Here is a 57,671-nt window from a genome sequence, read left to right as displayed (position 1 = left end):
GCGCACCATCAGCGTTTCACTCACGCCCTTCAGCGGCACGGAGTGGTCCACCCTGTTGGTGACGACGTCGACGAAGTAGAGGGTATTGAGGTTGAACGGAAGCGCAACATACAGGCCATCTGGCGCTATATCCGCAACGACGGTGCTCATCGAATCGCCGTTGGGTTCCTTCGGCCAGCCGGTGGGTGCTGTCGCGAACGGAAGGTCGGAAACCGCACCCTGGCCGACACGAACCAGCCTTCTGTTCTTGGTCCCACCACCGTTCAGCGTCACCGCCCACATGTAGACGTAACCGTCCTGTTTGCGGAAACCGATAGCGTTGAACTCCTGGGCGCTGGTGAGTCGGCCAATGGGGTTCGTCGCACCCGTCAACAGATTCATGCTGTGCAGTTCGCCATCCCGATAGAGCAGCGGTTCTGCCGGGCATGCCCCAAGCGGAAGCGGTGCAGCGAACACGCTGAGCGAAACTATCGAGAGCAGCGCTCCGAGCATCCATAGGGCCCAGCGTCCACGCTTGCTGGCTTGCATCTTCGCGCATTGGCCCGATCCGCCTGGCATATCGTCGCGCAAGCGATCCGCGCGCCAGCCATCGCCATCGTCGTGGCAACCTGCTGCCTTCTTCATCTTGTGCATGAAACTAATCCCAAAGCTTGTAGATAGTGATGTCATCGATATCGCGGTCGGCATTGCCAGCATCCTTTCAGGCTAAGGCGTAGCCTTGATTCCGACGATCTGTACTGCGACGCGGCGATCCGGTTGCAGGCACTGCATCAGCGCAGGCGTCGCGCGCTCACCCACGCAGTGCGCGGTCATTCCACTAGGCTGGCTTTCACCCATGCCGCTGGCCTGAATCGGCCCCGTAACGCCCTGGTCCAGCAAGTAGGCCTTCACCGTCCAGGCGCGACGTTCGGAAAGCTCCTGATTGTGGGCGGCATTGCCCAGACGATCGGCATGGCCGACCAGGGTGATGTGATCCAAGTTGGTGTAGATATCGCGCAGGCGCGCGGCCAGTTCATCCAGTCTGGACTTGCCTTCGGGCTTCATGCCGGCGATGTCGCTTCTATCAAACGCAAACAGCGCGTCTGCAGCGATATCGAAGGCTTCAGTGGTGGCAGCGGGTTTGGGCTGGCCGCACTCGGCAGCCATCTGTTCCGCCTGGCTGATCAAATCCTCGGCGATCTGGATGTATGGTTTGGCATGACGCCAACCGCCGTCGTGTATCTCATTGCCCGCATGAACCAGCTCGACTTCGCCACATGCAGTGGCCTGCGCGGCACAGTGGAATCCCGCACTCTGGCGCAGCGCTTCGTAGCGCGCCCACAGATCGGGGCGCAACTTCTCGGCCTGGTTGACCAAGGGTGTCTCCCAGCCCGGGTCCTTGCCCGCTTCCAGAGCGCCGACGATCTTCAGCGACTCGGCCAGGGCCGCTCGCGGGTAGCCGCCACGGTCATTGCGTGTGTACTCGTGAAAACTGGTGTCCAGCCAGCATTGCGCCTTGGACAGATGGTAGCTGTCCACTTCAATGCCTTGATCATTCAGTGTCTTGATGCGCCCTTGCGCTTTGACAAAGGCATTGTGGTCGGCATGGATCGCCTCGTGACTGATGCGCTGCTGCTGCGGCCGCAGCGCGTCGCCAGTGTTCTGCGCCAGTACCTGTCCGGCCAACAGCGTGATCAGGACGACGCTGGAAAGCCGCGTGATTTTGTTTGGAGTCATGTCGCGTTTCTCAGAATGAATGAATTCAACGCGGCAGAGCGCGATTGACCTCGGGGTTCTTGCCCGAGAACAAGGTTTCGTCGAACTTGAACCGCAGGCGCAGGTAGACGCCCTGATTGGTGTATTCGCCGCCGGTCAGGTCGCTGTCTGTGAAGCCGCGCCAGTTGTAGCCAGCTGACAACCACAGGTTGTCCTTGATGAGGTAACCCACCTCCGCACCGAAGGCGTTCTGCCGAGCACCACCGGGCGACCACTTGGTTGAAGCCATGCCGCTTACGTCCCAGCGCTCTGATACGTCATAGGTCAGCCTTACGCTGGCCAGGTACGCGGTGTAGGCATCCTTGCGGCCGTCGAAGTAATCGGTCTGGCGCTTGCCGGCAAAGTGCCCTGTCAGCCACCACGGGCGCGCAGGATGGTAGTCGGCGTGTACCGAAGCGATGTACTTGTCGTAGCCATCACTGAACTGATCGCTGCCATTGCCGGCGAGCTGAGACCACACGTCCGAAGCGTAGGCATCGCGCCGGGTCCAGTAGTCAACGCGGGCCAGCACGTTGAGACGGTTCGTATCGGTATCGCGGTAGGCCACGCCTACCTGTGCACGGTCTTCATAGGCCTTCGCATCCTGGCCGTCGTAGTCGTTCATCAGGTAGTAGTTGCGTGCCAGTACGGTCCAGTTGCGATTGAGCTTCCGCGCCACGGCCAGAGTTGAAAGCCAGCTGTCCATTCCTGGCTGCAGCGTGGGTTCTGCCAGTGGCTGACCCTCACTTTGGGGCGCAGCAGACGAGACGTTCCTGCCCTCAGTACCGCGCCACTCGATACGACCCGCAATTGACCACAGTTCGCTAGGTCGCCATTCCGCCCCGATATTGGCTGCGGTCGCTTCCTCGCCACTACCGTCAAGCAGCGACAGTTTCTCGCCGCCGGCCTGAAGGGACAGCGCATCACCCACACGCCAGGAGCGGCTCAGACCATTGGCCCACTGCAACTGCCGGCCCGAGAAGGAGTCGTACATGCGGTACTCACTGAACAAGCGAGCGCCATTGCCATAGTCCGACGTCAAACCCCATACAAAGGCGTTGGACTCATAGGGGCTGACTCCGTTCTGGCTGGTCACACCATCGCTCGTTGCGACACTGCTCAGGCCCGTGTTCCACTCATACCGGCCGTACGCCCGGGTGTTCTCCGCAATGCGGTAGCCAGCGCCCAGCGAAGCCCGTCGATGCTCGTTGAAGTGCAGGTCCTGCTCCAGCTCGGTTGCAATATTGAAAGCTTCCGTTGGCCTCCAATCCGCCGCCAGTCGAACTGCCGTGTACTCCACCGGTACGCCCGCCAGTCCATTACCAACCCAGCTGCCGTAGTTGCCGGCCCAGCCGTAGCCGGTGTTGTAGAGCGTCTGTCGGGTCGCAGGATTCAACGCCGTGTTACCGCCACCGTAGAATCCACCCCCGATACCGGGCGACACCACACCAACGCCAAACGGAGCGCTGATCGGCGCCGGCACCGACAGACCATTTCCGTAGAAGTCGCCTGCGCGCTCGGCTACATGGTTCACGCCGCCATCAAAACTGAAGGTGCCCGTGGTGAAGCGCAGCCCCGCATTGGCGCTTTCGCGCTTGGCGCCGCTGATGGTGTCTTCGGTATGGGTGCCCTGCGCCAGCAGCGACACGCGCTCGGTAAGCGCGAACTCCGCGCTTGCTCCACCCTCCTTGCGTCCACCGTTGAACGAGGAGGCCGGATTGTTGAATGCCGCATCGCTTTGACCGTAATAGGCCCTTAAACCCAAGCGCTCGCCTTGATGCGTGAACGCCAGTCGCCATGCGGCGCCAGTGGCGTCATCACCGGTTTCGACTGGTGTATGCAGCGGATTGAACGGGCTGCCCAGCGTGCCGCCTGGCTGCAGGCTGTACATCGAACCAGGCAGCGAGCTGACCTGGCTTTGGCTGCGGGCGTATTCACCGACAAGGCGGGTGCCAGCGCCCATGCGTACTGTCGCGTTGGCACTGCCAAGCTCGTATGGCGCCAGGGAATTTTCATCCTTGACGTAGCTGCCACCGATGGAAAGCACTTTGCCAAGTGCGTACTGGCCATCAGCGCCGTATACCCAACTCTTGTCGCCCCCTTGATCCACTTCATAGGTAATGCGCACAGACATCGGATTGAGCGCTGGATCTACCGTCGGGACAGCTTTGACGAAAAGGATGCGACCGCTGAACGGCTCGAACGTATAGTCCTCGAATCGCCGCATCTGCTGGACGCTCAGGATATGCGACGGCGCATTGCGGTCACGCACCACCAATTCCACACGCTCGCTGCCCAGGATTGCGCCGCCTGAGTTGCTCACCGTGAACGGTCCGGACAGACCACGTCCTGGAAATTCTTCAACAACCTGTTTCTGGTCTTGGTAGGCGGCGAACACGTTCATGCCACCGCGATCGTTCTCGCTGTGCGCTCGGAGTCCAGTCATCGTGCGGTTGTACTGGCCCAGATCGCGGACCTGCGCCGCTGCGACAAACCCCTGCCCAAATGCTTGGCTGAAGCCGGTGCCCGTCGCGATGTCGCCCCACAGCAGATAGTCGCGCCCCTTGTCCAATCTCAGATACAGGCGACTGGTGCTCTGGGCGTCGAAGCCCACGATCGAGGCATCGCCGCTGACCGGATACCAGTGCTCGGGATCGAGATCGCGGAACAACGCCTGGCGATCCGGCTTGTCGCTGTCGTAGGCCATGGTCAGCAGGGCGTCGTCTGTCACCGCCCCTTTCAGGAAAAATGACGTGCGTAGTGCTTCCTTGCGCCGCCCATCTCCCGTGCTGTGCGAGAAATTTCGGATCTGTCGCTCGAATCCATCCCCAGCCGTGTTGCCAAACAATCCAGCTCGTTTGTCCAGGCTGATGATGCCTTCGGCCACACCGGCGCCGACCAGCTCGCGCATCTCCGGAATGAAATTGATGGTTCCACTCGCCCGCTGGCCGCCGGCAGATACGACAATATTCACGCTCTGCGCCATGATCGGCGCCAGCAGCCAAATCTCCGCCAGCCCGTCGACAGCCTCGATCTGAAAACCAGGCGTCACCGGATCCAGGTCGTGCGCGTCCATGCCGAACATGTCGCTCGCCGCGCCGGGAAGCTGCAGCCGACCTCCATCGGCCTCCACTGTCACGAGCTGCCTGCCCGAAATACTCGCACCGGTCGCGTCACTGAGGCGCACCACCATTTTCACTGGCGTCTGCCCATCGGCAGGGACGCCATCGCGATCAACCTCGACCGCAATGCGATGGACATTGCCTGCTTCCCGCCTCAGGCCTGCATAGCCAGCAGCCCGATCCACAAGATTGATCGAGCGCGCTTGGTACGCAGTTGAATCAACACTCCCAAGTTCCGTTGACGTGGCGTTGAACGCCGATGAACCGATGGCAATGGTCAATGCAATGGCAAGCCGGCTCCTGCGTATCGACATCCTGTCGCAAGGGGCGCCACGCGACGCCCATTTCTTGTCGACTGTATTCACTGCTGTAGCACCCACCCTTTAGATTGGACAGGGAGGCTACGGCGTTGCTTGAGTCCATTGAATGGGACTTTTCCCAAACTTTAGGACTTTCCTTAGCGGCCTGAGAATTGCCGTCGCTTCCATCGGCGTGGCGTTCATGAGCGCTGTCGGCTGACTCAGTGACTGCTTGGGAAAACCGCATTGATCCATTGCGAATCGCTTGCAGTTTGTTTGGGAAATATCCCATTCCCGCGACGCAATTATCGTGTTAACGAACTCAGTCTGTGTGTCTCCGTCTGCCTTGACAGCGATGCTGGTGCACGCAGAACTCTCCCCGCAACCTGTCGCTTCCCCAGTCTCTTTTGGTTGGCATTTCGCCAAGTCTTTGCGGTGCGGAATGCAGATCGAACTGCGCACAGGACTGACCCGGTTTTTTCTGCCAGGGGCTCATGGCCGGGCTTTGCATCAGCGTTGGGCAGCGCAGACATCTGCGCTGGCGCTTCCTGAATGCGGTCAGCTGGAAGGGAGTCCCCCACTCCGGCCTGATGAGACCCGGGGTTTCAGGCAAAACGGATCACCGACGTTGTTTTCTGAACGATTGCAAGCCCAATCACTGAATTTAGCGACCGAAACCGTGATCTAATCCGCATTAGACGCTAAGTTTCGTGGCGAAGCCCACATGACCCTTCACATCATTCTCGCCGACGACCATCCGATCGTGACAAGTGGCGTACAACAGATTCTCGAACTGGACGCAACTGTGCGGGTAGTGGCTACCGCAGGTTCGACAGACGAACTTGTCAGCGCACTTGAGCAGACGCCTTGCGATCTGGTCATCACCGACTTCGTCATGCCCGGCGAGAACGTCCCTGACGGGTTGGCGCTGATCGGCCTGATACAGCGACGCTGGCCCCGGCTGCCGATCATCGTACTCTCGCGGATTGCGAATCCGGCCATCCTCCGCGCGATTCGCGACGCCGGTGTCAACGGCCTGATCAGCAAATCCGATGCACTTACCGAAATCCAACACGCGGTGCGATCCGTTGCTCACGGACGCAGGTACATGGGAAAGAGTGCAAAGAAGCTGCTCGAGAACGCAAGCGTCGATCTGGAGACATCGTCCCTCGCAGCATTGTCCCCGCGTGAAGCCGAGGTCCTGCGGGTTTTCGTTTCGGGAATGAGCATCAAGGAGATCGCACGCCTGCTCAACCGTAGCGCCAAAACCATCAGCAACCAGAAGCTTGCTGCCATGGATAAGTTGGGCATAAAGACGGATGTGGAGGTCTACGCCTACGCGTCCAAGCATGGCCTTATCACCTAGGCACAGGCATCGGCGTGCCCATATCGCACCTCACACTTCTGTCTTTGACACAGCATTGCCGCCTGCCTGGATCCTGTGCGTCGGCGTGGATGACAGCCGGCTTCAGTTGCAGCCGTTGCGACACTGAAGGCGCTGCTACAAGCCTGGCGACAGATCCGGCTCATACCATGCATCCGCTGGGCTCCTGCTGCCGACCACAAGGGGCGTGATGACAAAGCCCGACCCCGCGCCACCCGCATCTTCACACTTGCGTTGCTGCTTTCCAATGGGATTGGGCGCTGAAGCAATTGCCCGCGCCGCTCTACTCCAAGCCCTGGAGATAGCAATGGGATCTGGCCCATTTTCGATGAACGCGCATCCACAAATTTTCGCAGTTGATTCCCTGCGTTTGTGATACTCGCCATGCGCATCGCCAAGCATCGGCCATAGGCTTGGCGTCACCCCTAGATCCGGACCCGTCGCCATGAAGCGTTCGCACTCCATCGCCAGATTGCGGATTTTCCTGCTCACGCTGCTTCTGGTCGTCTGCGCGACGGCCACTACGCAAGGGCAAAGTCGACTCCAACTCACGTCCGAAGAGATAGCCTGGCGGCAGGCGCATCCGGTCGTCACAGTCGGGGTATTCGTCGGCGACCAGATGCCGCTGGAGGCGTGGGAAGGTGGAAAACCCCAAGGGCTGGGCATCGACTACGCACGCCTGCTTGCCGAACGCGCTGGACTGCAGCTGGAGTTTCATCCCTACACGGACTGGGCCGGGGTCGCCTTTGACATAACCCCACTTCCCTATGACCTGTTGCCCGCTCAGCCGGTCACTCCTGATCGGCGGTCGCGCTACGACCTGCTGCATCCGTTCCTGTCCGGAGCGCCAGCCCTCGTCGCGCCAAAGGGTGACCTCAGAATCCGCAGTGCTGCCGACCTCGCCCATGCACGTATCGCCGTGGAGCGGCGTTTTCGCACCGGCAACGCCAATATTGCGCGCCAATTTCCCGGGGCCACGCTGGTCTACGCCAATACCGGCCGCGAGGCTTTGGACCTGGTAGCACAGCAGCATGCTGACGCGTATATCGGCATGAGCATACCCCGTGCCCAAGTCCTTCTGAGCCGGCGCCCTGCCGATGATCTGGCAATTGTCAGCTCCGCTCCTCTCGAAGCTCTGGATGTCGCGCCAGCAGTAAACCAATCCAAGCCGATCCTCGTGGGGATCCTGCGCAAGGCGGAGGCCACCATTGACGAGCAGGAAATCGAAACGTTGCGCGCGCGTTGGGGGGCTGCTGGGCAAACCGAAGCGCGCGGGCCGGACGGCACGCTGTCTCAACAGGAGCGCGATTGGCTGAGCAAACTGCCTGTGCTGCGCCTTGGATATGAGGTAGATCGCTACCCCTACAGTTTCGTTGACGGCAAAGGCGACTTCTCCGGACTTGCTGCGGACTACGTACGTCTCTTGCAGAAAGAACTGGGCGTGCGCATTCAACTGATACCTGCGACCGACTGGAATACCTTGCAGCGAATGGTGCGCGCTCATGAAGTCGACCTGATCGCGGCCGGCACCACAAACGATTTCCCGAACAGCGAGATGGGTTTCTCCCAGCCTTACGAATACTTCCCCGAAGTGATTGTTGCCCGGCTTGACGGCCCACCCATCGCCGGCCCAAAGGATCTGGATTCGAAAAAGATCGCGTTCCGCATGGAGTCTGGACTGTACTCACGGCTGCGTGCGCGCTACGGCGAGAACATGCTGTACCCCACCACCAGCAACGAAGCCGGCCTGGCTGCGGTTGACACGCGCACTGCGGACGCTTTCATTGGCACCTTGCCGGCGATAGATGCACTGATCCGCAACCGCTACGTCGGCAATCTGCACGTCATTGGTCCGGCGGGCATGGATCAGGAGTTCTCCATTGGCGTTCGCTCGGAGTTCGCGCAGTTGCTTCCGTTGATCGACCATGTCCTGGGAAACATGGACAGTGGCGACAAGCAGGCAATGCGCAGCCGCTGGATCGCCGCAGAGTACCGCTACGGTGCACCGTGGAAGTGGGTGCTGATAGGCGTTGTCATAGCCGCTCTGGTACTGGCCTCCATCGTGGGCGCCTATGCACGGTTGCGGCGTACGTCGAAAGCACTGCAGTCGGCTGAGCGTGCCCATGCGGCACAGCTGCGGTTCCAGCAGGAGCTCATGGAAACCATTCCCTACCCGGTCTTCGTGAAGGACAAGAACGGGCGGTATCTAGCGGTCAACCGCGCGTACGAAGACACTCTGCACTGCTCCAGGCAGGACCTCCTCGGCCACACCATCGAGGAAACGCAACACCTGCATGGCGTCAGCGCGAAGGCGCTGATGCAAGCCGATCAGGACCTGATGGTCAGCGAAAGCGGAAGCACCCGCCGTGAGCTGAAGTATATCGACGCGCACGATGGTGGTGAGCGCAGCATCATCATCTGGCTGCGGCCATTCTCCGACGAACCTACCGGCACGAAGTCCTTGCTCGGTACCGCCGTGGACATCTCCGAAGTCCGCGCCGCCGAAGCGCGCGCTCGCGCGTCAGAGCAACAACTGTCAGACATTACGCAGACCATGCCATCAGTGGTTTTCCGCATCATCGCCTACCCCGATGGCAGGCGCAGGTTTACCTACGCTGGCGGCGCCGTCGAGGAGCTGCTCGACATGCCGGTACAGAGTCTGCTTGACGATGAACCGCTGCTGTTGTCACGGTTGCATCCAGACGATAAGCCGGTTGTCACCGACAATGTGGAAATCTCCCGGCGCACGCTGCAGCCCATGCCTGCCTTCGACTTCCGCCTGCGCGTCAGTGACGGCTGGCGCTGGCTCCGTACGGAAGGCGGTCACCCACGCCCGATTGGCAACGGAAGCGCTGAGTGGACGGGCTACTGGATTGATACCACAACGCTGCACGAGCAGGCCGAGGCGTTGCACCGGGCCAAGGCCGAGGCCGAAGCGGCGACTGCAGCCAAGGGCGCGTTCCTGGCGGCGATGAGCCACGAGATACGAACTCCAATGGCCGACGTGCTCGCCCTGATCGAACTTCTTGGGCGCAGCCACCTCAACTCCGACCAGACCACCATGCTGGCGATGATCCAGGAATCGGCACGGTCCCTCATGCAAGTGCTCGACGACATACTCGATCATTCGCGCCTGGAAGCCGGGCGCATGCAGATCGAGCACACTCGCTTCGATGTCCGCAACCTGCTCGACGGTATCGTCGGCGTGTTCGCCGCACGTGCTGCTGCGAAAGGGATCATGCTGCGCTCGATCATGGATTGGCGGCTTGCGGCCGAATTCTATGGCGACCCGTTCCGCATCAGGCAGATCCTGTCCAACCTCATGAGCAATGCGGTGAAGTTCACCGAACAAGGCGCGATAGTGTTGCATGTTGAAATCGGGCGCCCCACCCCGAGCGGCCAGTTGTTGCGGTTCAACGTCACCGACACTGGTATTGGCATCAAGCCAGATAACCTGGCCCGGTTGTTCCAGCCATTCACGCAGGCCGAAGACTCCACCGCACGCCGCTTCGGCGGCACTGGTCTTGGCCTCAGCATCAGCCGCCGTCTCGCCTCGATGATGGATGGCGAGATACGCCTGCAAAGCACACCGGGAAGCGGCACGCACGCGACATTCGAGGTGGCGCTCGAAGTCGCCGAGCACTGCGTCACCCAGTCGCAGCTTGCGGGCAAGACGGTCGCACTCGCCTGTACCGATGAGGCACGCAGCGACGAACTATCCAATGCGCTATCGGCGCTTGGCTTCCGTGTGATGCAGATCGATGAGGAAGATTTCGCGGAACCAATCACTGGTGTCGATCTTTTTGTTGCCGACACTGCCCTGCCTGCGCGTCTTCATCCTTCTGCGACGCCATGCCTGTTCGTGGACGACAGGGCGCCGCATCGGATGCCTTACAGAAGCTCGGCAGGCGTCGTGGTTCCCACCGGCCCGCTGCTGTATCACAGCCTGGAGCTGGGCTGCCTGGAAGCGCTCGGCATTCCACTACCTGTTGTTGCCCCCACCAAAGCCGCAGAGCGCGTGCAGCACCGCGCTCATGTCCTGGTTGCCGAAGACCATGCCAACAATCGTGTGGTCATGGCGCGCCAGCTTGAGGCTCTGGGTTACCCGTATTCCATAGTCGAGAACGGTCTTGAGGCGCTGGATCTATGGTCCAGGCAGCACTTCGACGTGCTGATCACCGATTGCCACATGCCCGGCCTCGACGGCTACGATCTGGCGCGTCGGATTCGCGAGCATGAAGGCAACCAGCGACGTCTTGTCATCCTGGGCGTCTCCGCCAGTGCGCAACCGGAGCAGCTTGAATACTGCAGGCAAGCAGGCATGGACGACTTCCTGTCAAAGCCGGTAAGGCTGGACGACCTGGCTGTCATGCTTTCGCGCCATCTCGACGTCGAGCACGCGGCACCGTCGTCTGGCGGTCTGGCTATGGACGGAGCCTCCAAGGCGACGCCACTGCCACATCTGCAGCAGATCTTCCGCGACCGGAACAATCTGGCGGTTTACCTCCGGGACTTACTGTCCAACTGCCGAGCGGACCTGTCAGAGCTTGACTTCCTCATCCAGACGGCAGACGTAGCCGCACAACGCCGGTTGCTGCACAGAATCGAGGGTGGGCTCGACACGCTGCGGCCGACCGGTAGCGAAAACCTCCATCGGGACGATCTCAGCGTCAGCGCTCGAAGATCTGACGTAGTCTCCGCAATGGAGCAGCTGGAGCAACTCGTGCGCGGATTTTTCAATGATGTAAGCGGCTAGCGCAAGCAACATACGGCTGGGCTTACGTACGCAACGTAAAAAAGCGGCTATGCCATTGCCTGCGCGGAGCCAAGCAATGACCGCCTGCAACGTCGACAACCGCACGGCTTGCACGGATCGAAACGCGTGACCATGGTCGTCCGTCGCCGGGTGTGATGCACTCCTGCCTCATTGTCCTCTGCAATGAGATCACCGACGGCCCCTGCCGTGATCTCCATGGACACGCTCGGGTTACCACGGTCGGATACTGGCGTCCGGCCGCCTGCTTCAGCGGCCGTCGCTATGTGCTTCCGAGAACCTCTTTATCCATTGGGCCGACAGACTCTTTTACATCTGCTGAATTTCACCAACTTCCCCGTAGGGAGGCTGGCAATTGCCGACGCATCCGCCAGGCGGATTCCAACCTCCGATGCCACCTCCCGGAGCGCCACCACCGCCACCACCACCACTCGGGGGGGCCTGCGCGATGGCGCCGGTTCCGCCGGACTCCTCAGCGCTTTCGCCGCAAGGCTTCTCGACGTACTGGATGTTGGTTCCAGTCATCGTCACCCGCTTATGGACCACGGTTACATAACCGACGAACGCCCTCTCACGCCACGTTGACTTGCCGACAAGTTTCTCGCCTGCAGAATCCAGATTGCGCAAGAATGCTGTAAGTGGACTACCTGCCTTGGCAACGTCATTCAACGTGACAGTGATTTTGAATGGTGGTAGCGAGTGAGTGATACATTCCGCCGCCAGCAGGCCGCCAGCCGAAAGAGTTAAAATTGCCAATAAAGTCCGTTTTTTCATCATCAAATCCCTTTATTCCCTATAGAGAAAGGCCGTGCATCGACCTGATATCTCACTCCGTACTTCTTCTCGTACAACGCATTCAACTTTGAAACGAGCATCATCGCGTTTTCCTCGGCCTTCATTCGCTGATCCGGCGTCAAGGATTGAGCGAACATTGCTTCCCTACCAATGGCCGCCGACGTGTTGCCCCTGATCTCCGATACACGGGCGACCGCATAGGCATCGATCAAGTTTTGCTCCCCTGGCAAACTGGCCAGACGTGCGGAAAGCAAGGACAGAGCGAAGTCATCACCGTTGGCTGCGGATAGGAGAAGCTTGTCGGTCGCATTTCTTGAAGGAAGCCCGCGAGCATCGAGCATTGTTTTCGCTACTGAATCACCAGAGTCCGCAGCAACCTGAAGCAACCCATCGGGGAGCTGGGAGTAGATTTCCCATTGCCGGGCATTGGGATAGCCACGTCTGTCCAGCCACTGTTGCTCCTCAATACTCTGAGGACCAAAGGGATCATCAGCCAGGCTCAAGCCTGCCCGTGATCTCGGAATATTAGGAAATGGATTGGACGAGCCCGGGCCCCTGGAATTTGGCGACGTAGTCGTTCCAGCTGATGACTCGATTCGCGCCACCCCTCCGTTTCCCGTGCCGGTCGACTCAGTAGCCTGCCGCACAACATTGCTATCAATAGCTGTTTCAGAGGCGGAATCCCCTGAGTTTCCAGCCTTTTTTATCATCGTAACGGCTACTGCACCCGCGACCAACAACATCAGTGAATAATTGAGTAGCTTCACTTTCTTGTGTTTCATATCGCACAAACTCATTCTGCTTGCAAAGAGAGAACCGGCAACAGGATCAAGACATAAAGAACGTGAAATTTATATAGCCATGATTACGCCGCATGGCGATGGTCATTTATATATTTCGTTGACTTACGCAGGCTTCTGATTGACGTTCCTATTTCGTACTGCGCGCAGCATTCCGTCAAGCTGGGATTACGGCATTTATGAGTGTAGGAATATTCTTGCAGAGTGGACTAGGTCACCACTTCCCAGCTTTCATCCGGAAGTGGAAAAGACGAAGCGCATCCGCTGGATGCTTCGCCGTTGCCCCTCATTTGCAGGCGTTGTGAACCACGTTGTCCCAATAGCTGGACATTGCAAAATCGCGTTTAACCCCTGCGACTTCATAAGCAGCTGCACGCCCGCGCCGCGCTGATTCACAAGCGCTTGAGCGATTGGGGCTGCCCATGCCTCCGGAGGCAGAGGCCGCTGCGCCGCGATCATTCGCGTACCGTTGGTCCAACTGCCGCCGCATACGATAGATTCGCCATTGCTCGGCATTCGATGGCTCGGATACAGGCGCCGCGTCCCACGATTTCACGGCAGCGCCTGGACACGGATCCGACTGATAGGAAACGTCTTTGCCGTCCACACATTTGAAAACCTGCTGTGCGTGGCTATAACCCGCCAGCAGAAAAAGAATAATCCCCAGAATCCCCCGGTACATTCCGTGCTCCATGCCGAACGCTGGTCGGAATCATAGCGTGGTGGCCGGCGCCATGTAGCGGACCGGAGCGCCCAGCCGGATTCTTGAGGGGACATATCGGCATCCTGCCGGAGGACGGCATCCGATCACACATCCTGCTATCCCCTCCGAGTCGGCTTTATGCCTGCCTGAAATGGCTGCGAGCGCGGTAACGCTCCACCCATTCCAGCGTCTGCCCAATGCCTCCGAACGGGAAGAAATGCAGACTCACCTCCCCGTGCGCCTCCGTCAGGCCGCTGGCGAGGCGATCGACAAACAGATCCGGCCCCGCAGCACCAAGCAGCTTGCCGATCGAAACGCCGTATTTGGACCACACCGATGCGCTTGCGCTGACGCCGCACATTGCCGCGTAGCGCGCGAGCGCGGCCACACTCGCAGGGCCAGGAACGCCTACGCGCACCGGGTGCTGGATTCCACGCTTACGCAGCGCTTCCAGCCACGTCAACACGACGTCGGCATCAAAACCGAACTGGGTGGCGATCAGGGGCGACATGCCACGGCTCTCGATGCTTTGGCACTTGTGTGCAAGCACCTGCCAGCGAGCAGCTTCGCTCATCACCGGATGGCCTTCCGGATGCCCGCCCACTCCAATCAGCTTGATACCGGCACGTTCGAATACGCCGGTTTCAATCAGCGCGGCGCTATCTGGGAACCTGCCCTTGGGGCTGGACGAATCGCCGGCAATCACGAAGCAACGCTCGACTCCCGCCTCAATGACTGCCCGCGTCACGAATGATTCCAGCGCTGCAAGCGAGGCGATCCGGCGCGCCGGAACATGCGGCACAGGCTCGAAGCCGAGTGCGCGAACCGTTGCGGCAGCGCTCAACCGTGCAGCGTCGTCTTCCCCCGCAAGATAGGGAATGAAAATGCTTGTACCGGGCGCTATCAGCGGCGCTGCGGTGATCAACGCTGGAATGGCTTTTGCGCTCACTTCCAGTGAGTAGGCATCGGTGAGCGGACTGGCGGAGCTGGACATATCGAAAAGGGTCAAGGGTCTTACCGTGATTTGACGACGAGTTGAGCGCCCCGCCCTCCCCCGTAATCGGTGGGCCGGGGCCATTGAACATGGTGCAGCAGGCGTTAGCTGTTTTGCGTGCTTCGTAAGCCGGTCAGTTGTGGGATTTTCTCGTCACTTTGTAGATCCAAGTTCCGTTGGGCGGCTTGCAATCCTTGCGGTGCAAACAAGCGGCATTCAACGCAATGACGCATCACTTGGCTGCCTTCCCGGCACCGGCTGCCGCCACGGCGCTCGAGTTGCGGGCAAGTTCGAAAAATGCCCGCACATAGTCGATGCCGGTATCCGCTTCGCGCGCGCCCAGAAAGATCTGCTTGGCGATGCCGCGCGCACCCAGCCGCACCGGCACCACCGCCATCCGGCTTGCGTACTCCTCAACCAACCAACGCGGCAGCGCGGCCACACCACGGCCACTGGCCACCATCTGCACCATGATGTCGGTGGTCTCAATGGCCTTGTGCCGCCTTGGCGTGACACCTGCAGGCAGCAGGAACTGGCTGTAGATGTCCAGGCGCTCGATGTCCACGGGGTAGCTGATCAGGGTCTCGCGGGTCAGCTGCTGTGGCTTCACATAAGCGGCCGATGCGAGCGGATGATCCTTGGCCACCACCAGCACCTGCTCGTAGTCGAACACGGGCTCGAACTTCAGGCCTGGCTTGAACAGGGGATCGGGCGTGACCAGCAGGTCGATCTCGTAGCCGAATAGTGCCCCTATCCCGCCGAACTGGAACTTCTGCCTGACGTCCACATCCACGTCCGGCCATGCGGTCAGATAAGGCGACACCACCTTGAGCAGCCACTGATAGCAGGGGTGGCATTCCATGCCGATGCGCAGCGCGCCGCGCTCGCCCTGCGCGAACTGGCCCAGGCGCTCCTCGGCCAGATCCAGCTGCGGCAACACCCGGTTTGCCACCGCCAGCAGGTATTGGCCGGCCTGGGTGAGGCGCAGGCTCCGACCTTCGCGCAACCAGATATCCGTGCCCAGCTGTTGCTCCAGCTTCCGGATGCTGTGACTCAACGCCGACTGGGTCAGGTTCAACACGCCGGCAGCGGCCGTCAGGGAGCCTTGCCTTTCGACCTGCTGGACGATGCTGAGGTGGATGCGCTCAAGCATATGTATGAATTCCACTCATTGATTCGTGAATTAATACCATTTTACCTCATCGAATGCGCTGACTAGGATCGACCTTCGGCATCGGCTCTGGTCGGTCTACCGGTGCACCCGCTCCCACGAAGGCGAACATGACCCATCCACTTCCACTACGCGTCATCGCGGTCTCCGGCGGGCTGCAGCAGCCATCCAAGGCTGCGGTGCTGGCTGAGTATCTGTCTGACCTGATCGCCGCCGAGGTGCCATGCGAACAGCATCTGCTCGAGCTCGGCCAACTCGCTCCCCACCTCGCCGGCGCGGTCAGGCGTTCCCAACTGCCCGGCCCCGTGGAAGCAGCCCTGTCTGCAGTCGAGCTGGCTGACGTGCTGGTGGTAGCCACACCGGTCTACCGCGGCTCGTACACGGGGCTGTTCAAGCACTTCTTTGATTTCGTCGACCAGGACGCCTTGGTCGACACGCCGGTGCTGTTGGCGGCCACCGGCGGCAGCGATCGGCACGCTTTGATGATCGACCATCAACTGCGGCCACTGTTCAGTTTCTTCCAGGCCCGCACCTTGCCGCTGGGCGTCTACGCAACCGACCGCGACTTCGCGGGCCAGGGCCTGCACAACGTTGAACTGATCCAGCGCGCCAAGTTGGCAGTTGAACGGGCCCTGCCGGTACTTCAGCTGTCCCGCCATGCGGGCATGAGCACAGCCGGGAAAGTAGCCGCCGCCTGAGAAACCACATCCCCACCGCGCCGAAACAGCACGACGCCGTGCCGAACTCCATCCGCAGAACCTACGCCAACGGGCCGCAATGAACGAGAACCTTGAATTCAGCATCAAGCGCATCAGCTTCGATGAAAACTACCAGCCATCGGACAGCACACGCCTCACCACAAACTTTGCCAACCTGGCCAGAGGCAGTAGCCGGCAGGAAAACCTGCGCAACACGTTGAAGATGATCGACAATCGCTTCAACAGCCTGGCCGACTGGGACAACCCGAGCGGGGATCGCTATGCCGTCGCGCTGGAGATCATCTCCGTCGAGGTGGAGATGGGCGTAGATGATGCGGCAGCGGTCTTCCCGCTGATCGAGATACTGAAGACAAGCATCATCGACAGCAGGACCGGCGCGCGCATCGACGGCATTGCCGGGAACAATTTCTCCTCCTACGTACGTGATTACGATTTCAGCGTGCTGTTGCCGGCGTACAACAACAGCCGGGCGGTGTTCGGCACGCCGGAGGACTTCGGCGACCTGCACGGCAAGCTGTTCAAATACTTCGTGGGCTCCGATGCTTACAAGGCGAACTTCGGCAAGCCGCCGGTGATCTGCATCAGCGCATCCAGCAGCAAGGTCTACCAGCGCACCGCAAACCAGCACCCGGCACTCGGCGTTGAATACCTGCAGAACGAGCTCTCCTCGACCGATCACTACTTCGCGAAGATGGGCATGCAGGTGCGCTTCTTCCTGCCGCCGAACGGGGTTGCGCCGCTGGCGTTCTACTTCTTCAGTGACCTGCTCGGCGACTATACGGACCTGGAACTGATCGGCACCGTCAGCACGATGGAGACCTTCCAGAAGATCTACCGCCCCGAGATCTACAACGCCAATTCGCCTGCCGGGCGCGTGTATCAGCCCAGCCTGAAGCACCACGATTACTCCCTGACCAAGATCGTCTATGACCGCGAGGAACGCAGTCAACTGGCCGTCAAGCAAGGCAGGTTCACGGAGGAAAACTTCATCAAGCCCTACCGCCAGACGCTTGAGCAGTGGGCCGCGAACTGCGCGCTCTGATCACCACCCGGAACAAGAACCCACCCATCATGAAAAAACTGTTGCCCACCTCAACCGCCGGCAGCTTGCCCAAGCCGTCCTGGCTCGCCCAACCCGAGAAACTCTGGTCACCCTGGAAGCTGCAGGACGAGGAGTTGATTGAAGGCAAGCAGGACGCGCTGCGGCTTTCGTTGCACGAACAGCTGCAGGCAGGCATCGACATCGTCAGCGATGGCGAGCAGACCCGCCAGCATTTCGTCACAACCTTCATCGAGCATCTTGATGGCGTTGATTTCGAAAAACGCGAGACGGTGCGTATCCGCAACCGCTATGACGCCAGCGTGCCAACCGTCGTCGGCGCAGTCAGCCGACAGAAGCCGGTATTCGTCGAGGACGCCAGGTTCCTGCGGCAGCAGACCACACAGCCGATCAAATGGGCCCTGCCCGGCCCAATGACGATGATCGACACGCTGCATGACGCGCACTACAAGAGCCGGGAAAACCTGGCCTGGGAGTTCGCCAAAATCCTCAACCAGGAGGCCAGGGAACTGGAGGCCGTCGGCGTGGACATCATCCAGTTCGACGAGCCTGCCTTCAATGTCTTCTTCGATGAAGTGAATGATTGGGGTGTTGCCGCCCTGGAACGCGCGATTGAAGGGCTCAAGTGCGAAACCGCAGTGCATATCTGCTACGGCTATGGCATCAAGGCCAATACCGATTGGAAGAAGACGCTGGGTTCGGAATGGCGCCAGTACGAAGAGTCATTCCCGAAATTGCAGCAGTCCAATATCGATATCATCTCGCTGGAATGCCAGAACTCACATGTGCCCATAGATCTGATCGAACTGGTGCGTGGCAAGAAGGTGATGGTAGGCGCGATTGATGTGGCAAGTGACATCATCGAAACCCCGGAGCAAGTGGCCGACACGCTGCGCAAGGCGCTGCGGTTTGTCGATGCGGACAAGCTCTACCCTTCCACCAACTGCGGCATGGCACCGCTGGCGCGTTCGGTTGCCAGAGGCAAGCTGCAGGCTCTCAACGCTGGAGCGGAGATAGTCCGGCGCGAGCTGATGTCTGGTACCAGCGCATAACCTGTTTCCGCTTTGGAAGTGGTGAACTGAAAGTGCGCGGTTTCAGCCAGCACCGAACCAATGAAGCTGACCGGCTTCCGTCAATGAAGCAGGTCGGCCTCATTCTTTGGACATTTCATCAGGACATCTACCCGCGCCGCGCAGGCGCCGGAGTGCCTCATTCGCGGGATCATAGGCTGTGCTTGACTGGCCTACACGCGGCCAGCCAACCCGGGCTGCTCTCCAGCTCAAGCGGCGCATTTATCAGGCCCACCTGCGGCTCGCACATCGAAACCCGCGGAATCGCTTACCGGAGGCCGTCCGGATTGCACGCCGAAGGTCCCTTGTCGATCTGATCGGATTGCCGCAGCTTCTCTTCCTGCTTTTGCTGGTCGCGCTGTTCCTTCAGGTCCTGCTCGCGAGCCGCATCCGTGCCGGGCGTTCCGTCGGCGCGGGATTTTTCCTTGCTCGGGGTGGCGGTGGGTTTATGGTTGGTCATCGTGGGATCCTCGATTGAAAGCGGTTGATTCTGCTGCTTACGGTTAACGGAAGGGCTTGGCTGCAGCCGAGTGCATCAACGGCTGACGGTCTACGCATCCTTGGCCCAACGTGAAAGATTCTGCTTGAGCGCGTCCATGCCCGCCCAGGGATCCTTCCTGCGCCGCTTGAGTTTTGCAGGGACGTCCTTGATGGTGAATGCATCGGCCCTGTGCAGCTTTGCAAGCTCGCTCCACGCCAGCGGCAATGCCACCGGCGCACCGGGGCGCCCGCGCATCGAGTAGGACGCAACGGCGGTGGCGCCGCGCCCGTTGCGCAGGTAATCGACAAAGATGCGGCGGTTGCGGCGGCTTTTTGTCGCCGTGGCGAGGAAGCGATCTGGTTCGGACTGCGCCAGCGCATCGGCGAAGCCACGGGCGAAGCGTTTGGTCAGATCCCAGTCGCAGCCGGGCGACAGCGGCACCACAACATGCAGGCCCTTGCCGCCGGACACGCGCAGGAAAGACTCGAGCTCCAGCTTTGCCAACAGCTTGCGGATATCCGTCGCTGCACGTTTGACTTCCGCGAACGGTACATCGGGCCCGGGGTCCAGATCGAACACCACCCGGTCAGCGATATCGGGCGTGTCAGCCTTCGCCCCCCATGGATGGAACTCCAGAGCGTTGAACTGCACAAGTTCCATCAACGCTGCGAGATCGTCGACCACCAGGTAATCAGCTTGCGCGCCTGACTCCTCCTTGAGCTTTACGGTGGATACCCGCTCCAGGCCAGCGGTCATGTGCTTCTGGAAGAAACAAGGGCGCTCGATGCCCGCCGGACAGCGGATCACCGATAGAGGACGGCCAACAATTTCCGGCAACAGATGATCGGCGACGGCCAGGTAGTAGTTCCATACGTCCTGTTTGCTGATGCGGTCGGCGGGAAACAGCAGCTTACTTGGGCTGGAAAGCACCGGCAGTGCTTCGCTCGTTTTTTTTGATGCAGGCTTGCCGCGCTTTGCTGCAGCAGCTTTCTTTTTAGGCGTTGCAGCGCTGTCGCTGTCGCGAAGATCGTCCACGTTCTTGTCCAGCCTCAAGGATTTGAGTGAAGGTTGCCGCAGCAGGGTCTGGCCGCCTTTGCCGCGGTAGAACACCTCGACCACGAAACGGGGAGCAAACCATTTCGCCGTGCGCAGGTCGGTCTCGGTGGTGCCAACATGGGCGGTAGGCGTATTGCTGCCGCCGCGGAGCCTGCGCGTCAGTTGCCGCAGCATTGCCTCATCGAAACCGGTGCCAACCCTGCCGGCATAGCGCCAGCCATGCTGCGCGTCGGGGGTTGCCAACAGCAGCGAGCCGAAGCCGGTGCGCGCGCCCTTGGGAGCGGTATAGCCCACAACCGCGAATTCGTCCGACGCCAGTTGCTTGGTCTTGCGCCAGTCATCGCTGCGGCCTGCATGGTACGGACGGTCCAGCCGCTTGGAGATCACACCTTCAAAGTGCTGTTCTGCCGCAACCCGGAATGCCGCCTCACCATCGGCTTGCACGTGCGAGCTGAAGGCAAGTTGTGGCGGGGCGCCGTTCAGCAGCTTCTGCAACAGCGTCTTGCGCTCATGCAGCGGTGCGTTGGCGACGTCGATTCCATCCAGGTGCAGCACATCAAACAGCACCAGTGAAAGCCGCCCCTGCCGCTCGCCGGAGAGCGTGGCTTGCAGCAGGTTGAAGTCCTCCTTGGTACCGTTGCCCGCAATGAGTTCACCATCGAGCGCAGCCGATTTCAGCTGCAGTGTTTCCACGGCCTCAGCGATGTCGGGGAGTTTGGCTGTCCATTCCAGCGCATTGCGCGACCATAGGCGTACGCTGCCGTCGGCAACCGTGACCAGGATGCGATAACCGTCCCATTTGATTTCGTGCAGCCACTGCTCGCCCTCGGGCGGGGCCTGGCCCAGTTTTGCCAACTGCGGTTGAAATGCCCCCGTCGGCACCCTGCCCTTGCGAGCCCCGCTCAACGCCAGCGCCTGTTCGGCCCAGTCCTTGCGGCGACCCGGCTTCGAAGGCACGGTCGCCAATCGCTTCTTGCCGCTCTTGCCACTGCCCGCGCGTCGCTTGTCGCTTTCTGGTGCAGAAGCCACATCCGCCAGCAGATCATCGGCCTCCAGGGAACCGGCGAAGGCATCCCGGTCCTTGAACAACAGCCATTGTGGCTGCCGCGCAGGCTTGCCCGATCGCACCAGATGCCAACCCCCTTTCAATTTCTTGCCGAACAACTCGAAACGCAGATGTCCTTTGGCGAGTTGAGCCCGCGGGTCGCCCTCGGTTGCCCAGACGCCGTGATCGAACTGTGCAACGTGCCCGCCGCCGTACTGACCTTTGGGAATGTCGCCTTCAAAGTCCGCGTAATCCACCGGGTGATCTTCCACCTCCACCGCCATGCGCTTTACCGCAGGGTCATAACTTGGCCCCTTCGGCACCGCCCAGCTCTTCAGCGTGTCGCCGACCTGCAGGCGGAAGTCATAGTGCCGGCGGCTGGCGTGATGCAGCTGCACGACGAAGATCGCACGCTGTCCCTGGGCGACCGGCTTGCCGGGTTCGGGTTCACGCGTTTTCTCGAAGCTGCGTTTGCGGCGGTAGTCGACCAGGCTCATGCCAGTGTCCTGTCCATGCAGGCGGCGCTGCAACGCGGCAGCGCGAATCCCAAGGCCCGCGCGGCGGCTTGTTGCTGGGGCGCAACGTCGTCTGGTGCGTTGGTCCGGCGCTGGCAGGATTGCTCGCGGTTGATGCGGACACGCTCGGGTACGCCCGGTTTGTTCTTGTCCTCACTCATGGGGTGCTCCTGACGGCATCGGATCCAGGCCGGCGCATGGCTGCTTCAACGGCCAATCTACGCATTGAATGTCATCGCAAGGTCTAGGACTGGCTATGGCGGCGTGAAATCCGTGTCTCGCCCGGCCCGTTTGGGAGAGTCACGCAGCGGTGGCCAAGGCTGTAAAGCGGCCTGCGGTTCGGCCAGAAGACGGTAAGTGCCCAAGGGGCGGAGCATTGCCCACCGGTGACAGGTTGTCCGGCCGATCTTGTGCGCACCGCCCACTGCTCTGCGCTGTTGCCCAATACAAGCGCTGCCGCGCCTGTGGGCTGTGGGCTGTGGGCCAACGGAAATTCCGCTACCGTATTCCCGCCATCCAACCATTTCGTCCGCGTCACGGCTGGCAAGCCATGATCAACTCTCCATCAAGAACAGCCACGGCATGCCGATACCTCTACTCGGCTTGCAAGGGGCGGGGAGCTCCATCACGGTAGTTGCTGCGTCGTTCGACCAGGTTCTCTGGCCTGCCCTTGCAAGGCAGGCTGCATGTTCCCCCGGCATCACATCCCACCGCCCATCCATTGCGCAGGAACCGAACGGGCAAGTGAATTTCATCCAGCCAGATTTCGAAGAAACCGCGCCGGGGCGCCCTGCCCGCCGTAGTGGCCTGTCGCCGCTTGCGTGGGCCGTGGCTGGCCTGTTGCTTGGCCTGGCCTGCACGGCGGTCATCGCCCATCGCGAATGGTCGGACCTGCGGCATGAGGCGGCGCAAGCGCGCAGAACGCTGGCCGACACCGGCATTGCGCAACTACAGGTACCGCTGGAACGCGCGGCCTCCATCCTGCGTGCGATGCAGACGCTGTTCCTGGCCAACGACAAAATGGACCAGGCAGGCTTCAGCCAGTACTACTCGCGTTTGTACGATGGCAGCGGGGCCTATACCTCCATGGCCTTTGCACGACGCACAGCGGTGGACCGACCGCAGACAGGCAATGCTGCCTATCGCTATGAGCTGGTAGCGCCCTACCAGAGCAACACCAGCCTGCTGGGCTTCGACATGGTCACTCAACCGGCCAATCTTGCGGCGCTGGTACGCGCACGGGACACGGACACCGTCACCGTTTCAGCGCCATTCGCCCTGCGCCAGAGCACGGCGGCAGGGCAAAGCCCGCTGGGCGTCACGCTGCGCCTGCCGGTGTACTCCAACGGTGCAACCCCTGGCTCAGCCAGCGACCGGCGGGCACGCGAGATCGGGGCATTGGCCATCGGCATCCGCCTGCAGCCACTGATCGAAAGCGCGTTGGAACCGCCAGTGCTGGAGGGCTTCCGGGTGCGTATCCGCGATACCGATGCACTGGCCACCCCGTTCTATGACTCCGGCACCGAGGCCGCCGTCAGTCTGCCCGCGCAGCAGCGCCAGCTGGACTTCGGCGGCAGGCGCTGGCTGCTTGAGATGCAGCCCCGCCCACAGCCCATGGACCTCAGCCGGCTGTACACCATCGTCATCGCCGGGACCATCATCAGCCTGCTGCTGTCGGCACTGCTGTGGTCATTGGCGATGACCCGTCGCAAGGCGCTGGCCCTGGGGGCGCAGATGAGCGCCCGCTACCGCGAGAGCGAGCTGCGTTTCCGCGCCCTGAACGAACTCCTGCCAGCGCTGGTGCTGCTGGCCGACGCGCGCGACTGGAAGATCGTCTACGCCAACCAGGCTGCGCGGCTCCGTCTGGGCGACCCCACCGGCGTGCAGCTGTCTGCACTGTTCCTTGACCAGCACTTGCAGGCGCGCACCCGCGATGCGGCGGACATCCGCAGTGGCTGGAACCAGCTTGAGGCCGAGCTGCGCGGTGCTGATGGCGCCAGCTTCTGGGCGAACGCATCCATTGCCGAGGTCGACGTGGATGGCGCGCCGCACCTGTTGATGGTGGCAACCGACAACTCCGAACAGCGCGAGCTGACCGACCGCCTGAGCTACCAGGCCGCGCACGATGCGCTGACCGGGCTGTACAACCGCCGCGAGTTCGAGCGCCGTGTACAGGAGGTGCTGAGGGATTGGTCCAGTTGGGCAGCCAGCGGTTTCTGGGCGTTGCTGTACATCGACCTCGACCAGTTCAAGCTGATCAACGATGTCTCCGGGCATATGGCCGGTGACCAGCTCCTGGAGCAGCTCGCACTGACCATGCACCAGCAGCTGCGCAGCGGTGATGTGCTGGCACGTCTGGGCGGCGACGAGTTTGGCCTGCTTACGTTCCATGGCAACGCGGATGGGGCCTTGGAACTGGCCGAGCGTCTGCGCCGGGGCATCGAATCGCTGATGTTTTCCTGGCAGGGACGCAGCTACAAAGTGAGTTGCAGCATCGGCATGGTAGCGATTGACCAGCAGGTGCCCACCCTCAAGGACCTGTTGGCCTGGGCCGACACCGCCTGTTACATGGCCAAGGAGAACGGGCGCAACCGCGTGCATGTCTATCGTCTGGACGACGAAACCAGCCGTCGCCAGGGCGAGATGGAGTGGGTCAACCGGTTGCGCTGGGCCATGGAACAGGATCGCCTGCTGCTTGACTACCAGGAGATCGTTTCGCTTACGGGCGAAGATACCGCCACCAATATCGAACTGCTGCTGCGTCTGCGCGATGAAGACGGCAGCATCGTACTGCCGGGTGCTTTCCTGCCTGCAGCCGAGCGCTATGGGCTGATGCCGGCCATCGACCGTTGGGTGATCCACAAAGCGTTGTCGAACTTCACCCGTCTGCACCCCACTGCGCAGACGCTCGGTACCTGTGCGATCAACCTGTCAGGCGCCAGCATCGAAGACGATGGCCTGGCCGACTTCATCCTTGCCTGCATGAAGGAGCACGGCGTACCGCCGCAGATGCTGTGTTTTGAGATCACCGAAACCGTCGCGGTCCGCAACCTGCTCAAGGTGGTGAGCATAGTCGAACGCCTGCGCTCTGCCGGCTGCAGCATCGCTCTGGATGATTTCGGTGCCGGCATGTCGTCTTTCGGCTATCTCAAGAATCTACCGCTGGACCTGATCAAGATCGACCGCAGTTTCATCGTTGACCTCGATACCGACCCGATCAGCCACACCATCATCAGCGCCATTGCCAAGATCGGTCATCAGCGCGGTCTAAAGGTAGTTGCCGAAGGTGTCAGCACCGACCATCTATGCGAAGCCGCGCGTTCGTTGGGCGTGGACTACGCGCAGGGCTTCGGCCTGCATCGCCCGGAGCGGGTGCAGTTCCAACGCTGACGGCTTGGATCTGCATCGTGTGCACCGCCGCGCAGGCAGCAACACACCCCATGTCCTCTCTGCGTCACGCACCCTGTCGTAAGCTTGGCAGACAGCCGGCGGCAGAAGGTGCGTCAACGTGGAGTTCGTGAACAAGGACCTGCAGGTATTGCCGCGTGATTTCTACCGCCGCCACCCTGCCCTGGTCGCGCCGGAGCTGCTCAACAAGCTTCTGCTGCGCGGCGACGGCCGTTGTGCCCGGATTGTGGAAGTTGAGGCCTATGCCGGCAGCGAAGATCCGGCCGCCCACTCGTTTCGCGGAAAGACCGCGCGCAACGCAAGCATGTTCGGCCCACCTGGGCACCTGTATGTCTATTTCACCTACGGCATGCATTGGGGCAGCAACGCCGTCTGCGGTGAGGTTGGCGAAGGTGTCGGCGTGCTGCTTCGGGCCGCCGAGCCGCTGCAGAATCTGCAGCTGATGTATGCGGCACGCAGCGCCGCAAAGCGGCCAATCGATCTGGCCAGCGGCCCCGGCAAGTTGTCGCAGGCTTTCGGTTTGAATCGGGATTTCGATGGCGCGGACCTGGTGCTGGGCGACCGGGGCATCGTCATTGCATGCGATGGCACTTCGCCACCCGACAGCCCGCTGGTTGGCCCCAGGGTCGGAATAAGCAAGGCGGTCGATACACCGTGGCGTTGGAGCGTCGCAGGCAATCCCTGTGTATCGAAGGCTCCGGTGTCGGCGAGACGTCAGCGCGTGCCTTGATTGGCTTTCACTGCGCTGCTTCTTGGAGCGCAACGCGGGGAGTGTGAAGGTTCATCGGCAACCTGCATGCCAACGGGGACGGGCGCTTAACGCCGAGCCCAGCAAGATGACCCTAGACCCGAACGGAGCCCACGCCATGATCGCCGCCCGGAACCTGCCACGAACGACCGCCCTGTTGTGCTTTGCGCTTGGCGCGGCGTTGGCAACCCTCATCCAGGCCCTCTGATCGGGCTGGCGCTGGAATACTCTCCAGCAAGGTCGGATTCGGCCGCACATGCACTGCACACGCTACGGCAGCACGGCTTCCGGCAGCGGTCGCAGCGTTGGCGCAGGCAAGCATCTGCGACGATTACAGCAATTGTTCTTACGAATGCCGATACACCCGTTTACCTTCAAGGTAAGCAGCGCCTCTCCCAACACGCCTCAAGCGGCTGATTCACCGAGCTGCGTCAATTGCTACCCAAACGGGTGAAGTCGGCAATTTCATCCAGCCACAGCAACTGCACGCCCTCACCTGGCACATCGAGAGGAACCTGGCCGTTGGTGCCTTCCTGCTCGTCAGGGCCACGGAACTGCTGCACGGCAGGCCGCTCGGCCACGGTGCCCTTCAACACCCGCCCATCCTTCATGCGCAGCTCGACGATAAGCTCGGCATCCAGTGCCAGTTGCAGAGCCTTGAGATGTTCTATCTCCGCCTGGGCGGTATGAACGCGCGGTGCTGTCCTGGCCATCGGGGCATCCTCTGTTCGACTATCGGGCAACCTTACCGGTGCACCTGCTAACCCGGAATAAAAACGCGGGCAGAACCCTGGCCGAATCCTTCACGCTTGGCTGACACATCTCCAAGCCTTGTGGGCGGCAGCTGCAGCTGCATTCTCCTGGCCAGGAAAAGCGGGCCCCCGTGCGGGGCCCGCCCCAATCAACCGACGATCAACGACCAAGGCAATTCAGATCCGTGGAACCTGTATCTGAAGCCCTCGCAATCGATCTGCTGTGCAAGGTTTCCCTCTTCATCCATCAAGGTATTTACCTCGACCATGCGGTCAGTCCCGGTACCTGCCAGGCGTCTTCCCGGTATTTCCAACACGGTTCTGAAGCTTTTTTGCTCTGTCGAAACGACCTTCACTGGACGTCTCTCTCGCCCGGGCCCTTCCAGATAGAGTTTCATGCTTTTCACAGCCTAGTCTCCTGATATTGCCCCCCGCCTTCCGGCTGAACGTATATAGGATCGACGATGTGAAGATCAGGCAAAAACCGATAGGAAAACGCTTATTTTGTGATGACGGCCGAAGTTCCGGCGACGGCGTCCTGCCCAATTCAGCCGAGCGATCACGGCTTGAAGCCGTGAGTGGCATTGGAGCAGGCCGCGTCGCCGAGGATGTGCACCGTCACGCAAGCCGCAGCAGATCCCGCCCGTTGCAAAGCACACTGCCGCGCGCCTGGCGGTAGTCCACCCGCAGACCACCGGTGAACGCGGAGAACGCCGGCAGCACCATGCGCCGCTCGCCGCTCCAGAACAGCGGGTGCGCCGGCAGCCCAGGCAACTTCAATACCGGGTGCAGATGCCCGCAAAGCACATGCGTTGAGCTGCCCTCGGCATCCTCCGGCGCGTGGCGAAATTCAAAAGGACCCTCAAGCGTGCCGTCTGCGATCAACTGCGCCCCGGCCGCGTCGGCATCCAGCGCCCGATCGTGGTTGCCGGGAACCACCCCCACGGCAACCTGCCCATGCGCCTGGCGGAACGCCTGCCACGCGGCATCGCTGGCGGTTGAGCGCGCACCGTGCAGGAAGTCACCCAGAATCCACAGGGAAGCGGCCCCGGTCATGTCCAGCAACGCAGCCAGACGCGCCAGGTCGCTGCGCGTGCCACCACTGGGCACCGCGATTCCTGCACGACGCATCACCGCGCCCTTGCCCAGATGCAGATCGGCGATGATCAGCCTGCGCCGGGCTGGCCAATAGAGCGCCCGGTCCGCCAGCAGCGTAATCGGCTCACCGGCAAGCAGCATCTGCAGGCTTTCAGCCATGGCGTTGCTCCAGCTGTTGTGCCGCCCGTTGCACCCGCTGTTTCCAGTCCTCGCTGCTCAAGCTGCCCCGCCTGGACTCGGCCCAGAGGGGAAACGACAGCGGCGTCAGCGTACGCGGCCGTGTGAGCAGCAACTGGCGGCCGGCGCAATCGTGCAGAACACGCTGCAGAGTGGCCACGTCCAAGCGTTGCTCCAGCACCTCGCGTTCGGCCTGATGCAGCAGCATATGCCCGGGATCGTATTGGCGCAGCACGTCATAGAACAGGCTGCTTGATGCCTGCAGTTGGCGGAGGCTGCGCAATGCGCGGCCGGGCAGCGACGGCGGCAGCAACCCGGCCACCCGCGCGATCTCGCGGAACTGTCGCCGTGCCAGTTCGCTCATGTTGACCGCCGCCTGCAGGTCCTGCAGCAGCGCATCCGGGGACAACATGGCGGCAAGGCTCTGCTCGTCCAGTTGCAAGGCCGATGTTGCCGTTACCGCCAACCCGTAGTCGTTCACCGAGAAAGCGAAACTGGTGGCGACGTGCCGGCTCCAGCGCAGCGAAAGCACCGCTGCCAGGCCTTCGTGCACGGCGCGGCCGGCAAACGGATACAGGAACAGATGCCAGCCGTCCCGTGTCTTGACCCACTCCGCCAGCAATTGATCCTGGCCCGGCACGGCGGACAGCTTGGACTGCAATGCCAGCAGCGGGCGCAGCGCTCGAAGTTCGGGAGTAGCCGGAGGATTGGCAAGTACCTCGGCCACATGCGCGGCCAGATCCGTCGACATCGGCATCCGCCCGCCCTGCCATCGCGGCACCACGCCGCTGCCCTGTTTGGCTGGCCGCACGTAGGCCGTCATGTCCTGCAAGCGCAGCAGGCGCAGGCTGCGTCCGGCGAACTGGAATACATCGCCCGGCCGCAGACGCGACACAAAGCTTTCCTCGACGCTGCCCAGCGCCCCACCCCGCGCCATGCGTACCAGCACCGCACCGTCGCTGGTGATGGTGCCGATCGACAGCCGATGACGAAACGCCACGCGACGGTCGCTGACTGCAAGGATGCCGGCCGCATCGCGGGTGACGCGGCAGAATTCAGGGTAATGCTGCAAGGCATTGCCGCCCTGGGTGATGAACTGCAGCACCTGCGTCCAGTCATGCAATGAGAGCTCGGCAAACGCATGCGTGAGGCGCACCTCCGCCAGCAGCTGATCCGGTTCGAAACCGCCGGCCAGAGCCAGGGTCACGCAATGCTGGGCAAGCACATCCAGTGACAAGCGCAGTGGCCGCCGGGATTCCACCTGGCCTGCGCGCAGCGCCTGCCGCGCTGCCGCGAACTCGGCCAGTTCCAACGCATGCGTAGGTACGCAGATGATGTGCCCGGCCTCGCCCGGGCGGTGCCGGGACCGCCCCGCACGTTGCAGCAAGCGCGCCATGCCCTTCGGGCTACCCAGCTGGATGACCTGATCCACACTTGGAAAATCAACACCAAGGTCCAGGCTGGAGGTGGCCACCACGCAGCGGATGCGTTCTTCCCGCAGGCCTTGTTCCACCTGCCGTCGCAGGGTTGGATCCAGCGAGCCGTGATGCAAAGCCAGCGCCTCCGCGTCGTCCAGCCATACCGCTTGCAGCGCTTCGTACCACAGCTCGGCCTGGGCGCGGGTATTGGTGAACAGCAGGGTCGTGCGCGCCTGCGCGATCTGTTCGACCACCGCCTGCATCTGTGACAGACCAAGGTGGCCGGCCCAAGGGAAACGCTCGCCGTCGCGGGGCAGCAGGGTCTTCATGTGCAGACTGCGTGGTGCGGCCGCTCGGATCAGCGCGGCATCGTCCAGATGCGGGAGCAATACCTGCCGCGCCTGCTCCAGGTTTCCCAGCGTCGCCGACAACCCCCAGATACGCGCGGCAGGTTGCCATCCGCGCAGCCGCGCCAGGCACAACTGCAGCAGGACGCCGCGCTTGTTGTCCAGCAATGCATGCCATTCGTCGACGACGATGGCCTGCAGCCACGCCAATTGTGCCTGCGTGTCGGGGTAGCTCAACAGCAGCGCCAGTGACTCGGGAGTGATCACCAACAAGTCCGCCTTGCCTTGACGGGCCAGGCGTTTGTCGCGGGCGCTGGCGTCGCCGGTACGCATCGCTACCGTCCATGGCAGGCCCAGTCCTTCGATGGGCTCGCGCAGGGCGCGCACGGTGTCGCTGGCAAGCGCGCGCAAGGGCGTGATCCACAACACCCGCACGTGCGCGGTCGCCGAACTGCGGCGTTTGCTGGGCCTGCTCTCCTTGTCCCCAGCCGGCAGCTCCGCCAATGCCTGCAGCAGCGGCCCACCGATCATCGCCAGGGTCTTGCCACTGCCAGTGGGCGTCACCAGCAGCCCGGACTGTCCATCGCGGTAACGCCGCCAGACTTCCCGCTGGAACGGGGCAGGCTTCCATCCACGCGCCGCAAACCACTGCGTCAGTGGTTGTTCAAAACGCGTATGCCCGACAATACGGCCGGCACTCACTGCGCCACCTTGCGCAGGGTTTCCAGCACATCGGCTTCACTGGCGCTTTTGTCGCGGCGCCAGCGCAGGATGCGCGGAAAGCGCACCGCCACCCCTGACTTGTGCCGCGCCGAGAGGTTGACCGCCTCGAAACCCAACTCGAACACCTGCAGCGGTTCCACTGCCCGCACCGGGCCGAAGCGCTCGGTGGTGTGGGCGCGGATCCAGCGATCGAGCTCGGCGATTTCTTTGTCGTCCAACCCGGAATAGGCCTTGGCGACAGGCACCAGCTTGTCGCCGTCCCAGACGCCAAACGTGTAGTCGGTATACAAGGTGCTGCGCCGGCCGTGACCACTCTGCGCGTAGAGCATTACCGCATCGATGGTGAGCGGATCGACTTTCCATTTCCACCAGTCGCCACGCTTGCGACCGTGCCGATACGGGGAGTGCTGCCGTTTGAGCATGAAGCCTTCGACGCCGCGCTCACGCGCCTCACTGCGCAGCTGTGCGGCAGTCGCCCAATCCTGCACCTGGATCTGCGTTGACAGCCGCAGCAGTGGCGAGTCGTGGGCGTCCAGCAGCGTGGTCAGGCGCTGGCGGCGCTGATGCAGGTCCAGTTCGCGCAGATCCTGGCCATCCAGCTCCAGCAGGTCGTAGGCCAGCACCCGCACCGGCGTCTGCGCCAACACCTTCGGCCCGGGCTTGCGCCGCTGTATGCGCGTCTGCAAGGCGGTGAACGGCAGCGGTTTGTCCTCGTCGCCACGCCAGGCCAGCAGTTCGCCGTCAATGACGGCATCATGGCCGAGCCGGGCCAGCTCGGCCTCGATTTCGGGGAAGCGCCCGTCCATGCGTTCCTCACCGCGCGACCACAGCGCGATCTCATCGCCACGGCGGATCAGCTGCACACGGATGCCGTCCCACTTCCATTCCAGCAGCCAGTCGTCGATCACGCCCAACGCGGCAGGCTCGCCTTCCAACGCTGATGCCAGGAAGAAGGGATACGGCAAGGCGGTATCCCCCGGCTGCGGCCCCTGTGCCAGCAGTGTCTGCATGAAGCCGGGCGTGGGCGATTTGAAGCCGAGCATGCGCTGCGCAAGCAGCGACAGGTCCAGCCCTGACAACTCAGCCAAGGCCTGCTGCACCAGGCCCTGCGATACGCCTACGCGCAGCGCCCCGGTCAACAATTTGTTGAACACAAAACGCTCGTGCATCGGCAGTTGCCGCCAGGCATCGATGATCACCGCGCGACGCTGCTCGGGCGCGGCATTGGCCACGGGCAACAAACGCTGCTGGATCCATTGCCCAAGCCCCATGTCCGCTGCTGCAGCCGACGGGTCATCCAACAGCAGGGCCAGTGTTTCGGCCAGGTCACCTACCTGGTCGTAGCTGGCCTCCACAAGCCAGTCCGGCAATCCGCTCTCCTGTGCGACCCATTGGCGCAGCTCGCCGCTGCTTGCGATGCGTGCCTTGGCACCGCCCACCTTTCCGCCGATGAGCAGCCATAGCGCCCAGGCCGCGTCTTCGGCAGGAGCGTGGCGGAAGTAGTCGACCAAGGCAGCCCGCTTTTCAAGCAGGGAAGTGCTGCGGTCCAGCCGCTGGTACAGGGCAGCGAACGCACGCATCAGTCCTCCTCGCCCCGCAGCAGGGCAAAAGTGGTGGCGTTCAGCCCATCCTCGTTGAGCGTGCGTACCAGTGCATCGGTGTTGCCATGGGTGGCAATCACGCGTTGCGCGCCGGATTGCCGGACGGTCTGCAGCAGCGCAGGCCAGTCGGCATGATCGGACAGCACAAAGCCGCGATCGTAATTGCCACGGCGGCGGTTGCCGCGCAGTTGCATCCAGCCCGAGGCGAAGCCCTGCTGGGCGCGCCGGAAGCGCCGCAGCCAACTACTGCCAGCAGCCGACGGTGGCGCGATGATCAGGCGCCCGGCAAAGTCCGCGCCCCGCGCTTCATCGGCGACGCGTTGCGTTTCAATCATGGGGATACCGGCTCCGCGGTAGACCTGCACTCCGTTGTCCACCGCGCCGTGCAGCCATACCGGCGCGGTTTCACCCAAGGCCAATAGTTCGGCAAGCACCCGCTGCGCCTTGCCCAGTGCGTAGCAATACAGAATCGCGGCTTCTCCCTGCGCGCCACACTCATCCCGCCAGGCGGCAATCTCGGCCACCACCGACGGGGTGTCGGGCCAGCGATAGACCGGCAGGCCGAAGGTGCATTCGGTGATGAACGTGTCGCAGCGCACCGGTTCAAATGGCACACAGGTAGGATCCGGCTGGCGTTTGTAGTCACCCGACGCCACCCACACCTGCCCGTCCACCTCGATCCGTACCTGTGCCGAGCCCAGCACATGCCCGGCCGGATGCAATGACACCGTGGCAGCGCCCAGCCTGAAAGGCTCACCATAGGCGTGGCAGACGCAAGGCTGCGTGCCCAGCCGCCATTCCAGGATTGGCATGGTGGTTTCGCTCAGGTGATAACAGCCCATGCCCGCGCGCATGTGATCGCCATGACCATGCGTGATTACCGCGCACGCCACCGGCCTGGAAGGATCGATGTAGAAGTCGCCTGCCGGGCAATACATGCCTTCCGGCCTCAGTACGATGAGATCGCCGTTGGTCACGCGCGTTCCTACGATTGAGCTGGGCCCACTGTGCCACACAGGTCGTAAGGCCTCATGACGCCCGGTTTCCAGCCAATCACATGGGCACCACATTGCTTTCGCGATCCTCTACAACTAGGCCTGACAAGACGTTTCTGTTGCCCCGGCTTTCACTTCGTACCCGCCCATCTCGCTTCATCGACGAAAACTGCCCCATCGTCATGCGCGAATGGAGCGGCTACTGGCAGCGGAATGATGAGAACAACCTCCGACGCGCGAGCACGCCGCACACCAAGGTCCGTTTCCACGAAGGATGTGTTGATCAGGCTGGCGTGGCAGCGTGGCATCAAGCAACTGATGGCTGCTGGTTGCACGTTTGACCACGTCGTGGACGCAACGCTGTACATGATGAACGCCGAGAAAAATCAGTTGCCGGCGGCGGGCCATCAGCGCTTTCGGTGGATGCTCTCGCCGATAGCCCAGCTCAGGAATCGGCGATCTCCCATGCCAACTCAAAGGTCAGAGCCAGTCGCTGGCCGGCTGCCAACCGGCGCGGCGCCAGCGTGAATGCATCGGGCGGACCCGTCTGCGGTTCCACGCATGTCGCATGCGCGGCGCCATCGTAGACCACCCAATGATCCGCATTGGACCGCAGTCGCAGCCGCTGTCCGGCAAGCAACAGTACCGTTTCGCCATTGGCGACAAAGCAGTCATCCCAGGGCCCGGGCGGCGGTTTGCAGAGGGGCAACGTTGCAATCCCTTCCTCATCCCGCGGATACATGGCATCGGGAGTGAACAGCAAATGGTCAGGCTTGCGGAACCACGGGTGCCAACCGAGCTCCGCAGGCATTGCCTGATCGCCAGCCTCCACCATGAGTTGGAGTTGCAGGCTGCTGGCCCCCACGTGCACGGACTGGGTGGCAACCCCACCGAACGGCCAATATGCATCGTTGGGAAGGGCCAAGGACAGCGTTGCGCTTTGCGGATGAAAACTGTCGACATGCCAAGGCTGCGAGAATCCCACACCGTGAATCGCGTGCGCACCGAAGTTGGCTGGCAACGTAAAAGACCTGCCGTCGAAAATGAAACCGCCACGACGGATACGCCCGGCCCATGGAACCATCGGGTAGCAACCCCAGCCGATGGCCGCAGGCCCGGCATCGTCCTCACCGACCAGCCAGTCGACGCCAGCGTAGCGAATCTGGGCAATACGCCCGCCTGCCTCGGGCGCAAGCGCGACCTCCAGCTCGCCCACCCGCAACCAGTGCAGGCGCCCGGCTGGCAAGGGTGCCAGCGCATCGTCGATCGGCAAGCAATGGTCAGCCGCCATAAGGATCAATGGTCCGGATGCTGCCGTCGGCTTCCATATGCAAAGGAGTGCACTTGGCAGAGCGCAGATGGGTGACGCCGCCCGACATCAGGGCATCGTGATAGAACAGGTACCACTGGCCCTCGAACATGCAGATCGAGTGATGCGTGGTCCAGCCGACTACCGGCTTGAGGATCACGCCTGCATAGGTGAACGGCCCATACGGGTTATCGCCAACCGCGTAGCACAACAGGTGCGTGTCACCAGTGGAATAAGAAAGGTAGTAGCGGCCCTGGTGCTTGTGCAGCCACGGCCCCTCGAAGAATCGCCGCTCATGATCATCGGCGCGCAGGGGCTGTCCGTGTTCGTCCAGGATCAACACCTCGCGCGTCGGCTCGGCAAGCCGGGTCATGCTGGCATCCAAGCGGCCGACACGCGGTCCCAGCGCGGGCGCGTCACCCACCGGTTCCTCATGCGCCGCGTCGTAGCGGTTGTCGCGGTACTTCTGCATCTGGCCACCCCAGATGCCGCCAAAATAGAGATAGTGCGTAGCGTCGTCGTCCTCGTACACGGCCGGGTCGATGGAGTACGTTCCCTCCATCGGCTCCGGTTCGGCGGTGAACGGCCCCTCTGGACCCTCCGCTACCGCAACGCCGATGCGGAATATGCCCTGCGCGTCCTTGGCTGGAAAATAGAGGTAGTAGCGGCCATCGCGGCAGGCCGCGTCCGGCGCCCACATCTGTTGCCTGGCCCAGGGCACATCGCGTACATGCAACACCATGCCGCAGTCGGTGGCTGTGCCTTCCGGCGTATCCATCCGCAGCACGTGGTAGTCCTGCATGCCGAAGTGCCCGCCCTCATCATCGAACGGCTTGCCGCCGTCGATATCATGCGAGGGATAGATGTAAAGGCGCCCTTCGAACACATGTGCCGACGGGTCAGCGGTGTAGATTTGGGTAACCAGCGGCTTGGAGATGGCGTGTTGCGCCAGCCGCTGCAGCTCGGCCTCGTGGGCCTGGCTTGTTTCGTCGATGGGCATATCGTTCATGGTCATGGTCTTGGTGTCACGCCGCTGCGTCGGCGCCGCTACGGCGCAGTTGGAGGTCATGTTCGATGCGTGTTTCCATGCCCTTGTCGATCTTGTAGATGAACAACAGCGCCACCGCGACGAGGAAGGGAATGGAGCAGTAGATGCTCACGGTCATGCGTATGCCGTCGACCACGGCATCGCTCTGCTGGGCCGCGCCCGCCTGATAACCGTAATGGGCAAGAATGCCGGCGACCAGCGCACCGCCTACGCTGAGCCCGATCTTCAGGCCACACAGCATTGCCGAGAAAATAATGGCGGTGGCGCGGCGATGGTTCTTCCACTCGGAATAGTCGGCAACGTCGGCGATCATTGCCCACAGCAGCGGAATGGTGATGCCATAGCAGAAGCCGTGCAGCATGAACGAGCCGAATGCCACTGCAACCGCTGTCGGCGGGAACAGGTAGAACACCAGCAGGAACAGCGTGGACACAAACAAGGCGCCGCCAAAAACGTCACGCTTGCCGAAACGGTCGGCCAACCGGCGCGATACGCCGATCCCCAGAATCATGCAGATGATGCCGCAGGCATTGAACAGGCTGAAGGCCGAGGTCGCAGGATCTTCCGGCCAGGTAAAGCCGGATAGCCCCGCACCATTGAGCGCCGCGTTCAACGCGCTGATGAACCCATTGAAGCCCGAATTGTCGAGGAAACCCGCCAGTGCGGGGGCGCTCATGTAGTACTGGAAATAGTAGATGTAGGTGCCGCCCTTCAGCGCCAGGTTGATGAAGACAAGCACGGTGAGGGCCAGCATCACCTGCCAGGGACGGTTGCGCAGCAGATCCGACAGATCCTGCAGCACGCCGCCGGTCTGTTCCTTGCTGGGCACGATGCGCTCGCGGGTGGTGGCAAAGGTGATCAGGAAGAACACCGTTCCAATCACCGCAAATACCGTCATCACCCGTTCGAAACCCTGCACGCGGTCGCCATCGCCAAGGATCAGCACCAGCGGCATCAGCAGTACCTGGATGATGAACTGCGCAACCATCACCGCGACGAATCGGTACGCCGACAAGCTGTTGCGCTGTGCCATGCTCCCGGTCAGCACGCCGCTCAGCGCCGAATACGGCAGGTTGTTGGCTGCGTAGACGCACATCAGCAGGCTGTAGGTGGTCAGTGCATAGATCACCTTGCCGCGCTCTCCCAGGTCCGGCGTGCTGAACGCCAGCAGCGACAACACACCGAACGGAACCGCCGTCCACAGGATCCAAGGCCGGAACCTGCCCCAGCGTGTGGTGGTGCGATCGGCGGCGATACCGATCAAGGGCGTGAACACGAATGCGCCGAGCAGACCGACAACGAAGATGATCGTCGCGGCCGTTGCGGCCGGCAGCCTGTAGACATCGGTATAGAAGAACGCCAGGTAGGTGATCAGCGTCTGGAAGATCAGGTTTGCCGCCAGGTCGCCCAGGCTGTAGCCCAGTTTCTCCCGGATGGATAGCGTGTGCTCAGTACTTGCCATGCAGCGTGTGTCCTGGACGGGAGGGTTGAACGGGATGAGGCTGACGGTGCTGGCGTCGATCAGTCACGGCGCGCTTCCACCTCGAACTGCGCATGGACGCGGGCATCCGCGCTGGAACCGCCAATCCGCACTTCGTAACGCCCTGGCGGCACCACATAGGCGGCTCGCGCTTCGTCGTAATGACGCAATGCCTGCTGTGCGTCCAGCTCGAAGGCAACGGTGCGGCTTTCGCCGGCAGCCAGATGGATGCGTTGGAAACCGCGCAGCTCCTGCTGCGCATCGCCCTGCCCTGCCTGCAACCGGCGCACATACAACTGCACCACTTCGTCGCCGGCACGCTTGCCTGCGTTGGCAACGTCCACCCGGACCTGCAAGCGTCCATTGTCGGCAAGCTTGGCGTCGGCGCGCAGGTTGCGGTAGTCAAACCGGGTATAGGACAGCCCGTGCCCGAACGGATACAGCGGCGTGCCGCGAAAATAGCGGTAGGTGCGGCCTTCCATCGTGTAATCGTCGAACGCCGGCATCGCCTGGTCGGCCTTGTAGAAGGTCACCGGCAGGCGGCCGGCCGGGTTCACCCCGCCAAACAGCGCCTGGCCTACCGCGGTGCCACCGCGCTGGCCCGGGTACCAGCTCATCAGGATCGCCGACAGATTTTCCTGGGCCCAGTCCACCGCCAAGGCCGAGCCGCCCGTCAGTACCACCACCACCGGCTTGCCGGTGGCATGCAGCGCCTCCAGCAAAGCGCGCTGCGTGGCAGGCAGGCGAAGATCGGTGCGATCGCCGCCGGCAAAGCCGGGATAGTTGACCGTCATTTCCTCGCCTTCGACATCGCCAGTCAGGCCGCCGACGAACACCACCACGTCCGCATTGCGGGCGGCATCAAGCGCCTCCTCGAATGGCGGCTTGGCGCCGGGCATACGCCAGCCCAGCCGCACGCCGGCATCGCGCTCGGCGTCGTAGTACTCCAGCTTCAGGTCATAGGCGCGGCCTGCCCGCAGGTCGAGCTCGACGCCATCGGCATGCAGGCGATCGCTATCGGTCCAATGGTCCAGAACCGGCTTTCCGTCGATGTACAGGCGGAAACCATCATCTGCCGCTGCCTCGATCCGGTAGCGGCCCGACGTGGGCGGCAACAGCTGGCCACTCCAGCGGATGCTGAAACCATCGCTGGGAATACCCTGCCCCGGTGCGGCTTCACCGCGCGCCAGCAGGTTGTCGGTGGGGGAGCCACGGTCCCAACGAAAACCGATCTGTGCGTCGGTGCGTACCAGCGCCGGCGTACCCGAAAGATCTGCAGTGCGGAAATACTCACCGCGCAGGCCGCGCTCAGGCGAATCGGCCGACGGCCGCAGGAAGGCGGCTTCGATCAGCGGCGTCGCGCTGGGGTCATCGCGGCCTTCGACAAGATCCACACCGCGTGCGTAGCGCACCTCGATGCCTTTGGCCGCGTCGCGTATGCCCTGCAATACGGTCACCGGCGCGGCCGGGGTGCCGAAGTAATTGCCGAGCAGCGCCATGGTGTCATCAGCGGTGGGGCCAACCACGGCGATGCGCTTGAGCGTGCGCGACAACGGCAGCACGCCATCGTTCTTGAGTAGTACCAGAGATTCCTGCGCTGCCTTCAATGCCAGCGCATCGTGTTCCGTGGCCTGGTTCACCGACGCCGGAATCTGTGCCCAGCGCACACGCTCCGGTGGGTCGAACATGCCCAGCCGCATGCGCGCGGTGAACAGGCGGGTGACCGCATCGTCAATCTCCGCTTCGCTGATCAATCCCTGGCGCACTGCTGCGGGCAGAGTCGCGTATTCCTGACCGCATTCCAGTTCGGTGCCCTTCTTGACCGCCAGCACCGCCGCCTCTTCGCGGCTGGCGACGATCTTGTGGTGCTTCCAGATATCGACGATGGCCCAGCAATCCGAAACCACATAGCCCTTGAAGCCCCAGTCGCGCCGCAGCAGGTCGCGCAACAGGAAATTGCTTGCGCTCGCGGATTCGCCATATACCCGGTTGTAGGCGCCCATCACCGCATCCACATCGGCCTCCTTCACCAAGGCCTCGAAGGCCGGCAGGTAGGTGTCGTACAGGTCGCGCTTGCTCGGCCGCGCATCGAAGTGATGACGGTCCGCTTCGGGGCCGCTGTGCACCGCCAGGTGCTTGGCAGTGGCGTCCAGCTTGCGGTAAACGGGATCGTCACCCTGCAGACCGTGCACGAAGGCAACGCCCATGCGGGCCGTAAGGTAGGGATCCTCGCCGTAGGTCTCCTGGCCCCGACCCCAGCGCGGGTCGCGGAAGATGTTGACGTTCGGCGACCAGAAGGTCAGCCCCTGGTAACGACCATGCGCGCCTTCGCGAAGGAACTGATGGTGTTTGGCACGTGCCTCGTCGCTGATGACGGTGGCAACCTCCCCCATCAACGGCACATCAAAGGTCGCCGCCAAGGCAATGGCCTGCGGGAACACCGTAGCCTGCCCCGCGCGTGCCACACCATGCAGTGCTTCATTCCACCAGTCATAGGCAGGAACGCCCAGGCGCTCGATGGCCGGTGCCGCGTTCTGCATCTGTGCGGCCTTTTCCTCCAGGCTCATCTGCTCGACCAGCGCTGCGGCACGTGTCTGGAAGCTGGCGGAAGTATCGAGCCAGGGTTTGTTCTCGGCCGCCAATGCCAACGGTGCCGCCCAGAAGGCCATGCACAACGCAAACGTGTAGAAGCACGGGCGGCGACGGCCGGTGGCGATGCAAGGCGTCCGCGTCATCATTTGCTCCTCGAGGCGCGCTCATCGCGCGCGAATGGTCCCAGCAAGGTGCCGACGAAGCCGCCGGCCCGATCAGTACTCAATACGGTGCCGTCCACGTCGCTGGCCAGGGTTTGCCAACCACGCCCGTCGCCGAGGTCGAAGGCGAATGCATAACTGCCTTCATCACCCTTGATCTTCAGCTCCAACGCAGCGGGCGCAGCGATCTCCTGCGAGGCCAGCGTGCGCGTTACCCCGCTGCCGTCACTGCCCTCGAGGAAGATCAGCAGCCGATCACCGGCCAGGCTGCGCACGCCAAGAAAGTACCAATAGGCTTCGCTCTGGAATGCCGCCAGACCGGCGGCAATACCAACAGCGGGCCGGGTCATCCCGGTGCTCGCCTCGAAGCGCAGATGCTGCTGGCGACGCCCCAGAAAAGCCGGGTTATGCAGCGTATCCAGGTCCTCAGGCAGCGGATGCACGGTCAGCGCACCCGGCCGCTCGTGCAGGTCGGCCCATGCCACCTTGGGCACCCGTACGCGCAACCAGTCCGAGCTGAGCTCCGGACCATTGAACTCATCACGAACGCTGAAATTACCGGTAGATGGCGTTTGCCTGGCTTCGCCGCGCATCCACGACGGCGCAGCTGCCACATAGGGAATGTTCTGCCCGGCCGGCAGGATCTGCGGCCAACCGTTACGCCATTCGACCGGCAGCAGGTAGGTTTCGCGGCCGGTGTTGTAGTGGCGCTGCTGGTAGTTGCGGCTGGCCAGGAACACGGCCCACCACGAACCATCCGGGCCTTCAACCAGATCCGCGTGGCCGGCATTGGTGATCGGTAAAGGACGATCAACCGGCAGATCCCGCTGGGTCAGAATTGGGTTGCCCGCATAGGCAACATACGGCCCCCACACCTCGCGGCTGCGCAACACCACCTGCGAATGCTGTGGCCCGGTGCCACCCTCGGCGTCGGACAGGTAGTACCAGCCATCGCGTTTGTAGAGGTGCGGGCCTTCGATCCAGATTGGATTCTTCTCCGGCTCCACCCCGCCGTCGATCAGCACTTTGCGCGGACCGATCGGCTTGAAAGCGCCCAGATCAATCTGTTGCATCCAGATGGCGCGATGGCCGTCATAGCGTGCCGGCCCCGGCGGTTCGTCGTTGTTGAGCAGGTAGACCGTACCGTCCTCATCGAAGAACAGCGACGGATCGATACCGCCGACGCTTGGCAACCAGTGCGGGTCGGACCATGGCCCCGCAGGATCGCGCGCGGTGGCGATGAAATTGCCGCCGCTGTCGGTTGCCGTGGTGACCACGTAGAACGTGCCGTCGTGGTATTCGATGCTGGGTGCAAAGATGCCGCGCGAAACGCTCAGACCATCGAAGTCCAACTGCGTGGGCCGGTCAATGACATTGCCGATCTGCTTCCAGTGCACCAGATCGCTGCTCTCGAACACCGGAATGCCGGGATAGTAGGTAAAGCTGGAGTTGACCAGATAGAACTTGCCGTTGGCACCAACAATGCTTGGGTCCGCGTGGAAGCCGGCCAGGATCGGGTTGCGGTAGTGGCCGGCCGGCAGCGGGGCTTCAAAGGCAGTGTCGCTACCGGAATACTCGAACCAGTCGAAGTACGCAGGCGGTGCAACAGTTACGTCCTGCGCGTGAGCGGTCGTGGCCATCAACAGCAGTGCCGCAGCAAGCAGCTGGCGCATTGAAATGCGCCCCAGCGCGCTTGCGGAGGTGTCCCGACCAGTGTCCGTGCTGTACCGCGTGGAGAGCAGGCTCATCGTGGTACCTCGGCATCAGTGATAGGTAGCTCGAATGGGCCCGCTGGCATGCCGGCGCTGTCGCGTAGCGTGCAGACCGGGCCATCTGCCCAGCAGTAGCGGACTAGCGCGGCCGCATTGGCCTGCGGGCTGCGAAGCACGACATGACGCTCATCCATTCTGGCGTCGGCATAACTGCATTGCCGCGCGTCGGCATCGCAGAGTTCAAAGCCGATGGGCCCGTTCGCGCCGGTTGTCACCAGCTTGCCGGTGATTTCGCCAAACATGATGCGCACGCCCTCCGCCGTGTGTGCTGCCGCCAGTGCCTGCGGACCGGATGGCGAAAGCCCTTCCTCCGCATAGACCAGATGGCGCGCCGCACGTGCCAGGCGTCGCCCCAACTCCTGCTTGTTGGGCGGATGGATGTCGTAGGCATCACCGATGTCGATAGCCACCGCAAGCGCGGAGCGGGGATCTTCCGCAACGACACGCCGCTGTGCTTCACGCACCTGCGCCCACCTGCTTTCAACCGGTACCACAGGTGGCAGGCCATAACCGGCCAACTGCACCACCAGCAGCGGCATCTGCTTGCCGAACTGGCTGCGCCAGCCATCACGCAATGTGCGCAGCAGCGCTGCATAGGCAGCGCCATCAGCCGTGTTTGATTCGCCCTGGTACCAGAGCATGCCGCGCAAGCCATAGCCGCCCAGCGGTGCGATCATGCCGTTGTACAGCGTCGACAGACCGGTCGCAGCATGCCAAGGCGCGAGCGGCGGTGATTGTGCGCCCGGCGCGATGCGGTACTGCCACGGCGAATCGAGCCCGACACGCGTGCCATCGTCGAAACGCAGGCCATGAGCGCTCGCGGGACCGGAAAGTCCGCCATCGCCATAGGTGTCCAGCACGTTGATAACCACCGTGTTGCTGCCGGCTTGCAGCAAGCCGTTCGGCAACGGATACCGACGTGCCTCGCCTGCGCCGTACTGGCTGCCCACGGCCACGCCATTGACCCAGGTCATGTCGGTCTCATCAACGGGCCCCAGCTCCAGTGTTGCGCCCTGTGCGGCCTGCGCTGCGGTAAGGGTGAGCTGGCTGCGGTACCACCCCATGCCGTTGTAGTCGGCCAGCGCTGCCACGCCCCAGTGTTCCCACGCGCCAAGCATCTCAGGTGCCTCTTGCCAACCGCTGCTGCCCGAATCCAGCCCCCACGGCGCGTCGCCGGCTACAGCGTCTTCGCGCGCAAGCCACCATTTTTGCCAACGCTGGCCCCATTGCAGGCGCGCGCCGGCGGGGTCGCGGGCATACAGCGCGAGCACATCCAACGCCTCATCCATGCCGCCGTGCGCGCGCAGGGCCTTGGCGCTGGTCCAGGCCCCGATTCGCGAGCCGCCCCATGCGGCCTGGATCAGCCCCATCGGTACATCGACTGTCTTCTGCAGCTCACGCGCAAAGTAGAAACACGCCGCAGAGAATTCGCGCACCGTCTCCGGGGTCGCAGATACCCAGGCAGCTGTACTGCTGAAAGTATGCTGCGCACTGAAGGCCGCTGCCTGCGGCACGGTGAACAAGCGGATAGTCGGCTGCGTGGCCGAGGCGATCTCACTACCGGCGTTGAGCGCGCGCCACACTGGCAGTTCCATGTTTGACTGCCCGGAACACAGCCATACATCGCCCATCCACAGGTCACGCACGGTCTGGGTCGCATGCCCGACGTGGACCGTCAATTCATAGGGACCGCCAACGGATATCGGCTGCAGTGTCGTGCGCCAACGCCCTTCCGCATCCGCACGCGTGCTGACGGTTTGCCGTGCGAACGCCACCGATACCGTTTCCCCCGGATCGGCATGGCCCCACACAGGAACTGGCTGATCCCGCTGAAGGACGGCGTGATCCTGGAACAGCGGATGCAGCAACGCCGGCATGGAATCCTGCGCCCGCAAGGGAGAGGCACCGAAAGCGAGTGCAGCCGCCAACAGCGCAGCACCCCATGGCTTGCTCCAGCTCATTGCCCATCCCCCGGCGCGAAAGGAAACTGCAGCGACTGGTAATAGGCCAGCGGCTGCGGTGGCGCTGCTTCGCCCGCCGGCAACGGCCTTCCGCTCAACGACTGGAAATACGCAACGCTGGCGTCACGCCACCACTGCGCCTCGTTGTGCTGGATGCGCAGGAAGGCCGCAACCTGTTGGTGGCGTGGTGCATCTACCCTGCCCTGCAGGCCATCCCAGCTGGCCTGCATCGCCTGCACCTGACGCACGCCCCGCGAATAGCGGCCCACCAGCTCGTCCCACAAGCTGCGCCCGGAGTGCATGCGGTGATCCCAGGGAACATGGTGGAACCACAACAACAATGGCTCGGGAACCTGCTCAAGATCGCCATATGCTTCAGCCAACGCGGGGGCGTACTGGGCCACGGCATTGCTGCCACGCGCCGTCCGGTCGAAGCCGATGCCGTTGCGGTCAGCACGGTGGTAGTACACCGAAGTCCAGTCTGCGCGTGGTCCGCCAGCGACCCAGGGGCCCGGCCCATAGTGGTGCCCGCGCGCCATCAAATGATGCAGGCCCAGCGGTGTCATGTAGTCCACTGCTGCTTCGCGTGATGCCATCATCATCTCGACGATGGGCTGGACCACCGCAGGATCCGCTGAGAACGTCATTGCTGCCCAGTCTGCGGCGATGTCGCGCGCGGACTGATGCGGGTTCCACGCCAGCCGGCCGAAGGCGTACCAGTTGGCCTGGTCGAAGTGCGAGCCACTCCAGTTGCGGTCAGTGCCTGTGTTCGCAACACCGGCGATGCCGGTGAGTGTGTGACCTTCCAGGGAACCATCGATCACCCGGGCTACCGTTGAGCCGGCGCCGCGTGCGTGTGTGTCGGTACGCAACACTTCTTCGTAAAGTGGGCCCAGATAGACGAGATGCGTCGCGAAGCCAAGGTATTCCTTGGTGATCTGCAACTCCATCATCAATGGTGTGTGCGGCATGGCGCCAAACAGCGGATGCAAGGGTTCGCGCGGCTGGAAATCCAGCGGGCCGTTCTTCACCTGCACGATCACATTCGGGCGGAAAGCACCGTCCAGACCGGAGAATTCGCTATACGCCTGCCTGGTGCGGTCTTCGGATACATCGTGCGCGTAGACGAAGGCACGCCACATCACCACACCGCCGTGCGCTGCCAGCGCGTCGCCCAGCAGGTTGGCACCATCGGCATGCGAGCGCCCGTAATCCTGTGGGCCCGGCTGACCTTCCGAGTTCGCCTTGACCAGAAAGCCACCAAAATCCGGGATCAGCGCGTAGATCTCGTTGGCCTTGTCGCGCCACCAGCGCTGCACCGCCGGATCAAGCGGATCCGCGGTTTTCAGCCCGCCCAATTCGATGGGCGCACTGAAGCGCGCACTCAGATACACACGGATGCCGTAAGGCCGGAATACCTGCGCCAAGGCGGCTGCTTTCTGCAGATACGGGCGGGTCAGGCTCAAGGCATTGGCGTTGACATTGTTCAGAACCGTGCCATTGATGCCGAGCGAGGCATTGGCGCGGGCATAGTCGGTGTAGCGCGGGTCCCGCCAGTCCGGCAGCGTCTGCCAATCCCACAGTGAGCTGCCGGCGTAACCGCGTTCGACATACCGGTCCAGGTTGTCCCAGTGATTGAGCAAACGCAGCGTGAGCCGGGGTGACTCGCGCACCTCAAGACCGGCGAGCGGTGCGCCGGTCTGCAGCAGGCGCAGCAGATGGAACACCCCGTAGAGCACGCCGATATCCTCACGCGCGGCAATCAGTAACACGTTGCGCCCGCCTACCTGTGTCTGCCGCAGCAGGTAGCCCTCCGCGCCCAGTGACTCAAGATCCCTGCGGTATGGCGCCACCAAGGCAGATGACTGCGGCGTACCCAGGATCAGCCCTTGTCCAGCGGCCGCATCGGTATGCAGCTGCGGCGCGCTGCCCAGCAGGCCAGCCAGGCCGCGCGACAGTTCTTCGCGTGCGGCGTGCTGGGTGGGTGTCTGATCGGGCGCGGCGACAGCGCCCAGTTGCGTGCGGTAACCCTCGGCGAGCGTGGCTTCGAGCGGAACATAACGCATCCACAGGGCGTAGCCGTCTTCGGCATGCAACCTGCCCATGCTCGCCAAAAAAACCAAGGCCACGCCGCACAGCCAAAGGCGCCGCCCGCTGGCGCGGAGCAGTGGCGTTAACATTCGACTTTGTAAGCTATGGCCCTGCCCCGGATACTCCATCATCCCCCCTGGCAGCCGCGCCGCAGCGCCACACAGAAAGAAGGGAACGCGTATTGGACAAGCCGAAGAAATCGGTCCGCCGCAAAACCAGTGGCGTGACGATCGACGAGGTGGCCACCCTTGCCGGGGTATCGCCGATGACCGTGTCGCGGGTGATGAACCAGGGCAAGGTACGCGACCTTACCCGCGAGCGCGTCATGCGCGCGGTGCATGCGTTGGGCTATACGCCCAATCTGGCCGCCAGTTCGCTGGCCGCCGCGCAGCACACGCGTATCGCGCTGATCTACACCAATCCCAGCGGTGCTTACCTGCGCGAGCTGCTGGTGGGCCTGTTGCGTGTCGCGTCCAGCTCCGCGATCCAGTTGGTCGTCGATTACTGGGATGAATTGGATACCGAGGCCGAACGCAACGCCGCCCGCGCCTTGGCCGGGCGGGTGGATGGCGTCATTCTGCCGCCACCGCTGTGCGAGTCGCAGGCTGCCGTGACCGAACTGGTCAAGGCCGGCATCCCGGTGGTGGCCATCGCTTCGGGTCATCTGAGCGAGGACATTTCCTGCGTCCGCATCGATGACTTCCATGCCGGCAAGGAAATGGCCGAATATCTGATCCAACAAGGCCACAGCCGCATCGGCTTCATCCGTGGGCGCAAGGACCTCAGCGCAAGCGCGCGGCGCTACGACGGTTTCGTCACCGCCTTGCACGAGGCCGGGCTGGAGGTGGAACCCGGCCTGGTCCAGCAAGGTGACTACACCTACCGGTCCGGGCTGACGGCTGCCGAGAAGCTGTTGTCCCAGCGGAAGCCGCCGACTGCCATTTTCGCCAGCAACGACGACATGGGCGCGGCGGCCATCTCGGTGGCACACCGGCGTGGCCTGGATGTACCCCGCGACCTGTCGGTGGTCGGCTTCGATGATAGTTCCGCTGCTACAACCGTGTGGCCAGAACTCACCACCATCCATCAGCCGATCGCGGCGATGGCCAACGCCGCCATCGACATTTTGTTGCGCAGCATCCGTCGCAAAACAGACGGCACGCCGGTATTGATGGACCACGTGCTGCCCCACCGCCTGGTCACCCGCGACTCGGTGGCGACGCCGCCCAAGCGCCGCTAGCACGCGGCGTATCAGCATGCGGACAACACCCGCGTGCTGGGCACGCAGATGAGGACGCAGACGACGTTGACATGCGTCACCGTCGCCAACAATGCAGCTGTGCTTACACACCGGCGCATGCGACGGTGGTCTCCGCTTCGTTCAAGGCGCCCAAGGCAACGCGGGATACCGAGAGCGTCATTGCGCCTGCCGTAGCCAACGACCAGGGACGATCCAGCTTGCCGACATCCGCTCCTGCCGCAGCCAGGCACTTCAGCGGTACGCCAACGCGCGTCCACTGGCCCACCGGCAGCTTTGCCAGCGTTGGCGTCATCGCGATGCGTGCACTGCAGCCCGTGCCGCAGCCAACCGACAGCCAGGAATCAGCGCTTGGGGCAGCATCCACGCGCAGGGTCGTCAACAGCATCAGGTCACCGTTGCTCTCGCGCTGCAGATCCAATGCGGTGTGCGATTGCAATGCGACAACAGCATCGCCCTTGCCTGACCATGCAAGGCGGCGGCCATCTTCCTGCGCCAGGTGATCCACGCCGCTTACCTTCAACAGTTCACCATCCAGCACTTCCGGCACCTTGGTGACGGTCACGCCCTGCCCGGTCCTGTCCTCCAGTCGCAGTGCGATGCCCGAGCCGGTATCGCCACGCGCGAAGAACACGCCGGCCGCGCCTTCCTCACCGGTTACGCCCGACACTTCCGGCAAGGCTGCCAGGTCGCCGTTGTCGGCATAGGTCAAGCCGAAGCCGAACGCGAACAGAGGGTCATAGTCTTTCTGCCCGACGTTGTTGGCGTACTGGATTGCCGTGCGCGGCCAGCTGAAACTCAACTTGCCTTTGAAGTCGTGCTGCACGCCGCCAGCAGGCGTGCGCAGCAATACATCGGCAATGCCGGCGCCTTCCGAGCCCGGCAACCATGCCGCCACGAACGCGTCAGCTGCATTGATCTCCCGGTTGACCCATAGCGGGCGCCCACTAAGGAATATCGCCACAACCGGGATACCGTCGGCCTTGAGCCGCTTGATCAGTTCCAGATCCGTGTCATCACCGGGCTTGTAAGCCAGCGTCGGCAGATCACCCTGGAACTCGGCGTATGGGTTTTCACCGAATACCACCACCGCCACATCGGGCTTGTGCGTGTATTTGCCATCGACGGCCAGCTCAGCCTCGCCGCCCGCCGCCTTGGCCTGCTGGGCAATGCCTTCGTAGATGCTGTCCGCGTTCGGGAAATCCTTGCGGGTGGTACCGGTGCCCTGCCAGTTGAGCGTCCAGCCGCCGGCCTGCTTGCCGACATCGTTGGCGCCATCGCCGGCTACCAGGATGCGCTGCTTCGCCGACAGTGGCAGCACGCCGCCCTGGTTCTTCAACAGCACCAGCGATTCACGCACGGCCTGGCGCGCGACCGCGCGATGCTCCGGCGCACCGATCAGCGCGAACTGGCCGCCGACCGCACGCGACGACGGCTTGCCCGCTTCAAACAGGCCCAGCCGCAATTTGACCCGCAGGATCCTGCGTACGGCATCGTCGAGCCGTTCCTGGCTGATCGTGCCGGCCTTGGCAGCGGCCAGCGTGGTCTCGTAGAAGCCCTTCCAGCTATCCGAAGCCATGGCCATGTCCAGCCCGGCGTTGATGGTGGCCGGGCAATCGGTGGTGGTGCAGCCCTTGACCTGCCCGTGCCCGTTCCAATCGCCGACAACGAAACCACCGAAGTGCATGCGACCCTTCAGTACATCGGTCAGGTACGGCTTGTGGCCGTGCATCTTCTCGCCGTTGACGCTGTTGAACGAGGCCATCGCCGTTTGTGCACCGGCGGCGCTCGCCGGCGGATAACCGGCCGCATGGATGCGCACCAGTTCGGCCTCGCCGATCCGGGTATCGCCCTGGTCCTTGCCATCGGTGGTGCCGCCATCCCCAAGGAAGTGCTTTACCGAGGCAATCACATGGCGGCCGTCGAGAAAGTCCGCCGCACCCACCTTGCCCTGCAGGCCTTCCACCATCGCACCGGCATAGCTGGCCACCACGTCCGGTGATTCGGAATAGCCTTCATAGGTACGGCCCCAACGGTCGTCCTGCGGCACCGCCACGGTTGGCGCAAAGGTCCACTCCATGCCGGTTGCGCGTGTCTCCAATGCGGTGATTTCACCGATCCTGCGCAGCAGCTCCGGGTTGCGTGCTGCACCCAAACCGATGTTATGCGGGAACAAGGTAGCGCCGACGATGTTGCTCTGCCCGTGCACGGCATCGATACCGAACACCACCGGGATTGCCTTGCCGCCCTGGGAGGTGTCCATCGATGCGTCGTAGAACGCGTCGGCCAGTGCCAACCACTCCGCAGGCGAGGCATCGTAGCGACCACCGGGGTCGGAGTTGCCCCCGGCCAGGATCGACCCGAGCCGGTACTTGCGCACGTCATCGGGGGTAAGGCTGCCGATGTCGCCCTGCACCAGCTGGCCAACTTTTTCCTCGACCGTCATGCTGGCCAACAACTCGCTGATGCGTTTTTCCAGCGCGGGATCTTCGGGCAGCGGCCAGGCAACCTGCGGCCAGACGCTGGCATCGCTGGTGGTGGATGCGGCGGGTTGCTCCTCGCCCTTGCAGGCAGCCAGGGCCAGCAACAGCGCAGCTAACAGCAGGCCGGTGCGGGCACGGCGGGAATCAGGTTGGGTCATGGCGTTCATCCTTCCATCTGCTCCAGTTCCTTGCCCTTGGTTTCGCGCACGTATTTGAGTACGAAGAACACCGAGATGACTGCCGCCACCAGATAGATGCTGTAGGTCGCCGCCAAGCCGGTCGCCGCCAACAGGATCGGGAAGGTCACCGTCACGGCGAAGTTCGACGTCCATTGCGCCGCGCCGGCAACGGCCAAGGCCGAGCCGCGGATCTGGTTGGGGAACATTTCGCCCAGCATCACCCACATCACCGGGCCCCACGACAGGTTGAAGAACACCACGTAGGCATTGGCGGCTACCAGCGCCAGCGTGCCCATGCGCCCAGGCAGCTGCAGATGGCCATCGACCAGAGAGCCGCTGGCGAAGGCCACCACCACGAATGCAAGTGACACCGCCATGCCTGCCGAACCGATCCACAGCAGCGGCTTGCGGCCAATGCGATCAATCAACAGCACCGTGACGATGCAGGCGCCGATGCTGAGTGCACCCGACAGCACGTTGATCAGCAGCGCATCGTTCTCGGAGAATCCAACGGCCTGCCACAGCACGGCGCCGTAATAGAACACCACGTTGATGCCCACCAGCTGCTGGAACGTGGCCAGGCCAATGCCTACCCAGACGATCGGGCGGATCCTGCCGGTGGCTTTGTTCTTCAGGTCGGACAACTGCGGACGATGATGGTCGGCCGACAGCGAGGCATCGATCTCCTCCAGCTTGGCCTGCGCACCGGCAGCGCCGAACAACCGCGTGAGCACATGCAGCGCGTCTTGCTTGCGGCGCTTCACAACCAGGTAGCGCGGGCTTTCCGGAATGGTCAGCAACAGCAACAGGAACAGCAGCGACGGCACCGCCTGCATCCAGAACATCCAGCGCCATGCGGCATGACCACCCCACAACGCCTCGGTGGACGAACCTGCGGTGGCCGCCAGCAGGTAGTTGGACAGGAACGCCGCAGTGAGGCCGCTGATGATGGCGATCTGCTGCACCGTGGCCAGGCGGCCGCGGTAGCGTGCCGGTGCCACCTCGGCGATATAGGCCGGCGAGATCACACTGGCCGCACCCACCGCAAAGCCACCCACCACACGCGCCACGATGAACCAGGACGACGAGCTGGCTGCGCCGGCACCAATGGCCGACAACAGGAACATGACCGCCGAGATGATCAGCACATTGCGACGGCCCAGATTGTCGGACAGGCGACCGGCGCTGAACGCACCGACCGCGCAGCCCAGCAGCATGGAGGCAATCTCGAAGCCCTGCATCCACTCGCCGGATTTGAAGGCCTGATGCAGGCCGTCCTGGGTGCCATTGATGACCCCGCTGTCGAACCCGAACAGGAACCCGCCAATCGTCGCTACTACGCTGATCAACACGATCAGCCGGGTGTTCTCACCCCCGGTCGTTGCCTGGTTCATTACCGTCCCCTCCCCATTCCTGCAATGTCGATGCGATCCTGCTGCGCTCAGCGCAGCAGGTACTGGTTGAGCAGATTCTCGTACTTTTCCTGCTTGCCGCTGATCTGCGCGGGCTCACCGGCCTTGCTGGCCAGGGCCACCAGATCGGTCAGCTTGAGCGTACCGTTCTCGAAGTCCCGGCCGGCACCGCTGTCGAAGCTGGCATAACGCTGCCTGCGCCACTGCTCCAGCGGTGAGTCGGTCAATAGCGCGTGGGCTACTTCCAACCCGCGCGCGAATGCATCCATACCGCCTACGTGGGCAATGAACAAGTCCTCCATGTCGGTGGACTCGCGGCGCACCTTGGCGTCGAAGTTCAGGCCGCCTTCCAGCCCGCCCTGCCGCAGCACCACCAGCATCGCACCGACAGTGTCATACAGGTCGGTGGGGAACTGGTCGGTATCCCAGCCGTTCTGCGCATTGCCACGGTTGGCATCGATACTGCCGAGCAGGCCGTGATCGGCGGCAACCTGCAGGTCGTGCTCGAAGGTATGGCCGGACAGCGTGGCGTGGTTCGCCTCGATGTTGAGCTTGAAGTCCTTTTCAAGGCCATGCTCCCGCAGGAAGCCCGCCACGGTGGCGCTGTCGAAGTCATACTGGTGCTTCATCGGCTCCATCGGCTTGGGCTCGATCAGGAAGTTGCCCTTCAGCCCGATGCTGCGCCCGTAGTCGCGCGCCATGGTCAGGAAGCGGGCAAAGTGGTCAACCTCGCGTTTCATCTGGGTGTTCACCAGCGCGGCATAGCCTTCGCGGCCACCCCAGAACACATAATGCTCGCCGCCCAGTTCGACCGTGGCCTCGAGCGCCGCCTTCACCTGCACCGCTGCACGCGCCACCACCGCGAAATCCGGGTTGGTCGACGCGCCATTCATGTAGCGCGGATGCGAGAACAGATTGGCCGTGCCCCACAGCAGCTTCATGCCGGTCGCTTCCTGCCGCGCCTTGGCCAGGCCGACCATGTGCTTGAGGTTCTTCTCGTACTGCCCGATGTCATCGGCATCCGGTGCCAGATCGATATCGTGGAAGCACCAGTACGGCACGCCCAGCTTGGTGAAGAACTCGAACGCCGCATCCACCTTGGCCTCGGCGGTCGCCATCGGCGAACCGGCTTCCCACGGGAAATGGCGGGTGCCTGGGCCGAACGGATCGTGGCCGGCATTGCAGAAGGTATGCCAGTAACAGACCGCAAAGCGCAGGTGTTCCTGCATGGTCTTGCCACCGATGACCTTGTTGGCGTCGTAGACCTTGAACGCGAGGGGGTTGTCCGAACCGCGGCCCTCGAACGGGATGCGGCCGATGCCGGGGAAGTATTCCTTGGCGCCGATGAAGGGCTGCGTGCTCATGCTGCGTATTCCTGTAGTTGTGCGGGGTGTCGCGGAGAGGGACATCAGCCGCGCTGCAGCGGCGTGATGGCGTCGAGATGTCGCAGGAAACGTGTGTATGCCGTGGCGTAAGCCTGGCTTCGTTGCGGGTCGGGCCGCGCGGACAACGCCGGGTCGACGGCGACATGCAGGCGGGTGATGTCCGCGATCGATGCCGTATCACCGCGTGCCAGGCCAATGGCCCACAGCGCCTGCAATGCCGCACCAAACGCGGCGCCTTCGGGCTGGGTGGGCACGTCCACCGGCAAGCCGAATACGTCGGCCACCAGTTGACGCCACGCGGCGCTGTTGCTGCCGCCGCCAGTCAGTACGATGCGCTCGAACTGCATGCCTGCGCCGACAAACGCGTCGTAGCCGTATTTCAGGCTGTAGGTCGCCCCTTCCATCGCGGCGCGGTAGATGTGTGCCGCCGTCATATTGGTGGTGTCCAGGCCCGCCAGCACGCCTTTGCCGAGCGGCAGGTCGGGGGTGCGCTCACCATTGAGGAAGGGGAGCATCACCAGTCCATCCGCGCCGGGCGCGGTGTCGCGCAGGTGTGCGTCACCATCGCGTGTGCTGAAACCGAATGCAGTGGCGACCTGCTCGGTTGCCACGGTGCAGTTCATTGTGCAGATCAGCGGCAGCCAGCCACCGGTGGACGAACAGAACGCGGCCCATGCCCCGTCGGGGTCAACCACCGGTGTATCCGAATAGGCAAACAAGGTGCCGGAGGTACCCAGACTCATCGCCAGCCGACCCTGCTCGACGCAACCGGTACCGATGGCGGCCATCATGTTGTCGCCGCCACCCACCGCGACCTTCACCGTTGCCTGCAAACCCAGTGCGTTGGCGGTAGCCGGCTCGATATCAAACAGCTCATCCGGATTGGCGATGCGCGGCAAGCAGGCGCCAAGGTCACGCTGCGAATCGGTCGCACGCAGCAGCTCGGCTGACCAGCTGCGGCTGCGCACGTCGAGCCAGCCTGTGCCGGAAGCATCGCCGTATTCGCAGAAACGCTGGCCGGTCAGGACGAAGTTGAGATAGTCATGCGGCAACAGAATGGTGGCCAGCTGCGCGTAGGCGGCAGGCCGGTGCGTCTTTGTCCATGGCAGCTTGGATGCGGTGTAGCCGGCAAGGATGGGATTGCCGGCGAGCGCGATGGTCCGCGCAACGCCGCCTGACGCGTCCATGATCTGCGTGCACTCGGCCGCAGTGCTGGTGTCACACCACAGCTTGGCCGGTGCCAGCACATCGCCTGCGCCATCCACCGCTACAAAACCGTGCTGCTGGCCAGATACCGCCAACGCAACAATGCGTGAGCGCACGGAAGGATCAATCTGCCGGAAGCACGCGTGCAGCGCGGCCACCCAGTCGGCCGGTAGTTGCTCGCGGCTGCCATCTGCAGCGCTGATCATGTCCAGCGGCATGCTGGTGCTGGCAACCACGATACGCCCGGCAGGGTCATAGACCACCACCTTGAGGCTCTGCGTACCTGCATCAATTCCGGCAACCAGATCCATCAAAAACGCCTCCGACTCGTTGAAAGGTAGCGCTACCATTTGCTTCGGTAAAAAAAGGGAACGCAGTCCTGTTCCCTCTTTTCCACCACAGCGTTGCCGCCTGCGGTGTTGTCGCACTGTAACCAGCCACAGCAGAAAAAGCGTGCTGCAACGCAAAACCGTGGCACTGGCAACGCATGTCGTTTGCCAGTGCCTTTCCCGCTACGCCATTGCCACGCTGGGCCGCCACACTTCCGCCGCTGCCTTGCAGTAGCGTTCGATGAATTCAGCCTGCGACGGCATCTGCGCGGCAGCGTGCCGCACTGGCTGGCGGATCCCATCCAGCAAGGTGCGCAGATCCGCATCACCCAGGGAACGGGCAAGCGGATGCGGACTGCCTGGTTGGATGCCCTGCCCCAGCAGCACGCTGGTCCAGGACTCCACCCGGAACAATTCACCGGGGTCCTGCCAGGCATGCGCGCGTTCGCGCCATGCACGCAGCCGCAGCTGCAGCGACGCGGGCAGTTCCATCTCACGGCAGGCCTTCCACATCGGCTCGTCGCGCTGCGTCGCGTGGTAGTGCAGGATGATGAAATCGCGCACGTGCTCCATCTCCGCGCGACTTACATCGTTGTACAGATCGACCAGCGATGGGCTGATTCCGTCGAACGGAAACAGCTGGATAAGCCGCACTACCGCACTGATGGTCAGGTGGATGCTGGTCGACTCCAACGGCTCGATGAAGCCACTGGCAAGACCCAATGCGACCACGTTCTTGTTCCATGCCTTGAGCCGGCGCCCGCTGCGGAACGGCACCAGCCATGGATCGCGCAGCGGCGGCGCAGCTACATCGCGCAGCAGCTTGGCATGCGCCTCGTCATCGGACATGTGGCGACTGGAGAACACCAACCCACACCCCACGCGGTGTTGCAGGGCAATATGCCAGCGCCAGCCAGCCTCATGCGCGATGGCGCGGGTATAGGGCACCGGCGGCCCCACCGCTTCGGTCTGCACCGCCACGGCCTTGTCACTGGGCAACCACTGGTGCCAATCCTCATAGCCGGTATGCAGGGTCTGTTCGGTCAACAAGCCACGGAAGCCGGTGCAATCGATGAACAGATCGCCTTCTATCACCTGCCCGTCTTCCAGCACCAGCGACTGCACCGAGCCGTCATGCGCGTGCTGCCTTACTTCCCGGATCTTTCCTTCCACCCGCCGCAGGCCGTGGCCCTCGGCTTTGCGGCGCAGGAATTTTGCATAGAGCCCGGCATCGAAGTGATAGGCATAACTGGCCTGCGGCTGGGTCTGCAGGGAAAACCGGTCGTCGCGCGAGGCCACGCTTTCCAGACAGAAGTCACCCAGGTCCGATGGCATGCCACGGCGCAGGCTGTCCAGCCAGAAGTGATGGAACGGCGTTGCCCAGGTACCTTTGCCGATGGTGCCGAATGGATGAAAAAAATGCTCCCCGGGCCGGCGCCAGTTCTCGAACGAGATGGACAGCTTGAACGTCCCGGCGACGGCACGCATGAACTCCTGCTCGTCGATCTGCAGGAAGCGATGGAAGGTGCGGATGGGTGGCACCGTCGATTCACCAACGCCCACGGTGCCAATCTGTTCGGACTCCACCAGGGTGATGTCCAGCTGGTCGCGGAACTGGTGGGCCAGCGCACAGCCGGCCAACCATCCCGCCGTGCCGCCGCCAGCGATGACAACCTTGCGGATACGCCCTTCTGTTGTAGTTGCAGCGTCCAAAGCTTTGCTCCTGTCAGCGGTTGAGTCGGCCCAGCAACATGGCACGCATACGCCGCGCCTGCGTCTCGTCGAAAGGTGCAAGCTCGCCCCTGGCAGCTTCGGGCAGGTGTTGCCCTGCCCGCCCGCCAGGACCGAATACGTAGTAGTCGAAGATCGCTGCCCACGCCTGTTTCTGCTGCGCCGGCAGGTCGCGTATTGCCCACATCGCATGCTGCAGCGCAGGCAGCGGCACGCCCAGGAACGCCGGCGAACTGCGCCACCAGTAATTCACCAGAACGTTGAACGGTTCCAGGCTGCGCACGTGATGCCACCACATGCTGGGAATGAAGATCGCGTCACCGGGCTCGAGCACTGCGCTCTGCGCGGTGGCCAGTGCCTGGCGGAAGCGTGGATGGCGCTCGAAATCCGGGCGATCGAAATCGACCACGCTGACCACCTGCCCGCCCGGCGTCGGTTCAAGCGGCCCCGGATACAGATTGTCGATCTGTGCAGGCGGAAACAAGGTGAACTGGCGCCGGCCCACCGCACAACACGCCAGGTTGTCCGGGGTGTCGTAATGGCAGGAGGCGGTTACCCGATTGCCGATCCAGATGCTGGCCGACGCATCGATTCCCTGCCCGGCCAGCCCCGCATCATTGGCCTGTGCAAACCCGGGCAGCGCCCGCTCGATCAGCAGCGAGGCGACGTAATAGGTTGGCGGCCGCGGAAGCAGAAGGTTCTGTGAGATTTCATCGAGTACCTGCGCAAGCAGCCCGCGCCGGACTTCGAAATTCAGTTGCGTGAAATCAGCGTTGTAGAACGGGCGGCCTTCGATCTCGGGGCCACCGAACGAATACTGCAGGGGCACGCCGGCATCAAAACCGCGCAGGTAGTCAAACGCGTGCTGGGTGGAGCGCAGTCCTGCCTGCACCAAACCCCAGTTGCGCGCGATGCCCCTGAGCACCACCGGCTGTCCCTGCGCTGCCAATGCCGCCAACGGCAGCGCATCTGCATCAAGGCCTTCCAGCGTTCGCATCGGCATGCCGTGAAGCACGGTTCAATTCCTGGTGGTCGAAACAGCGGATTCCTGCGTGCGCAGGCGGCGCTGCTTTTCAGCGATGAGCCGCCGCATGTTGTGCAACGACGCAAGCATCAGGTAGGCGCCCTCCAGATAGCCGGCGCCATTGAGCTCGCGCAGGTCCGCGCCGTCCAGCAACGCCAGTCTGTCCCGATCGATGCCGTGCAGGCCATTGACGCCCACGCGGTGCTGCTGGTCGATCTGCACGTCGAGCTTGATCGGTTGTATCAGACCTTTGGCATCGAGCGCGGCAAACATGTCTGTGCCAAACGCATTGCCGTCATGGATACCCCGCAACACGCCTGCGATGTGATCCAGGTACGCGCTGTTGCCACCTTGCGGCAGGAATACCGGCTCACCGGCGTCGGTATTCACGCGGGGGTGATCAAGGTCCACGTGCATTACCGCTTGCTGGACAAGTTCACCATCCACCCAGTCCTCCTGGAAGCCGATCAGAAACGGCCCTTTTGCCGCCGCCCCCGGCAGATAGGAGGCATTCCAGCGCCCTTCCTGCAGGAACAGATTCTCGTGCTGCTCGAAACCCAGCAGGGCGACCGATTGCCATGCTCCGCTTGCGGCGTCCCTGCGCAGGAAGATCGGGTACTCCCGCTGCAGTTCGGCGAACTCACTGGGGTAAGCCGGCACCATTCCCACTTCGTCGCCAAACTCGGGCCCAAAGCCGGTCGCTACCCGCAGCTCGCGATGGGCGATGTTGTTGAGCAATTCGTAGCGGGCCATGCTGTCTTCCAATCAGGTCGGGAGCCGTGCGCTGGCATGTTACCGCCGGCGCGCGGACCGTGTGCAGGCACGCGTGGTTCGACGCACCTGGAAAAGGTACCGCTGCTCGCGCAGCGGTACCGGTGACGCCCCTGCGGGGGGCCTTCTGTCAGCCGACTCAGAACTTGTAACGGACACCCAGCATGTAGCGCGGGCTCTGGTCAGCCAGCTTCACGATCATCTGCGAGGTGCGTGAACGCCAACGCACATCCTCACCGGTCAGGTTGATCGCTTCCAGGCCGAACGACCAGTGGTCATTGAGCGCGTAGTTCACGCTCAGGTCCCACTGCGCGTACTCCTCGACATAGTAGGGATTTCGGCTTGAACCCTGGTTGGCGAGGATCAGGTACTGGTCACGCCAGTTCCAGGCCAGGCGCACCGACCAGCCATACTTCTCGTACATCAGCATGGCGTTGGCGGTGTCACTCAGGCCGGTAAGCGAGAACTGGTCGATGCTCGGGTCACCGCC

Annotated in this window: 40 protein-coding genes and 1 pseudogene (2 of these 41 cut by a window edge); 9 read left to right on the top strand and 32 right to left on the bottom strand. The window is 62.7% G+C overall.

Translation table 11 applies throughout. The features are described 5' to 3' along the window. The 3 genes in view from ACVOKO_RS00715 to ACVOKO_RS00705 are tightly spaced (at most 25 nt apart) and all read right to left on the bottom strand, a layout consistent with a single transcriptional unit that may run on beyond the window. Positions 1 to 687 carry the beginning of a DUF6923 family protein gene (locus tag ACVOKO_RS00715; protein WP_346496300.1) on the bottom strand. It extends 4,554 nt beyond the left edge of the window, so the window shows 687 of its 5,241 coding nt (coding positions 1–687); it begins with the start codon at positions 685 to 687; the stop codon falls past the left edge of the window. A gap of 18 nt (positions 688 to 705) precedes the next feature. Next, the gene (locus ACVOKO_RS00710) at positions 706 to 1,716 is read right to left on the bottom strand and encodes an OmpA family protein (RefSeq protein WP_346496298.1); all 1,011 of its coding nucleotides are present in this window, start codon (positions 1,714 to 1,716) and stop codon (positions 706 to 708) included. A 25-nt stretch (positions 1,717 to 1,741) separates the two neighbouring features. Continuing rightward, positions 1,742 to 5,221, bottom strand: a complete 3,480-nt coding sequence (locus ACVOKO_RS00705; protein WP_346496296.1) for a hypothetical protein — start codon at positions 5,219 to 5,221, stop codon at positions 1,742 to 1,744. Between the two features lie 658 nt (positions 5,222 to 5,879). Between ACVOKO_RS00705 and ACVOKO_RS00700 the strand changes: the two genes are divergently transcribed. The 3 genes and pseudogenes from ACVOKO_RS00700 (at position 5,880) to ACVOKO_RS00690 (ending at position 11,295) form a co-directional block, all read left to right on the top strand. Next, positions 5,880 to 6,521, top strand: a complete 642-nt coding sequence (locus ACVOKO_RS00700) for a response regulator (protein WP_346496294.1) — start codon at positions 5,880 to 5,882, stop codon at positions 6,519 to 6,521. Positions 6,522 to 6,984: 463 nt separating this feature from the next. Continuing rightward, a pseudogene (locus tag ACVOKO_RS00695) lies at positions 6,985 to 7,776 on the top strand (transporter substrate-binding domain-containing protein); the annotation flags it as partial. Positions 7,777 to 8,028: 252 nt separating this feature from the next. Then, on the top strand, positions 8,029 to 11,295 hold the full coding sequence (locus ACVOKO_RS00690) for an ATP-binding protein (RefSeq protein WP_430980685.1): 3,267 nt from the start codon (positions 8,029 to 8,031) through the stop codon (positions 11,293 to 11,295). A gap of 327 nt (positions 11,296 to 11,622) precedes the next feature. Here the strand turns inward: ACVOKO_RS00690 and ACVOKO_RS00685 are convergent, their stop codons facing one another. The 5 genes from ACVOKO_RS00685 to ACVOKO_RS00665 all read right to left on the bottom strand — a co-directional run bounded on the left by ACVOKO_RS00685 (position 11,623) and on the right by ACVOKO_RS00665 (position 15,758). Next, the gene (locus tag ACVOKO_RS00685; RefSeq protein ID WP_346496290.1) at positions 11,623 to 12,087 is read right to left on the bottom strand and encodes a hypothetical protein; all 465 of its coding nucleotides are present in this window, start codon (positions 12,085 to 12,087) and stop codon (positions 11,623 to 11,625) included. A 2-nt stretch (positions 12,088 to 12,089) separates the two neighbouring features. Further along, positions 12,090 to 12,890: a hypothetical protein gene (locus ACVOKO_RS00680; protein WP_346496288.1), complete on the bottom strand. Its 801-nt coding sequence runs from the start codon at positions 12,888 to 12,890 to the stop codon at positions 12,090 to 12,092. 304 nt (positions 12,891 to 13,194) lie between these two features. After that, entirely contained in the window at positions 13,195 to 13,590 is a 396-nt protein-coding gene (locus ACVOKO_RS00675; protein ID WP_346496286.1) for a DUF4124 domain-containing protein, read from the bottom strand. 157 nt (positions 13,591 to 13,747) lie between these two features. After that, the gene (locus tag ACVOKO_RS00670) at positions 13,748 to 14,605 is read right to left on the bottom strand and encodes a methylenetetrahydrofolate reductase (protein ID WP_346496455.1); all 858 of its coding nucleotides are present in this window, start codon (positions 14,603 to 14,605) and stop codon (positions 13,748 to 13,750) included. A gap of 232 nt (positions 14,606 to 14,837) precedes the next feature. Further along, on the bottom strand, positions 14,838 to 15,758 hold the full coding sequence (locus tag ACVOKO_RS00665) for a LysR family transcriptional regulator (protein ID WP_346496284.1): 921 nt from the start codon (positions 15,756 to 15,758) through the stop codon (positions 14,838 to 14,840). 128 nt (positions 15,759 to 15,886) lie between these two features. On the opposite strand from ACVOKO_RS00665, the gene msuE reads away from it, so the two are divergent. The 3 genes from msuE (at position 15,887) to ACVOKO_RS00650 (ending at position 18,607) form a co-directional block, all read left to right on the top strand. Further along, complete coding sequence (gene msuE / locus ACVOKO_RS00660) at positions 15,887 to 16,474, top strand: FMN reductase (protein ID WP_346496282.1); 588 nt, start codon at positions 15,887 to 15,889, stop codon at positions 16,472 to 16,474. A gap of 79 nt (positions 16,475 to 16,553) precedes the next feature. Then, positions 16,554 to 17,537, top strand: a complete 984-nt coding sequence (locus ACVOKO_RS00655) for a DUF1852 domain-containing protein (protein WP_346496280.1) — start codon at positions 16,554 to 16,556, stop codon at positions 17,535 to 17,537. 29 nt (positions 17,538 to 17,566) lie between these two features. Then, positions 17,567 to 18,607 (top strand): methionine synthase, encoded by a 1,041-nt coding sequence (locus tag ACVOKO_RS00650; protein ID WP_346496278.1) that lies wholly within the window; start codon positions 17,567 to 17,569, stop codon positions 18,605 to 18,607. A 286-nt stretch (positions 18,608 to 18,893) separates the two neighbouring features. On the opposite strand, the gene ACVOKO_RS00645 is transcribed toward ACVOKO_RS00650, so the two are convergent. The 3 genes from ACVOKO_RS00645 to ACVOKO_RS00635 form a co-directional block, all read right to left on the bottom strand. Continuing rightward, positions 18,894 to 19,085 carry a hypothetical protein gene (locus tag ACVOKO_RS00645; RefSeq protein WP_346496276.1) on the bottom strand — a complete coding sequence of 64 codons (192 nt, stop codon included), beginning with the start codon at positions 19,083 to 19,085 and terminating at the stop codon, positions 18,894 to 18,896. 90 nt (positions 19,086 to 19,175) lie between these two features. Then, positions 19,176 to 21,704 carry a DNA ligase D gene (gene ligD, locus ACVOKO_RS00640; RefSeq protein WP_346496274.1) on the bottom strand — a complete coding sequence of 843 codons (2,529 nt, stop codon included), beginning with the start codon at positions 21,702 to 21,704 and terminating at the stop codon, positions 19,176 to 19,178. Continuing rightward, the gene (locus ACVOKO_RS00635; protein WP_346496272.1) at positions 21,701 to 21,883 is read right to left on the bottom strand and encodes a hypothetical protein; all 183 of its coding nucleotides are present in this window, start codon (positions 21,881 to 21,883) and stop codon (positions 21,701 to 21,703) included. The genes ligD and ACVOKO_RS00635 overlap by 4 nt, the downstream gene beginning before the upstream one ends. Positions 21,884 to 22,466: 583 nt before the next feature. Here ACVOKO_RS00635 and ACVOKO_RS00630 point away from each other — a divergent pair. Then, positions 22,467 to 25,112, top strand: a complete 2,646-nt coding sequence (locus tag ACVOKO_RS00630; RefSeq protein ID WP_346496270.1) for a bifunctional diguanylate cyclase/phosphodiesterase — start codon at positions 22,467 to 22,469, stop codon at positions 25,110 to 25,112. A 118-nt stretch (positions 25,113 to 25,230) separates the two neighbouring features. Continuing rightward, positions 25,231 to 25,860 carry a DNA-3-methyladenine glycosylase gene (locus ACVOKO_RS00625; RefSeq protein WP_346496268.1) on the top strand — a complete coding sequence of 210 codons (630 nt, stop codon included), beginning with the start codon at positions 25,231 to 25,233 and terminating at the stop codon, positions 25,858 to 25,860. 449 nt (positions 25,861 to 26,309) lie between these two features. On the opposite strand, the gene ACVOKO_RS00620 is transcribed toward ACVOKO_RS00625, so the two are convergent. The 13 genes from ACVOKO_RS00620 to ACVOKO_RS00560 all read right to left on the bottom strand — a co-directional run bounded on the left by ACVOKO_RS00620 (position 26,310) and on the right by ACVOKO_RS00560 (position 45,492). Then, entirely contained in the window at positions 26,310 to 26,591 is a 282-nt protein-coding gene (locus ACVOKO_RS00620) for a DUF3247 family protein (protein ID WP_346496267.1), read from the bottom strand. A gap of 188 nt (positions 26,592 to 26,779) precedes the next feature. Continuing rightward, positions 26,780 to 27,028 (bottom strand): hypothetical protein, encoded by a 249-nt coding sequence (locus tag ACVOKO_RS00615; RefSeq protein ID WP_346496266.1) that lies wholly within the window; start codon positions 27,026 to 27,028, stop codon positions 26,780 to 26,782. A gap of 220 nt (positions 27,029 to 27,248) precedes the next feature. Then, a complete protein-coding gene (gene pdeM, locus ACVOKO_RS00610; RefSeq protein WP_346496264.1) occupies positions 27,249 to 27,887 on the bottom strand; it encodes a ligase-associated DNA damage response endonuclease PdeM in 639 nt (212 codons plus the stop codon). Continuing rightward, positions 27,880 to 30,372 (bottom strand): ligase-associated DNA damage response DEXH box helicase, encoded by a 2,493-nt coding sequence (locus ACVOKO_RS00605; RefSeq protein WP_430980682.1) that lies wholly within the window; start codon positions 30,370 to 30,372, stop codon positions 27,880 to 27,882. Before ACVOKO_RS00605 ends, pdeM begins: the two co-directional genes overlap by 8 nt. Next, entirely contained in the window at positions 30,369 to 31,973 is a 1,605-nt protein-coding gene (locus ACVOKO_RS00600) for an ATP-dependent DNA ligase (protein ID WP_346496262.1), read from the bottom strand. The genes ACVOKO_RS00605 and ACVOKO_RS00600 overlap by 4 nt, the downstream gene beginning before the upstream one ends. Then, complete coding sequence (locus ACVOKO_RS00595) at positions 31,973 to 32,986, bottom strand: ligase-associated DNA damage response exonuclease (RefSeq protein ID WP_481558679.1); 1,014 nt, start codon at positions 32,984 to 32,986, stop codon at positions 31,973 to 31,975. Before ACVOKO_RS00595 ends, ACVOKO_RS00600 begins: the two co-directional genes overlap by 1 nt. 448 nt (positions 32,987 to 33,434) lie before the next feature. Continuing rightward, entirely contained in the window at positions 33,435 to 34,280 is an 846-nt protein-coding gene (locus ACVOKO_RS00590) for an aldose epimerase family protein (RefSeq protein WP_346496258.1), read from the bottom strand. Continuing rightward, on the bottom strand, positions 34,270 to 35,298 hold the full coding sequence (locus ACVOKO_RS00585; protein ID WP_346496451.1) for a glycoside hydrolase family 43 protein: 1,029 nt from the start codon (positions 35,296 to 35,298) through the stop codon (positions 34,270 to 34,272). Before ACVOKO_RS00585 ends, ACVOKO_RS00590 begins: the two co-directional genes overlap by 11 nt. A 25-nt stretch (positions 35,299 to 35,323) precedes the next feature. Beyond that, entirely contained in the window at positions 35,324 to 36,808 is a 1,485-nt protein-coding gene (locus ACVOKO_RS00580; RefSeq protein WP_346496256.1) for an MFS transporter, read from the bottom strand. 59 nt (positions 36,809 to 36,867) lie between these two features. After that, the gene (locus tag ACVOKO_RS00575; protein ID WP_346496449.1) at positions 36,868 to 39,495 is read right to left on the bottom strand and encodes a glycoside hydrolase family 3 protein; all 2,628 of its coding nucleotides are present in this window, start codon (positions 39,493 to 39,495) and stop codon (positions 36,868 to 36,870) included. Between the two features lie 65 nt (positions 39,496 to 39,560). Beyond that, the gene (locus tag ACVOKO_RS00570; RefSeq protein ID WP_346496254.1) at positions 39,561 to 41,252 is read right to left on the bottom strand and encodes a glycoside hydrolase family 43 protein; all 1,692 of its coding nucleotides are present in this window, start codon (positions 41,250 to 41,252) and stop codon (positions 39,561 to 39,563) included. A 71-nt stretch (positions 41,253 to 41,323) separates the two neighbouring features. Next, positions 41,324 to 43,312 (bottom strand): sialate O-acetylesterase, encoded by a 1,989-nt coding sequence (locus ACVOKO_RS00565; protein ID WP_346496252.1) that lies wholly within the window; start codon positions 43,310 to 43,312, stop codon positions 41,324 to 41,326. Further along, positions 43,309 to 45,492, bottom strand: coding sequence for an alpha-glucuronidase family glycosyl hydrolase (locus tag ACVOKO_RS00560; protein WP_430980681.1), 2,184 nt, complete (start codon positions 45,490 to 45,492; stop codon positions 43,309 to 43,311). The genes ACVOKO_RS00565 and ACVOKO_RS00560 overlap by 4 nt, the downstream gene beginning before the upstream one ends. Positions 45,493 to 45,584: 92 nt before the next feature. On the opposite strand from ACVOKO_RS00560, the gene ACVOKO_RS00555 reads away from it, so the two are divergent. Next, positions 45,585 to 46,643 (top strand): LacI family DNA-binding transcriptional regulator, encoded by a 1,059-nt coding sequence (locus tag ACVOKO_RS00555; protein WP_346496248.1) that lies wholly within the window; start codon positions 45,585 to 45,587, stop codon positions 46,641 to 46,643. Positions 46,644 to 46,746: 103 nt separating this feature from the next. Here ACVOKO_RS00555 and ACVOKO_RS00550 read toward each other — a convergent pair whose 3' ends face one another. From ACVOKO_RS00550 to ACVOKO_RS00515, 8 genes are all read right to left on the bottom strand, one after another. Continuing rightward, complete coding sequence (locus ACVOKO_RS00550; RefSeq protein ID WP_346496246.1) at positions 46,747 to 49,302, bottom strand: glycoside hydrolase family 3 protein; 2,556 nt, start codon at positions 49,300 to 49,302, stop codon at positions 46,747 to 46,749. 5 nt (positions 49,303 to 49,307) lie between these two features. Next, the gene (locus ACVOKO_RS00545) at positions 49,308 to 50,717 is read right to left on the bottom strand and encodes a sugar porter family MFS transporter (protein ID WP_346496244.1); all 1,410 of its coding nucleotides are present in this window, start codon (positions 50,715 to 50,717) and stop codon (positions 49,308 to 49,310) included. A gap of 47 nt (positions 50,718 to 50,764) precedes the next feature. Continuing rightward, positions 50,765 to 52,099: a xylose isomerase gene (xylA, locus tag ACVOKO_RS00540; protein ID WP_346496242.1), complete on the bottom strand. Its 1,335-nt coding sequence runs from the start codon at positions 52,097 to 52,099 to the stop codon at positions 50,765 to 50,767. A gap of 44 nt (positions 52,100 to 52,143) precedes the next feature. Then, entirely contained in the window at positions 52,144 to 53,637 is a 1,494-nt protein-coding gene (xylB, locus tag ACVOKO_RS00535) for a xylulokinase (protein WP_346496240.1), read from the bottom strand. Positions 53,638 to 53,838: 201 nt separating this feature from the next. Then, positions 53,839 to 55,368, bottom strand: a complete 1,530-nt coding sequence (locus ACVOKO_RS00530) for a tryptophan halogenase family protein (RefSeq protein ID WP_346496238.1) — start codon at positions 55,366 to 55,368, stop codon at positions 53,839 to 53,841. A gap of 13 nt (positions 55,369 to 55,381) precedes the next feature. Further along, positions 55,382 to 56,389 (bottom strand): cupin-like domain-containing protein, encoded by a 1,008-nt coding sequence (locus ACVOKO_RS00525; protein WP_430980680.1) that lies wholly within the window; start codon positions 56,387 to 56,389, stop codon positions 55,382 to 55,384. Between the two features lie 15 nt (positions 56,390 to 56,404). Continuing rightward, positions 56,405 to 57,163 (bottom strand): SapC family protein, encoded by a 759-nt coding sequence (locus ACVOKO_RS00520; protein WP_346496236.1) that lies wholly within the window; start codon positions 57,161 to 57,163, stop codon positions 56,405 to 56,407. Between the two features lie 157 nt (positions 57,164 to 57,320). Next, a protein-coding gene (locus tag ACVOKO_RS00515; RefSeq protein WP_346496234.1) for a TonB-dependent receptor crosses the window boundary here: on the bottom strand, positions 57,321 to 57,671 show its 3' end. The gene runs 2,784 nt beyond the window's last position; only the last 351 of its 3,135 coding nucleotides appear in the window; its start codon lies beyond the right edge, outside the window — the gene reads right to left on this strand; its stop codon occupies positions 57,321 to 57,323.

It is taken from the genome of Stenotrophomonas sp. STEN240 (assembly GCF_056756175.1).
Note: the sequence above shows the minus strand (reverse complement) of the source record. Positions and strands in the feature narration are given on the sequence as shown.

What these genes read in the sequence shown, in the direction of transcription:
- ACVOKO_RS00635 (WP_346496272.1), bottom strand. Translation starts at nt 21,883, where the DNA reads ATGAGTGAGGACAAGAACAAACCGGGCGTACCCGAGCGTGTCCGCATC.
- ACVOKO_RS00670 (WP_346496455.1), bottom strand. Translation starts at nt 14,605, where the DNA reads ATGTCCAGCTCCGCCAGTCCGCTCACCGATGCCTACTCACTGGAAGTG.
- ACVOKO_RS00600 (WP_346496262.1), bottom strand. Translation starts at nt 31,973, where the DNA reads ATGCGTGCGTTCGCTGCCCTGTACCAGCGGCTGGACCGCAGCACTTCC.
- xylA (WP_346496242.1), bottom strand. Translation starts at nt 52,099, where the DNA reads ATGAGCACGCAGCCCTTCATCGGCGCCAAGGAATACTTCCCCGGCATC.
- ACVOKO_RS00565 (WP_346496252.1), bottom strand. Translation starts at nt 43,312, where the DNA reads ATGAGCTGGAGCAAGCCATGGGGTGCTGCGCTGTTGGCGGCTGCACTC.
- ACVOKO_RS00620 (WP_346496267.1), bottom strand. Translation starts at nt 26,591, where the DNA reads ATGGCCAGGACAGCACCGCGCGTTCATACCGCCCAGGCGGAGATAGAA.
- ACVOKO_RS00645 (WP_346496276.1), bottom strand. Translation starts at nt 19,085, where the DNA reads ATGACCAACCATAAACCCACCGCCACCCCGAGCAAGGAAAAATCCCGC.
- ACVOKO_RS00525 (WP_430980680.1), bottom strand. Translation starts at nt 56,389, where the DNA reads ATGCCGATGCGAACGCTGGAAGGCCTTGATGCAGATGCGCTGCCGTTG.
- ACVOKO_RS00570 (WP_346496254.1), bottom strand. Translation starts at nt 41,252, where the DNA reads ATGCGCCAGCTGCTTGCTGCGGCACTGCTGTTGATGGCCACGACCGCT.
- ACVOKO_RS00680 (WP_346496288.1), bottom strand. Translation starts at nt 12,890, where the DNA reads ATGAAACACAAGAAAGTGAAGCTACTCAATTATTCACTGATGTTGTTG.
- ligD (WP_346496274.1), bottom strand. Translation starts at nt 21,704, where the DNA reads ATGAGCCTGGTCGACTACCGCCGCAAACGCAGCTTCGAGAAAACGCGT.
- ACVOKO_RS00560 (WP_430980681.1), bottom strand. Translation starts at nt 45,492, where the DNA reads ATGTTAACGCCACTGCTCCGCGCCAGCGGGCGGCGCCTTTGGCTGTGC.
- ACVOKO_RS00700 (WP_346496294.1), top strand. Translation starts at nt 5,880, where the DNA reads ATGACCCTTCACATCATTCTCGCCGACGACCATCCGATCGTGACAAGT.
- ACVOKO_RS00550 (WP_346496246.1), bottom strand. Translation starts at nt 49,302, where the DNA reads ATGACCCAACCTGATTCCCGCCGTGCCCGCACCGGCCTGCTGTTAGCT.
- ACVOKO_RS00690 (WP_430980685.1), top strand. Translation starts at nt 8,029, where the DNA reads ATGGTGCGCGCTCATGAAGTCGACCTGATCGCGGCCGGCACCACAAAC.
- ACVOKO_RS00590 (WP_346496258.1), bottom strand. Translation starts at nt 34,280, where the DNA reads ATGGCGGCTGACCATTGCTTGCCGATCGACGATGCGCTGGCACCCTTG.
- ACVOKO_RS00710 (WP_346496298.1), bottom strand. Translation starts at nt 1,716, where the DNA reads ATGACTCCAAACAAAATCACGCGGCTTTCCAGCGTCGTCCTGATCACG.
- ACVOKO_RS00575 (WP_346496449.1), bottom strand. Translation starts at nt 39,495, where the DNA reads ATGGCCTTCTGGGCGGCACCGTTGGCATTGGCGGCCGAGAACAAACCC.
- ACVOKO_RS00520 (WP_346496236.1), bottom strand. Translation starts at nt 57,163, where the DNA reads ATGGCCCGCTACGAATTGCTCAACAACATCGCCCATCGCGAGCTGCGG.
- ACVOKO_RS00545 (WP_346496244.1), bottom strand. Translation starts at nt 50,717, where the DNA reads ATGAACCAGGCAACGACCGGGGGTGAGAACACCCGGCTGATCGTGTTG.
- ACVOKO_RS00615 (WP_346496266.1), bottom strand. Translation starts at nt 27,028, where the DNA reads ATGAAACTCTATCTGGAAGGGCCCGGGCGAGAGAGACGTCCAGTGAAG.
- ACVOKO_RS00585 (WP_346496451.1), bottom strand. Translation starts at nt 35,298, where the DNA reads ATGCCCATCGACGAAACAAGCCAGGCCCACGAGGCCGAGCTGCAGCGG.
- xylB (WP_346496240.1), bottom strand. Translation starts at nt 53,637, where the DNA reads ATGGATCTGGTTGCCGGAATTGATGCAGGTACGCAGAGCCTCAAGGTG.
- msuE (WP_346496282.1), top strand. Translation starts at nt 15,887, where the DNA reads ATGACCCATCCACTTCCACTACGCGTCATCGCGGTCTCCGGCGGGCTG.
- pdeM (WP_346496264.1), bottom strand. Translation starts at nt 27,887, where the DNA reads ATGGCTGAAAGCCTGCAGATGCTGCTTGCCGGTGAGCCGATTACGCTG.
- ACVOKO_RS00655 (WP_346496280.1), top strand. Translation starts at nt 16,554, where the DNA reads ATGAACGAGAACCTTGAATTCAGCATCAAGCGCATCAGCTTCGATGAA.
- ACVOKO_RS00675 (WP_346496286.1), bottom strand. Translation starts at nt 13,590, where the DNA reads ATGTACCGGGGGATTCTGGGGATTATTCTTTTTCTGCTGGCGGGTTAT.
- ACVOKO_RS00665 (WP_346496284.1), bottom strand. Translation starts at nt 15,758, where the DNA reads ATGCTTGAGCGCATCCACCTCAGCATCGTCCAGCAGGTCGAAAGGCAA.
- ACVOKO_RS00650 (WP_346496278.1), top strand. Translation starts at nt 17,567, where the DNA reads ATGAAAAAACTGTTGCCCACCTCAACCGCCGGCAGCTTGCCCAAGCCG.
- ACVOKO_RS00685 (WP_346496290.1), bottom strand. Translation starts at nt 12,087, where the DNA reads ATGAAAAAACGGACTTTATTGGCAATTTTAACTCTTTCGGCTGGCGGC.
- ACVOKO_RS00580 (WP_346496256.1), bottom strand. Translation starts at nt 36,808, where the DNA reads ATGGCAAGTACTGAGCACACGCTATCCATCCGGGAGAAACTGGGCTAC.